Origin of the sequence: Streptomyces sp. NPDC097640 (genome assembly GCF_040302705.1) — a bacterium.
Lineage (GTDB): Bacteria > Actinomycetota > Actinomycetes > Streptomycetales > Streptomycetaceae > Streptomyces.
In genome coordinates, this window is record NZ_JBEOSB010000007.1 from 1 (window position 1) to 57671 (window position 57671).

General features: G+C 72.1%; 45 protein-coding genes and 1 pseudogene (1 of these 46 running past the window's edge). 18 read left to right on the plus strand and 28 right to left on the minus strand.

The genetic code is table 11. The features are described 5' to 3' along the window. From ABTY62_RS12345 to ABTY62_RS12355, 3 genes and pseudogenes are all read left to right on the plus strand, one after another. Positions 1–108: pseudogene (locus tag ABTY62_RS12345) on the plus strand (roadblock/LC7 domain-containing protein); the annotation flags it as partial. An 83-nt stretch (positions 109–191) separates the two neighbouring features. Continuing rightward, positions 192–887, plus strand: a complete 696-nt coding sequence (locus ABTY62_RS12350) for a DUF742 domain-containing protein (protein ID WP_352129368.1) — start codon at positions 192–194, stop codon at positions 885–887. Next, the gene (locus ABTY62_RS12355; RefSeq protein ID WP_078610434.1) at positions 868–1446 is read left to right on the plus strand and encodes a GTP-binding protein; all 579 of its coding nucleotides are present in this window, start codon (positions 868–870) and stop codon (positions 1444–1446) included. Before ABTY62_RS12350 ends, ABTY62_RS12355 begins: the two co-directional genes overlap by 20 nt. A gap of 126 nt (positions 1447–1572) precedes the next feature. Here the strand turns inward: ABTY62_RS12355 and ABTY62_RS12360 are convergent, their stop codons facing one another. From ABTY62_RS12360 to ABTY62_RS12385, 6 genes are all read right to left on the minus strand, one after another. Further along, positions 1573–1821: an acyl-CoA carboxylase subunit epsilon gene (locus tag ABTY62_RS12360; protein ID WP_311730703.1), complete on the minus strand. Its 249-nt coding sequence runs from the start codon at positions 1819–1821 to the stop codon at positions 1573–1575. Positions 1822–1846: 25 nt separating this feature from the next. Then, the gene (locus tag ABTY62_RS12365; protein ID WP_311730704.1) at positions 1847–3430 is read right to left on the minus strand and encodes an acyl-CoA carboxylase subunit beta; all 1584 of its coding nucleotides are present in this window, start codon (positions 3428–3430) and stop codon (positions 1847–1849) included. A 222-nt stretch (positions 3431–3652) separates the two neighbouring features. Further along, a complete protein-coding gene (locus ABTY62_RS12370) occupies positions 3653–4174 on the minus strand; it encodes a hypothetical protein (RefSeq protein WP_311730705.1) in 522 nt (173 codons plus the stop codon). Positions 4175–4438: 264 nt separating this feature from the next. Continuing rightward, positions 4439–6037 (minus strand): citramalate synthase, encoded by a 1599-nt coding sequence (gene cimA / locus ABTY62_RS12375; protein ID WP_311730706.1) that lies wholly within the window; start codon positions 6035–6037, stop codon positions 4439–4441. A 440-nt stretch (positions 6038–6477) separates the two neighbouring features. Then, positions 6478–7563 (minus strand): branched-chain amino acid aminotransferase, encoded by a 1086-nt coding sequence (locus ABTY62_RS12380; RefSeq protein WP_352129369.1) that lies wholly within the window; start codon positions 7561–7563, stop codon positions 6478–6480. 203 nt (positions 7564–7766) lie between these two features. After that, positions 7767–8810, minus strand: coding sequence for a 3-isopropylmalate dehydrogenase (locus tag ABTY62_RS12385; protein WP_352129370.1), 1044 nt, complete (start codon positions 8808–8810; stop codon positions 7767–7769). A 129-nt stretch (positions 8811–8939) separates the two neighbouring features. On the opposite strand from ABTY62_RS12385, the gene ABTY62_RS12390 reads away from it, so the two are divergent. Then, positions 8940–10559 carry a purple acid phosphatase family protein gene (locus ABTY62_RS12390; protein WP_352129371.1) on the plus strand — a complete coding sequence of 540 codons (1620 nt, stop codon included), beginning with the start codon at positions 8940–8942 and terminating at the stop codon, positions 10557–10559. 6 nt (positions 10560–10565) lie between these two features. On the opposite strand, the gene ABTY62_RS12395 is transcribed toward ABTY62_RS12390, so the two are convergent. The 3 genes from ABTY62_RS12395 to ABTY62_RS12405 all read right to left on the minus strand — a co-directional run bounded on the left by ABTY62_RS12395 (position 10566) and on the right by ABTY62_RS12405 (position 13819). Continuing rightward, positions 10566–10688, minus strand: a complete 123-nt coding sequence (locus tag ABTY62_RS12395; protein WP_352129372.1) for a hypothetical protein — start codon at positions 10686–10688, stop codon at positions 10566–10568. Between the two features lie 499 nt (positions 10689–11187). Then, a complete protein-coding gene (gene pruA / locus ABTY62_RS12400) occupies positions 11188–12819 on the minus strand; it encodes an L-glutamate gamma-semialdehyde dehydrogenase (protein WP_352129373.1) in 1632 nt (543 codons plus the stop codon). Between the two features lie 73 nt (positions 12820–12892). After that, positions 12893–13819: a proline dehydrogenase family protein gene (locus tag ABTY62_RS12405; protein WP_352129374.1), complete on the minus strand. Its 927-nt coding sequence runs from the start codon at positions 13817–13819 to the stop codon at positions 12893–12895. 178 nt (positions 13820–13997) lie between these two features. Between ABTY62_RS12405 and ABTY62_RS12410 the strand changes: the two genes are divergently transcribed. Then, positions 13998–15305, plus strand: a complete 1308-nt coding sequence (locus tag ABTY62_RS12410) for a PucR family transcriptional regulator (protein WP_352129375.1) — start codon at positions 13998–14000, stop codon at positions 15303–15305. A gap of 106 nt (positions 15306–15411) precedes the next feature. Further along, on the plus strand, positions 15412–16008 hold the full coding sequence (locus ABTY62_RS12415; protein WP_352129376.1) for a hypothetical protein: 597 nt from the start codon (positions 15412–15414) through the stop codon (positions 16006–16008). A gap of 67 nt (positions 16009–16075) precedes the next feature. Here the strand turns inward: ABTY62_RS12415 and ABTY62_RS12420 are convergent, their stop codons facing one another. Further along, positions 16076–16696 (minus strand): TetR/AcrR family transcriptional regulator, encoded by a 621-nt coding sequence (locus ABTY62_RS12420; protein ID WP_352129377.1) that lies wholly within the window; start codon positions 16694–16696, stop codon positions 16076–16078. A 98-nt stretch (positions 16697–16794) separates the two neighbouring features. Between ABTY62_RS12420 and ABTY62_RS12425 the strand changes: the two genes are divergently transcribed. From ABTY62_RS12425 to ABTY62_RS12450, 6 genes are all read left to right on the plus strand, one after another. Next, positions 16795–18456 (plus strand): MFS transporter, encoded by a 1662-nt coding sequence (locus ABTY62_RS12425; protein WP_352129378.1) that lies wholly within the window; start codon positions 16795–16797, stop codon positions 18454–18456. A 220-nt stretch (positions 18457–18676) separates the two neighbouring features. Then, complete coding sequence (locus tag ABTY62_RS12430) at positions 18677–19630, plus strand: glycoside hydrolase family 6 protein (RefSeq protein ID WP_352129379.1); 954 nt, start codon at positions 18677–18679, stop codon at positions 19628–19630. Between the two features lie 2 nt (positions 19631–19632). Further along, on the plus strand, positions 19633–21084 hold the full coding sequence (locus ABTY62_RS12435; RefSeq protein ID WP_352129380.1) for a pectate lyase family protein: 1452 nt from the start codon (positions 19633–19635) through the stop codon (positions 21082–21084). 34 nt (positions 21085–21118) lie between these two features. Next, the gene (locus tag ABTY62_RS12440; RefSeq protein ID WP_352129381.1) at positions 21119–21598 is read left to right on the plus strand and encodes a MarR family winged helix-turn-helix transcriptional regulator; all 480 of its coding nucleotides are present in this window, start codon (positions 21119–21121) and stop codon (positions 21596–21598) included. 94 nt (positions 21599–21692) lie between these two features. After that, positions 21693–23174 carry an MFS transporter gene (locus tag ABTY62_RS12445; protein ID WP_352129382.1) on the plus strand — a complete coding sequence of 494 codons (1482 nt, stop codon included), beginning with the start codon at positions 21693–21695 and terminating at the stop codon, positions 23172–23174. Positions 23175–23221: 47 nt separating this feature from the next. Then, positions 23222–23737, plus strand: coding sequence for a TIGR03618 family F420-dependent PPOX class oxidoreductase (locus ABTY62_RS12450; RefSeq protein ID WP_352129383.1), 516 nt, complete (start codon positions 23222–23224; stop codon positions 23735–23737). A gap of 32 nt (positions 23738–23769) precedes the next feature. Here the strand turns inward: ABTY62_RS12450 and pdxR are convergent, their stop codons facing one another. Continuing rightward, the gene (pdxR, locus tag ABTY62_RS12455; protein WP_352129384.1) at positions 23770–25188 is read right to left on the minus strand and encodes a MocR-like pyridoxine biosynthesis transcription factor PdxR; all 1419 of its coding nucleotides are present in this window, start codon (positions 25186–25188) and stop codon (positions 23770–23772) included. A 67-nt stretch (positions 25189–25255) separates the two neighbouring features. Between pdxR and ABTY62_RS12460 the strand changes: the two genes are divergently transcribed. After that, positions 25256–25864, plus strand: a complete 609-nt coding sequence (locus tag ABTY62_RS12460; protein ID WP_352129385.1) for a TIGR03086 family metal-binding protein — start codon at positions 25256–25258, stop codon at positions 25862–25864. A 444-nt stretch (positions 25865–26308) separates the two neighbouring features. On the opposite strand, the gene ABTY62_RS12465 is transcribed toward ABTY62_RS12460, so the two are convergent. From ABTY62_RS12465 to ABTY62_RS12500, 8 genes are all read right to left on the minus strand, one after another. After that, on the minus strand, positions 26309–27808 hold the full coding sequence (locus tag ABTY62_RS12465; RefSeq protein WP_352129386.1) for an MFS transporter: 1500 nt from the start codon (positions 27806–27808) through the stop codon (positions 26309–26311). Between the two features lie 102 nt (positions 27809–27910). Further along, positions 27911–28633: a TetR/AcrR family transcriptional regulator gene (locus tag ABTY62_RS12470; RefSeq protein ID WP_352129387.1), complete on the minus strand. Its 723-nt coding sequence runs from the start codon at positions 28631–28633 to the stop codon at positions 27911–27913. 252 nt (positions 28634–28885) lie between these two features. Then, positions 28886–30490 (minus strand): phosphoglycerate dehydrogenase, encoded by a 1605-nt coding sequence (gene serA, locus ABTY62_RS12475; protein ID WP_352129388.1) that lies wholly within the window; start codon positions 30488–30490, stop codon positions 28886–28888. Positions 30491–30735: 245 nt separating this feature from the next. Beyond that, positions 30736–31734 carry a ketol-acid reductoisomerase gene (gene ilvC, locus ABTY62_RS12480; protein ID WP_352129389.1) on the minus strand — a complete coding sequence of 333 codons (999 nt, stop codon included), beginning with the start codon at positions 31732–31734 and terminating at the stop codon, positions 30736–30738. 124 nt (positions 31735–31858) lie between these two features. Further along, entirely contained in the window at positions 31859–32386 is a 528-nt protein-coding gene (gene ilvN, locus ABTY62_RS12485; protein ID WP_311730729.1) for an acetolactate synthase small subunit, read from the minus strand. 35 nt (positions 32387–32421) lie between these two features. Then, positions 32422–34278: an acetolactate synthase large subunit gene (locus ABTY62_RS12490; RefSeq protein ID WP_352129390.1), complete on the minus strand. Its 1857-nt coding sequence runs from the start codon at positions 34276–34278 to the stop codon at positions 32422–32424. A 214-nt stretch (positions 34279–34492) separates the two neighbouring features. Next, the gene (locus tag ABTY62_RS12495; protein ID WP_352129391.1) at positions 34493–37477 is read right to left on the minus strand and encodes a putative bifunctional diguanylate cyclase/phosphodiesterase; all 2985 of its coding nucleotides are present in this window, start codon (positions 37475–37477) and stop codon (positions 34493–34495) included. Positions 37478–37763: 286 nt separating this feature from the next. After that, a complete protein-coding gene (locus tag ABTY62_RS12500; protein ID WP_352129392.1) occupies positions 37764–38777 on the minus strand; it encodes a 2-hydroxyacid dehydrogenase in 1014 nt (337 codons plus the stop codon). A gap of 73 nt (positions 38778–38850) precedes the next feature. Here ABTY62_RS12500 and ABTY62_RS12505 point away from each other — a divergent pair, with 73 nt between their 5' ends. The 3 genes from ABTY62_RS12505 (at position 38851) to ABTY62_RS12515 (ending at position 41476) form a co-directional block, all read left to right on the plus strand. After that, entirely contained in the window at positions 38851–39849 is a 999-nt protein-coding gene (locus ABTY62_RS12505) for an aldo/keto reductase (RefSeq protein WP_352129393.1), read from the plus strand. A 148-nt stretch (positions 39850–39997) separates the two neighbouring features. Then, positions 39998–41194: a PQQ-dependent sugar dehydrogenase gene (locus ABTY62_RS12510; RefSeq protein WP_352129394.1), complete on the plus strand. Its 1197-nt coding sequence runs from the start codon at positions 39998–40000 to the stop codon at positions 41192–41194. Positions 41195–41290: 96 nt separating this feature from the next. Continuing rightward, complete coding sequence (locus tag ABTY62_RS12515) at positions 41291–41476, plus strand: DUF6191 domain-containing protein (RefSeq protein ID WP_311730735.1); 186 nt, start codon at positions 41291–41293, stop codon at positions 41474–41476. A gap of 306 nt (positions 41477–41782) precedes the next feature. Here the strand turns inward: ABTY62_RS12515 and ABTY62_RS12520 are convergent, their stop codons facing one another. The 3 genes from ABTY62_RS12520 to ABTY62_RS12530 all read right to left on the minus strand — a co-directional run bounded on the left by ABTY62_RS12520 (position 41783) and on the right by ABTY62_RS12530 (position 46491). Continuing rightward, positions 41783–44860, minus strand: a complete 3078-nt coding sequence (locus ABTY62_RS12520; protein ID WP_352129395.1) for a helix-turn-helix transcriptional regulator — start codon at positions 44858–44860, stop codon at positions 41783–41785. A gap of 110 nt (positions 44861–44970) precedes the next feature. Further along, positions 44971–45165: a hypothetical protein gene (locus ABTY62_RS12525; protein ID WP_311730736.1), complete on the minus strand. Its 195-nt coding sequence runs from the start codon at positions 45163–45165 to the stop codon at positions 44971–44973. A 126-nt stretch (positions 45166–45291) separates the two neighbouring features. Continuing rightward, entirely contained in the window at positions 45292–46491 is a 1200-nt protein-coding gene (locus ABTY62_RS12530) for an MFS transporter (protein WP_352129396.1), read from the minus strand. 108 nt (positions 46492–46599) lie between these two features. On the opposite strand from ABTY62_RS12530, the gene ABTY62_RS12535 reads away from it, so the two are divergent. Continuing rightward, complete coding sequence (locus ABTY62_RS12535; RefSeq protein WP_352129626.1) at positions 46600–47577, plus strand: ArsR/SmtB family transcription factor; 978 nt, start codon at positions 46600–46602, stop codon at positions 47575–47577. Positions 47578–47590: 13 nt separating this feature from the next. Here ABTY62_RS12535 and ABTY62_RS12540 read toward each other — a convergent pair whose 3' ends face one another. Next, positions 47591–49840: an MMPL family transporter gene (locus ABTY62_RS12540; RefSeq protein WP_352129397.1), complete on the minus strand. Its 2250-nt coding sequence runs from the start codon at positions 49838–49840 to the stop codon at positions 47591–47593. Positions 49841–50244: 404 nt separating this feature from the next. Here ABTY62_RS12540 and ABTY62_RS12545 point away from each other — a divergent pair, with 404 nt between their 5' ends. Then, positions 50245–51771, plus strand: coding sequence for a M81 family metallopeptidase (locus tag ABTY62_RS12545; RefSeq protein ID WP_352129398.1), 1527 nt, complete (start codon positions 50245–50247; stop codon positions 51769–51771). Positions 51772–51859: 88 nt separating this feature from the next. Here the strand turns inward: ABTY62_RS12545 and gatB are convergent, their stop codons facing one another. The 5 genes from gatB to ABTY62_RS12570 form a co-directional block, all read right to left on the minus strand. Continuing rightward, positions 51860–53368: an Asp-tRNA(Asn)/Glu-tRNA(Gln) amidotransferase subunit GatB gene (gene gatB / locus ABTY62_RS12550; protein ID WP_352129399.1), complete on the minus strand. Its 1509-nt coding sequence runs from the start codon at positions 53366–53368 to the stop codon at positions 51860–51862. Between the two features lie 14 nt (positions 53369–53382). After that, on the minus strand, positions 53383–53625 hold the full coding sequence (locus tag ABTY62_RS12555; RefSeq protein WP_352129400.1) for a hypothetical protein: 243 nt from the start codon (positions 53623–53625) through the stop codon (positions 53383–53385). Then, a complete protein-coding gene (gene gatA / locus ABTY62_RS12560; RefSeq protein ID WP_352129401.1) occupies positions 53622–55115 on the minus strand; it encodes an Asp-tRNA(Asn)/Glu-tRNA(Gln) amidotransferase subunit GatA in 1494 nt (497 codons plus the stop codon). The genes ABTY62_RS12555 and gatA overlap by 4 nt, the downstream gene beginning before the upstream one ends. Before the next feature lie 5 nt (positions 55116–55120). Then, complete coding sequence (gene gatC / locus ABTY62_RS12565; RefSeq protein WP_311730303.1) at positions 55121–55417, minus strand: Asp-tRNA(Asn)/Glu-tRNA(Gln) amidotransferase subunit GatC; 297 nt, start codon at positions 55415–55417, stop codon at positions 55121–55123. A gap of 259 nt (positions 55418–55676) precedes the next feature. Next, positions 55677–57671, minus strand: the 3' portion of a protein-coding gene (locus ABTY62_RS12570; protein ID WP_352129402.1) for a putative bifunctional diguanylate cyclase/phosphodiesterase. The gene runs 171 nt beyond the window's last position; 1995 of the gene's 2166 nt are visible here — the last part of the coding sequence; its start codon lies beyond the right edge, outside the window; its stop codon occupies positions 55677–55679.

Sequence of the window (57671 nt, forward strand, 5' to 3'; positions counted from 1 at the left end):
TGCGACATCGGCCTCGTGGGCTACGAGATGGCCCTGCTGGTCGACCGCGCGGGCACCGTCCTCACCCCGGACCTCCGCGCCGAACTGCAAGGCAGTCTTCTCAACTAGCAAACACAAAGATGCGTTTCGCGCCACCGCGCCGTTAGGGTGCGGTGGCGCGACCGGCAGACAGGCGAGTTGGAGGAGGACACGTGGCAACGCCCCCCGGTGGATATCCGTACGGCCATGGGCAACAGGCAGAGCCGCACGGCGACGCCCCGTTGAAGCGCTTCAACTTCCCCTCCACGCCAAGCCGTCAGGCCCGTACGGCCGGGCAGGCCCCTGCGGCGCCTCAGGAGCCCGTTCACCAGGCTCAGGAGGCACAACCCCTGACCCCGCATCCGCAGCCCGTCCAGCAGCCGTACGCGCCCTCCTACGCCCCGCCCGTCGGCTCGGCGGGCCTGTCCGGCGAACCTCAGTCGCACCAGTCGCACCAGTCGCATCAGCCGCGCAACCGGCCCGCGCCGCCCGTGCGGCACCCGGAGCCGTCCTCCCCGGCCACCGGACACAACCCGCTGGTGCGCCCGTACGCCATGACCGGTGGCCGGACCCGGCCCCGGTACCAGCTCGCCATCGAGGCGCTCGTCTCCACCACGGCGGACCCCGCCCAGCTCCAGGGCCAGCTGCCCGAGCACCAGCGGATCTGCCACCTGTGCCGCGAGATCAAGTCGGTCGCCGAGATCTCCGCACTCCTGACCATTCCCCTCGGCGTCGCCCGGATCCTCGTAGCCGACCTGGCCGAGGCCGGGCTCGTCGCCATCCATCAGCCCGGCGGCGACGAGTCCGCCGGCGGCCAGCCTGACGTGACACTGCTCGAAAGGGTGCTCAGTGGACTTCGCAAGCTCTAGCGGTGCAGCCCGCTCCACCACCTCCGCGAAAATCGTGGTGGCGGGCGGCTTCGGCGTGGGCAAGACCACGTTTGTAGGCGCGGTCTCGGAGATCAACCCGCTGCGCACCGAAGCCGTGATGACCTCCGCCTCCGCGGGGATCGACGATCTCACCCACGCGCCGGACAAGACCACCACCACGGTGGCCATGGACTTCGGCCGTATTACGCTCGACCAGGACCTGATCCTGTACCTGTTCGGCACGCCCGGCCAGGACCGCTTCTGGTTCATGTGGGACGACCTGGTCCGCGGCGCCATCGGCGCCGTCGTCCTCGTCGACACCCGGCGCCTCGCCGACTGCTTCCCCGCCGTCGACTACTTCGAGAACTCCGGACTGCCCTTCGTCATCGCCCTCAACGGCTTCGACGGACACCAGCCCTACACCCCCGAAGAGGTGCGGGAAGCGCTCCAGATCGGCCCGGACGCGCCGATCATCATCACGGACGCCCGCCACCGCAGCGAGGCCAAGAGCGCACTCATCACGCTCGTGGAACACGCCCTGATGGCGCGTTTGCGATAGCGACGTACAGCGTCGGCGGCGCCCGCCGCCGAACGCACAAATCCCCCGCTCTCCGGGAGAGCGGGGGATTTGTGCGCTTCGGGCCGCGGTCGGGACTGTGCCTGCCGGGCTCGCTTCGCCGGGGGCTCAGCCCTGCCAGCTGTTCGGGGCGCGGAAGCCCCGCTGGCGCTCCAGTCGGCGCCAGCCCGCCGCGCTGCGGCCGGTGCGGCCCGGCGAGCGGCGGTGGACGGCACCCGCGGCCGCGCGGGCCAGGAGCACCGCGGTGACGGCGGCGAGCTCCTCGGCGTCGGCGTGGCCCTTCTCGACGCGGACGAGAGTGGCGGTGCCGACGGCGGTATCGGCGGGGTTATCGGCGATGTCCTGTGAACTGCTCACGGTGGCTTCGTCTCCAATGCTCGCGTTACTGCGGCGGGTTGCCGTGCTTGCGGGACGGCAGGTCGGCGTGCTTGTTGCGCAGCATCGCCAGGGACCTGATGAGGACCTCGCGGGTCTCCACGGGGTCGATGACGTCGTCGACCAGGCCGCGCTCGGCGGCGTAGTACGGGTGCATCAGCTCGGACTTGTACTCCTTGACCATGCGGGCGCGCATGGCCTCGGGGTCGTCGGCCCCGGCGATCTGCCGGCGGAAGATCACGTTGGCGGCGCCCTCGGCGCCCATCACCGCGATCTCGTTCGTCGGCCAGGCGTAGGTCAGGTCGGCGCCGATGGACTGGGAGTCCATGACGATGTAGGCGCCGCCGTAGGCCTTGCGCAGGATGACCGAGATCCGCGGCACGGTGGCGTTGCAGTACGCGTACAGCATCTTGGCGCCGTGCCGGATGATCCCGCCGTGCTCCTGGTCCACGCCGGGCAGGAAGCCGGGCACGTCCAGCAGCGTGATCAGCGGGATGTTGAAGGCGTCGCACATCTGGATGAAGCGGGCGGACTTTTCCGACGCCTCGATGTCCAGCACACCGGCCAGCGACTGCGGCTGGTTGGCGATGATGCCCACCACCTGGCCGTCCAGCCGGGACAGGGCGCAGATGATGTTGGTCGCCCAGCGCTCGTGGACCTCCAGGTACTCGCCGTCGTCGACGATCTCCTCGATGACCTTGCGCATGTCGTACGGGCGGTTGCCGTCGGCCGGGACGAGGTCGAGCAGCGTCTCGCCGCGCCGGTCGGCCGGGTCGTCGGACTCGACGACCGGCGGGTTCTCGCGGTTGTTCTGCGGCAGCAGCGACAGGAGGTAGCGCACCTCCTCCAGGCAGCTCTCCTCGTCGTCGTACGCGAAGTGGCACACGCCCGAGGTCTCGGCGTGCACATCCGCGCCGCCCAGTCCGTTCTGGGTGACCTTCTCGCCGGTCACCGCCTGGACCACGTCCGGTCCCGTGATGAACATCTGCGAGGTCTCGCGGACCATGAAGACGAAGTCAGTGAGCGCCGGGGAGTAGGCCGCGCCGCCCGCGCACGGGCCGAGCATCACGCTGATCTGCGGGATGACGCCGGACGCCTTGGTGTTGCGCTGGAAGATGCCGCCGTAGCCGGCGAGCGCCGAGACGCCCTCCTGGATGCGGGCGCCGGCACCGTCGTTGAGGGACACCAGCGGCGCCCCGGCCGAGATGGCCATGTCCATGATCTTGTGGATCTTGGTGGCGTGGGCCTCCCCGAGGGCCCCGCCGAAGATCCGGAAGTCGTGTGCGTACACGAACACGGTCCGGCCGTGTACGGTCCCCCAGCCCGTGACGACACCGTCGGTGTAGGGCCGCTTCGCCTCGAGCCCGAACCCGCTCGCGCGGTGCCGTCGCAGCGGCTCGACCTCGTTGAAGGACCCCTCGTCCAGGAGCAGATCGATCCGTTCGCGGGCCGTCAGCTTCCCCTTGGCCTTCTGGGCCTCGGTCGCCCGCTCGCTCGGGCCGCGCCGAGCCTGCTCGCGGATCGCGTGCAGCTCGGCGACACGCCCGCGGACGTCGCTCGCCTCATCGGGCGCACCTTCGAGATTGGTCATGCAATGACGGTACGTTCCCGGACCCCCCGAGACGCATGTCAATTCCATACAACGTCGGGCGCGTTTTGGTGGGTAGGCAGAACAGAACTGGACAGCGGATTTCCTGCCACTGTACGCGCCCCTGGGCAATCACCGCTGTCGGCACCCCACAAACCCCGCTCGGGCACGCCCGGGGGCGGCGGACAGGTCCACCCGGATGGGCGCGCCCGGCCGGGGCGCGGGTCAGCAGCCGCCGCAGTTGTAGTAGATGACGTCCCAGTGGTTGCCCTCGAGGGCGTAGATGTTGCCCGAGTTGGACTTGTACTGCTTGGCGCCGTCGCTGCGCAGGCCGATGTAGGCGAAGTTACCGGTGATGTAGTTGGTGACGCAGCTGTTGAGGGCGTAGTCGAGCTTGTAGCCGTTCCAGTGGCTGTAGGTGCCGCTCGCGTGCCCGGTCTCGGTGCCGCCGGTGATGTTCAGGGCGCAGCCGCTGGCGCTCTTGAGGGTCTGGGCCCCCTGCGCGGTCGGCAGGTTGAGCTGTTCGAAGGAGGTACAGGTGGCGTTGTTCCGGTCCGAGCAGCCTCCGGAGGAGGACCAGGTGATACCGCTGGAGCGGAACATCGAGGTGGCCTGGGAGTGGCTGATCTTGGTGACCGCGAACGCCTCCCCGGCGCTGCTGATCACACCGACTCCGGGGGCGAAGAGGACGCCGAGGACGAGGACGAGGGCCGTGACGGCGGAGCTGCCGACGGACCGGAGCTTCATGGGACCTCCTGCTGTGGGCCGTGCTGTGGACGGTGCGGCTGTGCAGGTGGAGCGTGCCGTGCGAGTGAGACAGCCTGCCGAACTTCTACGCGCGTCGCCAACCTTCTCCGGTGAACACTCGTGACGATTTTCGGAAGATTTTGTGTTCGCGGAGAATGGAGTTAGGCTAGTCCCGTTGAAGATTCAACATAACTTCAACGCAACGGCCCCGGCAGAGCTACACCCCCAAGGCTCTGCCGGGGCCGCGAACCACCTGCCGCCCGGCTACTCCTGCGGCTCCACGCCTGCCTTCAGCAGCCCGTAGGCGTACGCGTCGTCGAGCGCCTGCCACGAGGCCGCGATCACGTTCTCCCCGACGCCCACCGTCGACCACTCGCCCTTGCCGTCCGTCGTCGAGACCAGCACCCGCGTCGTGGACTCCGTACCGCCCTTGCCCTCCAGGATGCGCACCTTGTAGTCCACCAGCTCCATCGTGGCCAGCTGCGGGTAGATGCGCTCCAGGCCCAGACGCAGCGCCCGGTCCAGCGCGTTGACCGGGCCGTTGCCCTCGGCCGTGGAGACGATGCGCTCGCCCTTGGCCCGGAGCTTGACCGTCGCCTCGTTGGCGTGGGTGCCGTCGGGGCGGTCCTCGACGATGGCCCGCCAGGACTCGACGGTGAAGTAGCGGCGGGGCCGCCCCTCCACCTCCTCGTGCAGCAGCAGTTCGAAGGAGGCGTCGGCGGCCTCGTAGGTGTAGCCCGCGAGCTCGCGCTCCTTGACCCGCGCCACGACGCGGCCGACCAGCTCCCGGTCGCCGCCGAGGTCGATGCCCAGCTCCTTGCCCTTGAGCTCGACCGACGCCCGCCCCGCCATGTCCGACACCAGCATCCGCATGGTGTTGCCGACCAGCTCGGGGTCGATGTGCTGGTAGAGGTCCGGGTCCACCTTGATCGCGGAGGCGTGCAGCCCGGCCTTGTGCGCGAAGGCCGAGACGCCGACGTAGGGCTGGTGGGTCGAGGGGGTGAGATTGACCACCTCGGCGATGGCGTGCGAGATGCGGGTCATCTCGGCCAGCGCGCCGGCGGGCAGGACCGTGCGGCCGTACTTGAGCTCCAGGGCTGCCACCACCGGGAAGAGGTTGGCGTTGCCGACCCGCTCGCCGTAGCCGTTGGCGGTGCACTGGACATGGGTGGCGCCCGCGTCCACGGCGGCCAGGGTGTTGGCGACGGCGCAGCCGGTGTCGTCCTGGGCGTGGATGCCCAGCCGGGCTCCGGTGTCGGCCAGGACGGTACGGACCACGGCGTCGATCTGGGCCGGGAGCATGCCGCCGTTGGTGTCGCAGAGCACGACCACATCGGCGCCCGCCTCATGGGCGGCGCTGACGACCTGCTTGGCGTAGCCGGGGTTGGCGCGGTAGCCGTCGAAGAAGTGCTCGCAGTCGACGAACACCCGGCGGCCCTGGGCGCGCAGATGGGAGACGGTGTCCCGGACCATCTCCAGGTTCTCCTCCAGCGTGGTGCGCAGGGCGAGTTCCACATGGCGGTCGTGGGACTTGGCCACCAGCGTGATCACCTGGGCCTGGGAATCGAGGAGCGCCTGGACCTGGGGGTCGTCCGCGGCCCGGACGCCCGCCTTGCGGGTGGCGCCGAACGCGACCAGCTGTGCGTGCCTGAAGTCGATCTCGGCACGGGCCCGGGCGAAGAACTCCGTGTCGCGCGGGTTGGCGCCGGGCCAGCCGCCCTCGATGAAGCCCACGCCGAAGTCGTCGAGGTGACGGGCGATGGTCAGCTTGTCCGCGACGGTGAGGTTGATGCCCTCGCGCTGCGCGCCGTCGCGCAGCGTGGTGTCGAAGACATGGAGGCTGTCGTCGGGCAGGTCCTTCATGGTGGTCTGGCTCCTGTGGGATCGATCTCGGTCTACCGGAATAACCGGTTCCGCGCCCTCCTATGATCCCTCGCGCTCCGCGTCCGGCGGGGTGGTCCGGAAAACGAAAAGACCCCTCGCGGGTGCGAGAGGTCTGCGCGCGGGTCTGGGGACACGGTGGTCGCGCCGTACCTGGTCGTACGGGGCGGTCACTGCGGACCGGCGCGCCTGCTGCCAATAATCATGGCGAACGTGAGCACGGGGGCAGTTTGGCACACTCCGCCCCCGCGCTCCCTTCCGTCTCAAAATGCGGGCCGGCGCGCGAACGCGCACCCGGGTCGGGATCGCGGCTCGGAATCGCGTTCGGAGGGGCCGACGCCGTACACGACGTCGACCCGTCTCACCCTTCCGGCTGTGACATCAGCCGCTGCCGCGGCGGGCCCGGCGCCCGGCTCCCCGCGTCAGCCCAGGCGGTGCATCCAGCCGTGGGTGTCCGGGGCGGCGCCGGTCTGGATGTCCAGCAGCGCCTTGCGCAGCTTCATCGTCACCTCGCCCGGCCGACCGTCGGCCACCGTCCAGCTCGCGCGGGCGGACTTGACCGAGCCGACGGGGGTGATGACGGCGGCCGTGCCGCAGGCGAAGACCTCGGTGAGGCTGCCGTCCGCGTTGCCCTCCCGCCAGTCGTCGACGGAGATCCGGCCCTCGGAGACCTCGTATCCCAGGTCGGCGGCGATCCGCAGCAGCGAGGCGCGGGTGATGCCCGGCAGCAGCGAGCCGGACAGCTCGGGGGTCAGGATGCGGTCCCCGTACACGAAGTACAGGTTCATGCCGCCCATCTCCTCGATCCAGCGGCGCTCGATCGCGTCCAGCCAGACCACCTGGTCGCAGCCCTGCTCGGCGGCCTGCGCCTGGGCGACCAGCGAGGCGGCGTAGTTGCCGCCCGTCTTGGCGGCGCCGGTGCCGCCGGGGGCGGCGCGCACATACTCCTCGGAGAGCCACACGGAGACCGGCTTGACCCCGCCGGGGAAGTAGGCCCCGGCCGGGGAGGCGATGACCATGAAGAGGTACTCGTTCGCCGGCCGCACGCCGAGGCCCACCTCGGTCGCGAACATGAAGGGCCGCAGATAGAGCGACTCCTCGCCGCTGGCCGGCACCCACGCCCGGTCCTGGGTGACCAGCGCGTCGCAGGCCGCGATGAAGGTCTCGACGGGCAGCTCGGGCATGCCCATGCGGCGCGCGGAGGCGCGGAAGCGCTCGGCGTTCTCCTCGGGGCGGAAGGTGGCCACGCCGCCGTCGGGCTGGCGGTACGCCTTGAGCCCCTCGAAGATCGTCTGGGCGTAGTGGAGGGTCATGTTGGCCGGATCGAGCGAGAGGGGCGCGTACGGCACGAGCTGGGCGTCGTGCCAGCCGCGCCCCTCGGTCCACTTGACGGTCACCATGTGGTCGGTGAAGTGGCGGCCGAAGCCGGGGTTGGCCAGGATCCGCTCCCGCTCCTCGTCGGAGAGGGGGTGTGCGGAGGGCTTGAGCTCGATCGTGGGCGTCGTCATGAGTGGTAGTCCTTCACCGTTGGTTGTAGCGGACCGCGCCCGCGGCGCCCCGGTACCCGGAGGTACTAGGACGTCCGAGCTTCCTCTCACGCGACGGCCCCACGTCCGATTATCGCTCGGAGTGGGGCCGGGGAAGAGGTGCGTGCGTCAGCGCGGCCCAAGGTCGATGGTCGCACCCAGCCGCGCGTGGGCAGAGGCTGGGGTCAGCCCGATACTCGTGCGGCGAGCGCGTCGCCGATCTCGTCGGTGGTGCGCGGCGTGTCGCCACTGCGCTCCGCGAGGTCCTGGGCGACGGCGGTCTCGATACGGGCCGCCTCGGCCTCGTATCCGAGGTGCTGGAGCAGCAGGGCCACCGACAGCACGGTCGCGGTCGGGTCGGCCTTGCCGGTGCCCGCGATGTCCGGCGCGGAGCCGTGGACCGGCTCGAACATCGACGGGAAGGTGCCGGAGGGGTTGATGTTGCCGCTCGCGGCGAGCCCGATGCCACCGGTGACGGCGGCGGCCAGGTCCGTGAGGATGTCACCGAAGAGGTTGTCGGTGACGATCACGTCGAACCGCTCGGGCTGGGTGACGAAGAAGATCGTCGCGGCGTCGACGTGCAGATAGTCGGTGGTGACCTCGGGGAACTCCGTGCCGACCTGGTCGAAGATGTTCTTCCACAGGTGGCCCGCGTGCACCAGGACATTGTTCTTGTGCACGAGGGTGAGCTTCTTGCGCGGCCGGGCGGCGGCCCGGGCGTACGCGTCGCGCACCACCCGCTCCACGCCGTACGCGGTGTTCAGGCTGACCTCGGTGGCCACCTCGGCCGGGGTGCCGGTGCGCAGCGAGCCGCCGTTGCCCACGTACGGGCCCTCGGTGCCCTCGCGGACGACGACGAAGTCGATGTCGGGGCGGCCGGCCAGCGGGGTGGCGGTGTTCGGGAACAGCTTCGACGGACGCAGATTGACGTAGTGGTCGAAGGCGAAGCGCAGCTTGAGCAGCAGCCCGCGCTCCAGCACGCCCGAGGGCACCGACGGGTCGCCGATGGCGCCGAGCAGGATCGCGTCGTGGTTCTTCAGCGACTCGAGCTCCGCGTCCGGCAGGGTCTCGCCGGTCGCGTGCCAGCGCCGGGCGCCGAGGTCGTACTCCTGGGTCTCCAGCTTCACGTCCTGAGGGAGGACGGCGTCAAGGACCTTGAGGCCCTGGGCCACGACTTCCTGGCCGATACCGTCACCGGGGATCACTGCGAGGCGAATGCTGCGAGACATACCGGGACCCTACCCCTCGTCCCAATCAATGACATTGAACGTCCGACATGTGGACGGATGCTCATCCGGATGGCTCACGTTCACCCTGTGTACCGCGTGAAGTCGCCTTTCAGGGGCAGATTCCGGCACATGGCTGACTTCTCCCGGGGCACGCCCCCCACCTCCTCCGATGTCCCGCGGGTCGGCATTCCCGAGCGCCTGGCGCGCCGGATGACGATGGCCGAGCAGCACGAGTATCTGCGGACCAGGCTCTCCCGGCGCGGGGCGCTGCGCGGCGGCGTCGCGGCGGCGGGCACGGTGGCGGGGGCGGGGCTGCTCACCGGGTCGGCGAGCGCCGTGGAGAGGCGGCCGTCGCCGACCCTGCTCGCCGGCCCGGTGTCGCGGAAGGTGGACGGCTCGCTGGTCGCGCCCTTCGGCCGCCATCTCGCCTTCGGCGCCGACCCCAGGACGCAGATGCGGATCTCCTGGCAGGTCCCTCTCGCCGTCAAGGCCCCGTATGTGCGGATCGGCCTCCAGCCCTGGGAGCTGAGCCAGAAGATCGAGGCCGAGGTGCGCCCGCTGCACACGCCCTCGCTCACCGCCAAGCTCCCGGCCGTCGACCAGTACTACCTGCACGCCGCCCTGGACGGCCTGCGGCCCGGCGTCACCTACTACTACGGCGTCGGCCACGACGGCTTCGACCCGGCCGACCCCCGCCGCTTCTCGGCCCTCGGGACGTTCCGCACGGCCCCCGAGAAGGCCGAGTCCTTCGTCTTCACCGCCTTCGGCGACCAGGGCGTCAGCTATGACGCGCTCGCCAACGACCAGCTGCTGCTCGGCCAGGACCCCTCCTTCCATCTGCACGCCGGGGACCTGTGCTACGCGGACACCAGCGGCCACGGCTCGGCCTCGGACGTGTACGACGCCCGGGTGTGGGACTCCTTCCTCGCCCAGACCGACTCGGTCGCGGCGAGCGTGCCGTGGATGGTGACCACCGGCAACCACGACATGGAGGCCTGGTACTCCCCCGACGGCTACGGCGGCCAGCTGGCCCGCTGGACGCTCCCCGACAACGGCCCCGATCCGCGCAAGGCGCCCGGGGCCTACTCCTTCACCTACGCCAATGTGGGCGTCGTCGCGCTGGACGCCAACGACGTCAGCTACGAGATCACCCCCAACACCGGCTACACGGGAGGGGAGCAGACGCGCTGGCTGGACCGGAGGCTCGGGGAACTGCGCGCGCAGCCCGGCATCGACTTCGTCGTGGTCTTCTTCCACCACTGCGCCTTCTCGACCACCAGCGCCCACGCCTCGGACGGCGGGGTGCGCGACACCTGGGTGCCGCTGTTCGAGAAGCACCAGGTGGACCTGGTCATCAACGGCCACAACCACGTCTACGAGCGCACCGACGCCATCCGCGGCGGCAAAGCCGCCAAGCAGGTCCCGATCGGCGGCAGCGCCGACGCGGTGCGCGACGGCATCGTCTACGCCACGGCCGGCGGCGCCGGGGCGCGGCTGTACGAGTTCCCGGTGCCCGACAGCTACGAGGGCCAGGTGAAGGACCTCGACGAGGTGAACAGCTACCACTGGGCGAAGGACGGGTCGAAGAGCAAGGAATCGGTGGAGTGGTCGCGGGTGCGCTACACCGGCTTCTCGTTCCTCGTGGTGAAGGTGGATCCGGGCCCCAACCCGAAGCTGGAGGTCACCACGCTCGCCGAGTCGGGCGAGCGCGTGGACCACTTCGAGGTGGTGCGCACGCCGGGGCGGTGACCGGCGTCAGTGCCCGGTGGCGCCGCCGTTGTCGCGGCGGTCGAGCGCGCGCTGGAGCGCGGCGGCGGCGTTCTTGCGGTCGGTGTTGTCGGTCTTGCTGCGGGTCCTGCGGCGGGCCGTCTCAGCCATGATCGCGTCTCCCTGTGTCCCAAGCAGGTGCTGCGGAAGATGCCGGAGGGGCGGGGGCCTTGAGTGCGGCAGGGGTCACCTGCGCATGCGCACCGGCCGCGGCCGCCATCGCTCGATGGAGCGAGACGTTCGGCTTCCACAAAAATAAGGCCTCGGGGCCGGACTGTCCCCACAATTACTCGGACGTCCTACTATCTGAGACGCAGGCAGGAGTCATGGGTGGTCGAGGCCAACCCCCGTTCGGCCTCGACCAACCAGTATTCGCGCCGTTCAGAAGGTGCTTACTCGTTGGTTATCTTCGTAAACTGCCGTGAATAACGGCTACTTGGCTGTCAGACGCTAGCACCGCCGCGCCTCCCCCGTCCATGACTTTTCGGCTTGTCACACGGCGACGGCCGCCGTCCGCGCGGGGGCGCGGAAGGCGGCCGTCATCCGGCTCGACCAGGGGTTCGAGCAGGGGTTTCGAGCAGCGGGTTCGACCGGGGCCGGCCGGGGCGGGTCAGCCCATGTGCGGGTAGCGGTAGTCGGTCGGCGGGACCAGGGTCTCCTTGATGGAGCGGGTGGAGGTCCAGCGCATCAGGTTCTGCTTGGCGCCCGCCTTGTCGTTGGTGCCGGAGGCCCGGCCGCCGCCGAAGGGCTGCTGGCCGACGACGGCGCCGGTGGGCTTGTCGTTGATGTAGAAGTTGCCGGCCGCGAAGCGCAGCGCCTCACAGGTGGCGGCGGCCGCGGCGCGGTCCCGGGCGATGACGCAGCCGGTGAGGCCGTACGGCGACGCCGACTCCATCTGCGCCAGCATCGCGTCGTACTCGGCGTCCTCGTAGACGAACACCCCGAGGATCGGGCCGAAGTACTCGTCCCTGAAGATCTCGTTGTCCGGGTCGGTGGAGACGAGGACCGTCGGGCGGACGAAGTAACCCTCGCTGTCGTCGTAGCCGCCGCCCGCCACGACCTCGACGGTCGGGTCGGACTTCGCCCGGTCGATGGCCGCCTTGGACTTGGCGAAGGCGCGCTCGTCGATGACGGCGCCGATGAAGTTCCCGAGGTCGGTCACATCGCCCATGGTCAGGCCGTCGACCTCGGCCGCGAACTCCTCCTTGAAGCCGCTCTCCCACAGCGAGCGCGGGACGTAGGCGCGCGAGGCGGCCGAGCACTTCTGGCCCTGGTACTCGAAGGCGCCGCGGGTCATCGCCGTCTTCAGCACCTTCGGGTCGGCCGACGGGTGGGCGACGATGAAGTCCTTGCCGCCGGTCTCCCCGACCAGGCGCGGGTAGGTCTTGTACGCCTCGATGTTGGTGCCGACCGTCTTCCACAGGTACTGGAAGGTGCGGGTCGAGCCGGTGAAGTGGATGCCCGCGAGGTCCGGGTGGGCCAGGGCCACCTCGGAGACGTCCTTGCCGTCGCCGGTGACCAGGTTGATCACGCCCTTGGGCAGCCCCGCCTCCTCCAGCAGCTCCATCAGCAGCACGGCGGCGTGGGTCTGCGTCGGGGACGGCTTCCAGACCACCACATTGCCCATCAGGGCGGGGGCGGTGGGGAGGTTGCCCGCGATGGCGGTGAAGTTGAAGGGCGTGATCGCGTAGACGAACCCCTCCAGCGGCCGGTGGTCGCTGCGGTTCCAGACCCCCGGGGAGTTGGTCATCGGCTGCTCGGCCAGGATCTGGCGGGCGAAGTGGACGTTGAAGCGCCAGAAGTCGATCAGCTCACAGGGAGTGTCGATCTCGGCCTGCTGGGCGGTCTTGGACTGGCCGAGCATGGTGGAGGCGGCCAGCGTCTCCCGCCAGGGGCCGGAGAGCAGGTCGGCGGCCTTGAGGATGATCGCGGCCCGGTCGTCGAAGTCGAGCGCGCGCCAGGCCGGGGCCGCGGCCAGGGCGGCGTCGATCGCGTCCTGCGCGTCGGCCTGGGTGGCGTTGGCGTAGGTGCCCAGGCGGGCCGCGTGGTTGTGCGGCTGTACGACGTCGAAGCGCGTGCCCCCGCCCATCCGCTTCTCGCCGCCGATGGTCATCGGCAGGTCGACGGGGTTCTGGGCCAGCTCCTTGAGCCTGGTCTCGAGGCGGGCGCGCTCCGGGGTGCCGGGGGCGTAGGTGTGCACCGGCTCGTTCACCGGCACGGGGACCTGGGTCACGGCGTCCATGGTGGCCTTCGTCTCCTTCGAGCGTCGGGGTCGATCGTCGTTGAGTGAGGGGGTGGGGGAGCGTTCCAGCCGGTCAGCGGCGGCCGGCCAGCGAGCGCAGGAAGAACGCAAGGTTCGCGGGGCGCTCCGCGAGGCGCCGCATGAAGTACCCGTACCAGTCTGTTCCATACGGGACGTAAACCCGCATACGGTGCCCCTCGGCAGCGAGCCGCTCCTGCTCGGCCGGGCGGATCCCGTACAGCATCTGGAACTCGTACTCGTCGAGCTTGCGGCCGAGGCGGCGCGCCAGCTCCTGGGTGATGGCGACCATGCGGGGGTCGTGGGAGCCGATCATCGGGTAGCCCTCGCCCGCCATGAGGATCTTCAGACAGCGCACATAGGCCAGGTCGACCTCGCGCTTGTCCTGGTGCGCGACGCTCGCCGGCTCCTTGTACGCGCCCTTCACCAGCCGCACCCGCGACCCCTCCCCGGCCAGCGCCCGGCAGTCGTCCTCGGTGCGGAAGAGATACGACTGGAGGACCGCGCCGGTCTTCGGGAACCGCCGGCGCAGCTCGGCGAGGATCGCGAGGGTGGAGTCCACGGTGGTGTGGTCCTCCATGTCCAGGGTGACCGTGGTGCCCGCCGCGTCCGCGGCCTCCACCACCGGGGTCACATGGGCCAGGGCCAGATCGTGGCCGCCGGGCAGCGCCTGCCCGAAGGCGGACAGCTTCACCGACATCTCCGCCCGGCCGGCCAGGCCCTCGGCGGCCAGCGCCTCGGTGAGCGCGAGATAGGCGTCCCGGTTGCGCAGCGCTTCCGCCGGATCGGTGATGTCCTCGCCCAGGTGGTCGAGCGTCACCTCCAGGCCGCGGTCCGCCAGTGCGCGTACGACCGGGACGGCCTCGGCGAGGCGCTCGCCCGCGACGAACCGGTCCACCGTCGGGCGGGTGACCGGGGCGGCCGAGACGATGCGCCGGATGGCGGCGCTGCGGGAAGCGGCGAGCAGCACGGGACCCAGCACGGGGCACCTCCACGATGACGGCCGTCGGACGGCTTTGTTGACTCACCGTGAAACTTAAGGATCGCTCGGATCCCGGGCCATCGACAGCTGTCACGCATCCGTGTCCGGGATCTCAGACAGATGTATGAGAATGGGAGAACGGCCGGAACCCGGAGCGGCGGGAGGAGGAGAGAGACCGGTGCTGGACGACTATCAGCAGCTCGTGGACGAGATCTCGGCGGCGCTCGGAGCGCCCGCGACGCTCGAGAACCGCGACTTCGGGCTGATCGCCTTCGGCGCCCAGGACAGCGGAAGGTACTCCGATGAGGCTGACGAGGCCGACGGGGCCGACGAGCCGGCGCTGGACCCGGTGCGCACCCGCTCCATCCTGCGGCGCCGGTCCACCGCCGCGGTGCGCGCCTGGTTCGAGGGCTTCGGCATCGCGCGGGCCCAGGCCCCGCTGCGGATCCCGCCGGACCCGGGGGCGGGGGTCTTCATGGGCCGGATCTGCCTGCCGGTGCGCCACCGGGGCGTGGTGCACGGCTATGTGTGGCTGCTGGACGACGGCCATCTGTCCGACCTGGAGCTCGGCGGCCCGGCCGGCCCGCCGGACCCCCGGCTCGCCCGCGCCATGGAGACGGCGGCGCGGATCGGGGCGCTGCTGGCGTCGGAGGCCAGGGCGGACGAGGAGCTCGGCCGGATGCTGCGCGATCTGCTCACCGGGGAGCCGGGCGGCCGCGACACCGCGCGCACGGCACTGCGCGCCGCGCTGCGCGGGGCGGCCGACGGGCCGCTGGCGCTCGTCGCGGTGACCCCGTGGGCCCCGGGGGATGGCGCGGACGCCGCGGACGCCGTGGATTACCGCTCCGCCCGGCTGCCCAGCCCGCCCGGGGTGGCCGCCGTCTGTGTACTCGCCGGGGCCGGTCCCGCTGTTCCGGCCGGGCCGATGACGAGCCTGGCCGCGCTGGTCCGGCTGCGCGCCTCGACGGCCCTGGACCCGGCCCGTACCGCGGCCGAACACCTCCTGCGCTCCCCGGAAGCGGCCGCTCCGGCCACCGCCTCCGGCTCCGGCTCCGGCGCGGGGACCGGGCGGGGCGGAGGGTTCGCGGGGGTCAGCGAGCCGCGCCGCGGCCTGGACGACCTGCCCGCCGCCTGGCCCGAGGCGCTGGCCGCCGCACGGGCCGCGCGGGCGGACCCGCGGCTGGGCCCGGTCGCGGAGTGGTCCGCCATCGGCCCGTACCGGCTGCTGGCCGCGCTGCCCGCCCGGACCGGCCCCGACCCCGCCGTACGAGCCCTGCTGGCGCCCTCGCACGCCGAACTCGCCCGTACCGCGGAGGCGTTCCTGGACTGTGCGGGACAGGCGAGCCGCACCGCCCAGGCGCTCGGCATCCACCGGCAGACGCTCTACTACCGGCTCTCCCGCGTCGAGCAGCTGACCGGTCTCGACCTCGACGCGGGTGAGGACCGGCTTTTGCTGCACATGGCCCTGAAGTCCGCGCGCCTGTGACCGGCGGGCCGCGCCCGGGGCGCGGCCCGCTGTCGGTGGCGGGTGTCACAGTGGAGGGAAGCGGGGGAAGCCCGTGCGACGAGGGCGATGGCGACGGGGGCGGCCGATGGGTGACTACTTTCAGCGGATCGTCGATGTGGAGGCGGCCGGTGACGAGGCCGGGGCGCTCGCGGAGCGGATGGTCGGCTGGCTGGTCGCCGAGGGCGTGATCACCCGTGAGACGTCAGGCGAAGGGGTGTACAGCCAGACCGCGGACGAGGGTTATGTGCCCGGCCCCCGCTGGGACCGGGCCGTGGAGGGTTCCGCGGAGACGGGGTGGCCGCCGGGCCCGGTGGCGGTCATGGCCGGGCGGGACTACTACGTCGGGGGCCAGGGGCAGGACGAGGCGGACTCCGCGGTCTGCCCGCGGTGCGACACGAAGACCGTGATCATCGACTATCCGGAGCAGTTCGAGGCGGACGACGAGGTCTGGCGGCCGTTCCGGGAGGCCATCGCCGCCTGGAAGGAGACCGGCGAGGGAAGCACGGCCTGCGCCGCGTGCGGTGCGGTCGTCCCGGTCACCGAGTGGCGGTTCGGCTCCGGCTTCGACCTCGGGGCGCTCGCGTTCGACTTCTGGGGGTGGCCACCGCTCGGCACGGCCTTCCTCGCGGAGTTCTCCAGGCGGTTGGGGCACCGCACGGAGGAGCAGGGCGGCAAGTTCTGAGATCCTCGGCGCCCGCGAGCGGGACGACCGCGCCGGGCCCGGCGCCCCGCCCAGGGGTGACGCGGGGTCAGTCGGCCGGGTCGGCTGCCGGGCCGGTGAGGATGCGGCGCATCGCCTCGGTCAGATCCCCGGCGAGGGGCGTGGCGTCGGGGTCGATGGCCATCTGCACGGCCATGCCGCCCACCAGCGTCATATAGAACGAGCCCAGGATCCGCGCGCTCTCCTCGTCGACCTCGTCCTCCGGGATCCCGTGGAAGAGGGCCACCAGCCCCTTCCGCCCCTCCGGCTGCGCCTGGCCGAACGCCGCGCGCAGCTCCGGGTCGCCCTCGACCCGCATGACCGCCTCGAGCTGCACTCGCCACAGCGCCTGGTGTTTGCCGAAGAGTTCGAGCATCCGGGTCCATCCCGCCTCGAACCGCACCGCCCGGCCGGCGCCGGAGCCCTCGGCGCCCGGGCCCTCGGCGCTGCGGGCCTCTTCCTTCAAGGACCGCTCCACGTCGTCCGCCCACTCGCCCATGGCCGCGAACAGGGCCTCTCTCATCAGGGCGTCCTTGGAGCCGTAGTGGTAGCCGATGGACGCCAGATTGGCGCCCGAGGCGGCCACGATGTCCCGCGCGGTGGTGCGTGACCAGCCCTTTTCCAGCAGGCAGCGCTTGGCCCCCGCCAGCAGATCCTCTCGGTGTCCCATGCCGTCCACCCTATCCCGAGACCCATACAAACGTCCAAGACGAGCGTCTTATACGAGCGTATTAGACAAACGTTTATGACGTTCGTATAGTCCTCGGCATGACTTCGACTTCCGCCAACTCCCGGGCCGGTCGCAAGGAGTGGACCGCCTTCGCGGTGCTGATGCTCCCGCTGCTCCTGGTGTCCATGGACGTGTCGGTGCTGTACTTCGCGCTCCCCGAGATCAGCGCGCAGCTGCGCCCCAGCTCCACCCAGCAGCTGTGGATCTTCGACATCTACGGCTTCGCCCTCGCCGGGCTGCTCATCACCATGGGGTCGCTCGGCGACCGGATCGGGCGCCGGAAGCTGCTGATGATCGGCGCCACGGCCTTCGGCGCCGCCTCGGTGGCGGCCGCGTACGCGAACAGCGCCGAGATGCTGATCGCGGCCCGCGCGCTGCTCGGCATCGGCGGGGCGACCCTGATGCCCTCGACCATGGCGCTCAGCCGCAATCTGTTCCAGGACCCGAAGCAGCGCGCCACCGCGATCGGCATCTGGTCCGGCGCCATGGCCGGCGGGGTCGCGCTCGGCTCGGTGCTGGGCGGGTTCATGCTGACCCACTTCTGGTGGGGCTCGGTCTTCCTCGTCAACCTCCCGGCCATGGTGCTGCTGCTGGTGCTCGCCCCGGTCCTGGTGCCCGAGTTCAAGGACCCGGCCCCCGGGAAGTTCGACCTGCTGAGCGTCCCGCTGTCCATGGGCGCGGTGCTGCCGGTGATCTACGGTCTGAAGGAGGCCGCGGCGCACGGGTTCAGCGGGCCGCGCGCCACCTGGATCGCGGCCGGGCTACTGGTCGGCGCCGCCTTCGTACACCGCCAGCGCACCCACGCACACCCGATGATCAGCCCCGACCTCTTCCGCAGCCGCGGCTTCGGGTCCTCGATCGGGCTCAACCTCATGGCCCAGTTCGCCGTGATGGGCTCCGCCCTCTTCACCACCCAGTACTTGCAGTCGGTGCTCGGCAAGAGCCCGCTGGAGGCCGCGCTGTGGAGCCTGCTCCCGTCCGTCGTGGTGGGCGCCGCCGGACCCGCGTCGGCCGCGATCGCGCAGAAGGTGAACCGGGCGTACGTCATCAGCGGCGGATTCCTCGTCGCGGCCGCTGGCTTCGGGCTGCTGACCCTCGCCGGCACCGACTCACTGTGGCTCGTGCTGATCGCGGCGGGCGTCCTTGCCTCGGGCATCGTCACCGTGATGTCGCTGATCACCGACATGGCGCTGGGCGCGGCCCCGGCGGAGAAAGCCGGTTCCGCCTCGTCCCTGCTGGAGACGGGCCAGGAGTTCGGCGGGGCGCTCGGAATGGCGCTGCTCGGCGTCGTCGGCAACGCCGTCTACCGCCACGACATGAGCGACAAGCTGCCCGCCGACCTGCCGTCCGGCCTGCCCTCCGAGGCGCTGGACGCGGCCCGCGAGACGCTGGGCGGCGCGACGGCGGTGGCCGGCCGGCTGACCGGTCCGGCCGGGGACGAGCTGCTGGGCGCGGCGCGCGAGGCGTTCACCCACGGCATGCGGGTGGCCTCGGTGGCCGGGGTGCTGGTCCTGGTCGCGGCCGCGGTCGTGGCGGCCCTCGCCCTGCGGCACATCCGGGCCGCGGCCCCCGACGCCGAGGACACCGCGAAGACCGCCGAGGAGGGCGCGCGGGAGCACGGGGAGCCGCTCGCGTCCGGTGCCGAGCAGGGGACGGCACCGGGCGAACTCCGGCCGGAGACGGTGGCGGGCCGCCGCTAGGCCGCGGCCCCGCGCCCCTCACCGACGCGACCCCGCCCGGGACCCCGGGCGGGGTCGCGTCATGCCGGGCGCCGCCACTCAGTTCCTCGTCGAATCCGATGGCAACCTTCCTGCGGGCGGCGGCAACCAGAGGCACGGAGAGCTACTCGTTTCTCTCTGCCAACTGACGTCACAGAAAACACCAAAGTCCCCTGTATCCCCCCGAGAGGACTGATGCACCGTGCGCCTCCCCCGAGCCTTAGTGACCGCCGCGCTCGCCACCGCATTCCTGGTGGGGGCGGGCCATGCGCCCCAAGCCGTCGCGGGTGAACTGCCCGCCGACACGAGCTTCTTCACCGACCCGGACTCCCAGGTCAACAAGTGGGTCGCCGCCAACCCCGGCGACTCCCGCCAGCCGCGCATAGCCTCGCGAATAGCCAGCCAGCCGCAGGCCGTCTGGTTCGCCCGCTACTCCCCCTCCACCGTCACCGCGGACGTCCGCAAGGTGACCTCCGCGGCCGCCTCCAAGAACCAGGTCCCCGTCCTCGTCGCGTACATGATCCCCAACCGCGACTGCGGCGGCGCCTCCGCGGGCGGCGCCCCCGACCTCACCGCCTACGACGCGTGGGCGCGCAACTTCGCCGCCGGGCTGGGCAGCGGGTCCTCGATCGTCATCCTCGAACCGGACTCGATCGCGCTCATCAGCTGCCTGTCGTCGAGCGAGCTGAGCGCCCGCTACGCCTCGCTCGCCCGGGCCGCCTCCGCCATCCACGCCGCGAGCCCCAAGGCCCGGGTCTACTTCGACGCCGGGCACTCCGTGTGGAACAGCGCCTCCGTACAGGCCTCGCGGCTGCGCTCGGCGGGCGTGCTGACCAGCGGCGACGGCATCTACAGCAATGTCTCCAACTACAACCGCACCGCGAACGAGGTCGCCTTCGCCAAGAGCGTGCTCGGCCAGCTCGGCGGCTCGGGCCTGACCGCAGTCATCGACACCAGCCGCAACGGAAACGGCCCCGCCCCCGACAACGCCTGGTGCGACCCGCACGGCCGCAAGGTGGGCGAGAACCCGACCGCGAACACCGGCGACCCGGCCATCGACGCCTATCTGTGGATCAAGCTGCCGGGCGAGCTGGACGGCTGCGCGGGCGCCGCGGGCAGCTTCTCCCCCGACTACGCGTACGAGCTGGCGGGTTAGCCGTGCTCGGACGTACGTCGTACGCCCTGGCGGCCTCGCTGGTGTGCGGGCTTCTGGCCGCACCCGGCGGGGCCGCCGCCGCGCAGCGGGGCCTGCCTCACGACCGGCCCACCGGCTGGGCCACGGCGGGCCCGGGCACCACCGGGGGCGCGGGCGCCGCGCCCGACAGCAGGCATACGGTGCACAACCGGGCCGAGCTCAAGGCCGCCCTGGCCAACCACGGCGACCCCACCGCACCCAAGGTCATCACCATTCGCGGCACCGTCCACGGCAACCAGACCGACGACGGCCGCCTCCTCGGCGAACAGGACTACGCCCCCGGCTGGGACCTGCGCCGGTACATGGACTGCTTCGGCCCCGACGGCACATCCTGGAGCGACGACCGCTACGAGTGGTGCAAGCGGATGCGTACGCTGCGGATCACCGGCTCGAACGCCCAGAAGCAGCAGATCCAGCTGACCGTCCCCAGCAACACCACGATCCTCGGCGCGGGCGACGACGCGGCCCTCCTCGGCGTCGACCTCACCGTCAACACCGGCCAGAACATCATCGTCCGCGATCTCCGCTTCGAGGCGCCCATCGACCACTTCCCCAGCTGGGATCCCGGCGACGGCGACCAAGGCGCCTGGAACGCGCGCTTCGACGCCATGTCGGTGGTCACCGGCCGCAACCTCTGGATCGACCACTGCGCCTTCGGTGACGGCCGCTACCCCAACAGCCAGGCCCCGGCCGGCTTCCACGGCAAGCCCGTCGAGCGCCATGACGGGCTGCTCGACATGGAGGACGCCACCGACTTCGTCACCGTCTCCTACAGCCGCTTCACCGACCACGAGAAGACCGTCCTCATCGGCTCGGGCGACGGCAAGGGCGACCGCGACCGCGGCCATCTGCGGATCACCTTCCACCACAACCTCTTCGCCGACACCGCCCAGCGCTCCCCGCGCGTCCGCTTCGGCCAGGTCCACACGTACAACAACTACTTCCGCGGCTCCACCGTCGATCCCGACTACCCGATGCGGGGCGAACGGCTCGGAGGCAGCGCGTACTTCCTCGGCATGGGGCTCGAATCCAGGCTCGTCTCCGAGTACAACGCCTTCGACCACTCCGGCCCCGGCGCCTCCCCGGACATCGTGCTGGCCAACTTCCACGGCCACCAGTTCCATGACACCGGGTCCTGGTACCGCGGCCGCCCGCTCGACATCGACGCCGTCGCCCGGCGGAAGTTCGAGACCGCGGCCGCCAGGGCGCGTGCGGACGCGGAGGCGTCGGGCACCCGGCCCCCCGAGTGGGCGACCCGCACCTTCACCACGGACGTCGGCTGGTCCCCCGCCGACGTCTACCGCTACCGGCCGCAGCGCTCGGCGGCGGCCGTCAAGCGTACGGTGCTCCGCGAGGCGGGCCCCAGGAAGGCCGTAGCGCCGTACCCGGCCCACGAAAAGTCCTCTTCGGGATAATCCGCCACGGATCGAGATTGCTACCCTGGCAGACATGACCGCCATGGCACCCTCACGCACCGAACCCGACCTGTCGTACCTGCTGGACCACACCAGCCATGTCCTGCGCACCCGGATGGCCGCGGCGCTCGCCGAGATCGGGCTGACGGCGCGCATGCACTGTGTGCTGGTCCACGCCCTGGAGGAGGAGCGCACCCAGGCCCAGCTCGCCGAGCTCGGAGACATGGACAAGACCACGATGGTGGTGACGGTGGATGCCCTGGAGGCGGCCGGCCTCGCCGAGCGCCGCCCCTCCAGCCAGGACCGGCGGGCCCGGATCATCGCCGTCACCGAGGAGGGCGCCCGGATCGCCGAGCGAAGCCAGAAGCTCGTCGACCAGGTGCACGGGGATGCCCTGAGGGCGCTCCCCGAGGCCACCCGGACCGCCCTGCTCCAGGCCCTGAACCAGCTGACCGAAGGGCATCTGGCCACCCCGGCGGAGAGCCCCCGGCCCGCGCGGCGGGCACGCCAGTGACACACATAGAACCGAAATAGATCGTCTGCAACAGAACTATCTGCTACGGTCTCTCCTGTCGCCATCACGCGACGGCATCGACAGGAGAGACGTTATGTCTGCTGGTTCCGCTTCCCCTCCCGCCATTTCCCGCTCGCGCTGGCTGGCCCTCGGCGTGATCGCGACGGGGATGCTGATGGTCGTCCTCGACGGCTCCATCGTGACCGTGGCGATGCCGGCCATCCAGGACGACCTGGGCTTCTCCCCCGTCGGTCTGAGCTGGGTCGTCAACGCCTACCTGATCGCGTTCGGCAGCCTGCTCCTGCTCGCGGGACGGCTCGGCGACCTGATCGGCCGTAAGCGCATGTTCCTGGCCGGCGTCGGGGTCTTCACCGCGGCCTCCCTGCTGGCGGCGGCCGCCACCACCCCCGCGATACTGATCGCCGCCCGGTTCCTCCAGGGGGTCGGCAGCGCGATGTCCTCCGCGGTCAGCCTGGGCATCCTGGTCACGCTGTTCACCGAGCCCAGGGAGCGCGCCAAGGCGATCGCCGTGTTCAGCTTCACCGGAGCGGCCGGCGCCTCGATCGGCCAGGTGCTCGGCGGGGTCCTCACCGACGCGCTCAACTGGCACTGGATCTTCCTCATCAACCTGCCGATCGGGCTGGTGGCCCTCGCGATCGCCGTCCCGGTCCTGCCCGCCGACCGCGGGCTCGGCCTGCGCGCCGGAGCCGATGTCATCGGCGCCCTCCTCGTCACGGCGGGGCTGATGCTGGGCATCTACACCGTGGTCAAGGTCGAGGAACATGGCTGGACTTCGGCGCACACCCTCGGCTTGGGAGCCCTCTCGCTGCTGCTGCTCGCCGGGTTCGTCGCCCGCCAGGCCACCGCCCGCACCCCGCTCATGCCGCTGCGGATCCTCCGGTCGCGCAGCGTCGCGGGGGCCAATGTCATCCAGGTCCTGATGGTGGCCGCCCTGTTCTCCTTCCAGATCCTGGTCGCCCTCTATCTCCAGCGGGTGCTGGAGTACGGCGCCGCCGAGACCGGCCTGGCCATGCTCCCGGCCGCCGCCGTCATCGGCGCCGTCTCCCTGGGCGTCTCCGCCCGGCTCAACGCCCGCTTCGGCGAGCGCAAGGTGCTGCTGGCGGGGATCGTGCTCCTGATCGGGGTCCTCGGGCTGCTCACCCGCGTCCCCGTGCACGCGGACTACGTCACCGACCTCCTTCCCGTGATGCTGCTCGCCGCCGGCTTCGGCCTCGCGCTCCCGGCGCTGACCACCCTCGGCATGTCCGGCGCGAAGGAGGACGACGCCGGTCTCGCCTCCGGGCTGTTCAACACCACCCAGCAGATCGGGATGAGCCTGGGCGTCGCGGTCCTGTCCACCCTGGCGGCGTCCCGCAGCGACAGCCTGCTGGCCCAGGGCCGGAGCCGGGCCGAGGCGCTGACCGGCGGCTACCGGCTGGCCTTCACCGTCGGCGCCGGGCTGCTCGTCGCCGCCTTCGTCGTCGCGTTCACCGTGCTCGCCCAGCCCCGGCCGCGGCCCACCGCGGTGACCGAGGAGGCCGCCGACCCGGCCGCCGACCCCGCCCCCGTCGCCTGACCCCCTCCCCCTCCCCCACCGCCACCGCCACCGAAAGGCCCGGCCCCATGAACACGAACGTGGTCGAGAACACCAGCCCGGCGAACGAGGAAGAGCACAAGCCGGGTTCCGGACCCGCGCCCCGGCCGCTCACGGACGAGGAGTTGTCCCGGGTGCTGCGGGAGGGGCAGTTCGCGGTGCTCGCCACGGTCAAGCGCAGCGGCCACCCCCACCTGTCGACCGTGGTCTACCGCTGGAGCCCCGAGGAGCGGGTGATCCGGATCTCCACCACCGCCGACCGCCTCAAGGTGCGTCAGCTGCGCCGCGACCCGCATGCCGCCCTGCACGTGGGCCCGGATGTCTGGTCGTTCGCCGTCGCCGAGGGCGACGCGGAGATCTCCGAGGTGACGACCGTGCCCGGCGACGCGATCGGGCGGGAACTGCTCTCCCTGACGCCCGGCTTCGACGACCCGCGGGACGAGGCGGCCTTCCTGGAGCAGGTGGTGGCGGACCGGCGCGTGGTGATCAGGATCCGGGTGTCCCGCCTGTACGGAACGGCCCTCGACATCCCCGCCGCCGACTGATCAGACGCCTGACCGATCAGACGCCCGACCGATCAGACGCCCGACCGATCAGACAAAAGCCGCCGCAGCGCCGGACCGATGTCCGGCGCTGCGATCGCGCCGTAGCCGAAGACGAGACCCGGGCGTACGGAAGGGCTCATGGCGACCTCGGACAGGGTGTGGACCGCCACCCCCGAGGCGCGGGCCCGGCCCACCAGTTCGGCGAGGTCGCCCGTGGCGTAGGCGGTGACATGCAGACCGGCCGAGGACGGGACGACGTCGAGCCGATCCGGGAAGTCCTGGGCGAGCGCGGTCGTGATCCGCTGGTGCCGCGCCGCGTACTCCTGCCGCATCCGGCGGATGTGGCGGGCCAGCAGGCCGTCGTCGATGAACCGGGCCAGCGCCGCCTGAGTGGGCAGGGAGGTGCTCCAGTCGGTGACGTACTTCGCCGCGCGCAGCGCGTCCCGCAGCGGGGCCGGCGCGATCAGGAAGCCGAGCCTCAGCGAGGGCAGCATGACCTTCGAGAAGGAGCCCACGTAGATCACATGTCCGGCCCGGTCGACGCTCTGCAACGGGTCGATCGGCCGCCCGCCGAACCGGAACTCGCTGTCGTAGTCGTCCTCGATCACGACCGCGCCGTGTCGCTCGGCCCACTCGACGAGCGCCATCCGGCGCCGCAGCGACATCGGCATGCCCAGCGGGAACTGGTGGGAGGGCGTCACATAGACCACGCGCACCCCGTCCGGCAGGGCGTCGACGCACAGCCCCTCGGCGTCCACCGGGACCTCCACGACCGTGGCGCCCAGCGAGCGGAAGAGCATCCGGGCCGGCGGATAGCCGGGGTCCTCGACCGCGACGCCGTCGCCCGGCCCGACCATCACCCGGCAGATCAGGTCGAGGGCCTGCTGGATGCCGTTGGTCACCACCACATCGTCGGCGGACGCCCGCACCGCCCGGGAGAGGCCGATGTGGCGGGCGATCGCCGCACGCAGCCCGCCGTGGCCCGCCGGATGTCCGAGGCCCCGCGCGACCGAGGCCGACGGGCGCAGCTCGCGGGCCACCAGCCGCCGCCAGGTCTGATACGGGAACAGCCGGGCGTCCGGCAGCCCCACGCGCAGGTCGTACGCGACGGAGGCCGGCTCGTCGTCGGCCCGGGCCCGCCATAGCGACACCACGTCCCAGACGGGGCGCGGCCGCAGGACCGACGGGGTGCTCGCGGCGCCCGACGTCCGGCCGACCGCCCGTACGAACGTCCCCGCGCCGACCCGGCTCTCCAGATAGCCCTCGCTCGCCAGGCGGTCGTAGGCGACGCCGACCGTGTTGCGGGCCACCGCGAGACGCCGGGCCATCTCCCGGGTGGGCGGCAGGGCGTCGCCCGGTCGCAGCCGCCCGTCGAGGATGGCGGCACGGACCTGTCGATAGATCTGGCCGGACAGGTCGCGCTGCCCGTCCAGGCTGATGTGGACCTCCATATTGGCTCAATCGTATGAGGGTTTATTGGACCTGGTGTTGGTCCACTGCCATTTTTAGGCTCGGGCCATGGAAATTCAAAAGGCGGACGTCCAAGAGCTCGACCGCCGCGCGCTGACGCTCCTGGGCGAGGTCGTGGGCAGGATGAAAGACGATCAGCTGCCGCTCCCGACGCCGTGCCCGGACTGGACCCTGCACGGCCTGATCCGCCATCTCGTCAGCCAGAACGAGGGTTTCGCCGCCGCGGCGCGCGGCGCGGGCGGAACGCTCTCCGCCTGGCGCGAGGGCGACCTCGGCGGCGACCCTCGCGCCGCGTTCGAGGCGTCGGCTGCGCTGGTCGGCGAGGCGTTCGCGGAAGACGGCGTGCTCGACCGGCCGTTCGCCCTGCCGGAGGTGCGGGAGGGCGGGGGCTTCCCCGGTCGGGTCGCGATCGGCTTCCACTTCCTCGACTGCGTCGTCCACGCCTGGGATGTCGCGGTGACGATCGGCGCCCCGTGGGAGCCCGATGAGGAGCTGACCGCCGCCGCGCTGCGGATCGCCGAGAGGGTGCCGGAGGAGGGCCGCGGCCCCGGCGCCGCCTTCGACCGGCGCCTCCCGCACCCGGACGGCGCACCGCCGCCCCACCGGCTGCTCGGCCTGCTCGGCCGTACCCCGCGCGGGGCGGGCGGGCCATGCTGAGAACCGGCTGGCGCCCCGGGCCGGAGGCGGGCACGGACGGTCCGGTGCTGGTCAGCGTCACCGACTTCACCTTCGCCAGACGGCTGGACCTGCCCGGCATCGCCCGCGCGGCCGTCCGGCTGCGGCGCGGCTGGCCCGCGCTCGACGGGGCGGTCGGCCTGTGGCTGTGGACGGCGCCGCGGGCCCGGCGCTGCGGCGCGGTGTCCGTGTGGACCGGCGATCAGGCCCTGTACGGATTCGTGGGTCTGCCGGACCACGTCGCGATCATGCGCAAGTACCGTACGCGCGGCGAGACCAGGGTGACGACCTGGATGTCCCCCGCGTTCGACGAGGCCCGCGTCTGGCGGGACGCCTATCGCGTGCTCATGGGATCCGAAGACGCCGGAGCCGCCCCTGACGGGGGTAGGGGCGGCCCCGGCGCGGATCTCTCCACCCCGGACGGGGCTATCCCAGGTGCGCCGGGAGCGGCGCCACCTGCTCCGCGTCGGGCTGACGGCTCGGCCGCGGGGTGTTCATCAGCAGGCCCACCACGACCGCCGATACCGCGAGGATGACCGAGGACCAGACGAAGGCCTGGGAGAACCCCTCGACCAGGCCTTCCTTGGCCATCTGCGGGCTGACCTCACCGGCGCGGACCGCCGGGGCCAGGTAGTCGTCGGTGGCGCTGGTGGCGATCGTGTTGAGCATCGCCGTGCCGATCGAGCCGCCGATCTGCTGGGCGGTGTTGACGGTGGCGGAGGCGATGCCCGCGTCCTGGGGCTGGACGCCGTGGGTGGAGTAGTTCATCGACGGCGCCATCGTCAGGCCCATGCCGAAGCCGACGAGAAGTTCGGCGGGCAGGATGCCCGCCGCGTACGAGCTGCCGGGCTCCAGGGGGACCAGCAGCGCGACGCCGAGGGCGGCGATGAGCATGCCCGGGACCATGAGGACGCGGGGCGCCACCTTGGGGAGCAGCCGGGACCCGACGCCGGCGGCCGAGACCAGCACGGCCGCGGTCATCGGCAGAAAGGCCACGCCGCTGACCAGCGCCGAGTAGCCCTTGACGCGCTGCATGTAGTACGTGAGGAAGAGGAACATCGCGAACATGCCGACGACCGCCATCCCGACCGCGAGATAGGCGCTGCCGCGCGTACGGTCCGTGATCACCCGCAGGGGCAGCAGCGGGTGCGGGACGACGCGCTCGGTCAGGACGAACGCCGTCAGCAGGACCACCCCCAGGGTGAGCAGCCCGGTCACGGTCAGCGAGCCCCAGCCCTCGGACTCCGCCTCGCTGCACCCGTACACCAGCGCGACAAGACCGGACACGGCCAGCAGCACGCCGGGCACGTCGAAGCGGGCGCGCTCGCCCTTGGCGGGCTCGTCGGCGGGCAGGACGTACCAGCTGAAGACGGCGACGGCGGCGACGGGCACGTTCACATACAGGCACCAGCGCCAGTTCAGATACTCGGTCAGCAGCCCGCCGAGCACCAGCCCGATCGCGCCGCCACCCGCCGCGATGGCGCCGAAGGCGCCGAAGGCCTTGGCGCGCTCGCGCGGTTCGGTGAAGTTCACCGAGATCAGGGACAGCACCGTGGGGGCGAGCAGGGCGGCGAACACACCCTGGAGCGCGCGGGCGGCGAGGAGCATCCCGAACCCGGAGGCCGCGCCGCCGAGGGCGGAGGCCGCGGCGAAGCCGATCAGACCGATGAGGAAGGTGCGCCGGCGGCCGGTGTAGTCGGCGATCCGTCCGCCGAGGAGCAGCAGGCTGCCGAACGCCAGGGTGTAGGCGGTGACCACCCACTGCCGGTCGCCGTCGGAGATCCCGAGGTCCTGCTGGGCCGAGGGCAGGGCGATGTTCACGACGGTGATATCGAGGACGATCATCAGCTGGGCCAGGCCGATGAAGAGCAGTGCCAGCCAGCGCCGGGGGTTGACCGCGGGCTGCGTGTCGAGGGGCTGGGCCATAGCGGTGCCTTTCTGGGGCGAATATGGAGATTTCGGGCTTAGAGAGGCTTCCCCGGCAGGGTTTGCCCGGGCAGGGGGGTCCTCCGGAAGCGACTGGACGGGTCAGTCCGACCCGCCGCCCATCACCTGTCCTCTGAGCCGCTTGAACGCGGCGGAGTCCAGTGCCGGACCGGACAGCGGGGTGTTGGGCCGGGGGCTGCCGGCGGGGCGCAGGCCGTCGAGATATACGTCCAGATGGCGGTGCGCGAGCGCCTCGTCATCCGGGATGAGGCCGCCCGGCAGCGGGCGGGCCAGCCGGATGAGCAGCAGGGTTATGTCGCCGAAGACGACGTCGGAGCGGACCAGCCCGGCCTCGCGGGCCTGCCGGAGCAGCTCGTCCACGGGGTCGGCGGCGTCCTGGCTGACGGCGTCCACGAGCTCGTCGACCGTGACCCGGCCGAGGAGCGAGGGCACCACCGAGCCGATCTTGAGATCGAGGGCCGCGTGCATGAAGCGGCGCAGCGCGTCCAGCGGGTCGGACGCCTCCTCGGCCGCCCGGTGCGCGGTCTCGACCAGCGCGGTGAACACGTCTATCGCCACCGCGCGGATCAGATCGGCGCGCTCGGGAAACCGCCGGTAGAGCGTCGCGATGCCCACGCCGGCCCGGCGCGCGATCTCGTCGAGGGGTGCGTCGGGGCCCTGTTCTGCGAAGACCGAGCGGGCGGCGCACAGGATCTGCTCGCGGTTACGGCGGGCGTCGGCCCGCATCCGGGGCGGCCCGGACCGGTCGGCGGCGCCGGGCACTTCGGGGGCCTCGGCCGCGTCGGCGTCGGGGGTGGTGGACACGGCGGACCTCCCACGGGCAGCGCACATGGCGAGCTAGGTGGAGACTTTTTCTCCACTTAGCTGTTTTAGCGTAGCCGCTGAGCGCACGCCATTCAACACATGATGAAAAACTCCGGCGAGTCCCGAACACACCCACGGACGCCCCCGCGGACGCCCCCGCGGCCCCCGGGCACGACAAAGCCCGGCCCCCGCCGAAGCGGGGGCCGGGCCCTGTGCTGCTCTGTACGGTCGGGGACCGTCCTACGGTCTCGCTCAGTCGACCAGGTTGACCGAACGGGCCGACGTGGCGCCGATCTCCTCGGCGATCTCGGTGAGGACCGTCTGCGGGATCGTGTCGTCCACGGTCAGCGCCACCAGCGCCGCGCCGCCCGCCGCCGAACGCGAGACCTGCATACCGGCGATGTTGATGCCCGCCTCGCCGAGGATCCGGCCGAGCGTGCCGACCACGCCCGGGCGGTCGGTGTAGCGCAGGAAGGCCATGTGGTCGGCGAGCGCCAGGTCGACGTCGTACTCGCCGACCGCGACGATCTTCTGCTGGTGCTTGGGGCCGGCCAGGGTGCCGGAGATCGAGACCTCGTCGCCCCCGGAGAGGGTGCCGCGGACGGTCACCACATTGCGGTGCTCCGAGGACTCCGAGCTGGTGGTCAGACGCACCTCGACGCCGCGCTCCTGCGCGAACAGCGGGGCGTTCACATACGACACGGTCTCGTCGACGATGTCCTCGAACACGCCCTTGAGCGCGGAGAGCTCGAGCACCTTGACGTCGTGCTGGGTGATCTCGCCGTACACCTCGACGTCCAGCCGGACCGCGACCTCGCCCGCGAGCGCGGTGAAGATCCGCCCGAGCTTCTCGGCCAGCGGCAGCCCGGGGCGCACCTCCTCGGCGATGACGCCGCCCTGGACGTTCACCGCGTCCGGGACCAGCTCACCCGCAAGCGCCAGGCGCACCGAGCGGGCGACCGCGATGCCCGCCTTCTCCTGGGCCTCGCCGGTGGAGGCGCCCAGGTGCGGGGTGACGACCACGTTGTCGAACTCGAAGAGCGGGGAGTCCGTGCACGGCTCCTTGGAGAAGACGTCCAGGCCGGCGGCCGCGACCCGGCCCTCCTTGAGGGCCGCCGCCAGCGCCTCCTCGTCGACGATCCCGCCGCGCGCGGCGTTGACGATCCGGACCTCGGGCTTGACCTTGTGGAGCGCCTCTTCGCCGATCAGGCCGACGGTCTCGGGGGTCTTGGGGAGGTGGACCGTGATGAAGTCGGAGACCTCGAGCAGCTCGTCCATCGTCAGCAGCTTGACGCCCATCTGGGCGGCGCGCGCGGGCTGGACGTAGGGGTCGTACGCGACGATCTTCATGCCGAAGGCGGACATCCGCTGGGCGACCAGCACGCCGATGCGGCCGAGGCCGACAACGCCGAGGGTCTTCTCGCTCAGCTCCACGCCGGTGTACTTGCTGCGCTTCCACTCGCCGTTCTTCAGCGCCGCGTTCGCCTGCGGGATGTTGCGGGCGGTGGCGACCAGCAGACCACAGGCCAGCTCGGCGGCGGTGACGATGTTGGACGTCGGGGCGTTGACGACCATCACGCCGGCCTTGGTGGCGGCGGAGACGTCCACATTGTCGAGACCGACGCCCGCGCGGGCGACCACCTTGAGCTTCTTCGCCGCGGCGATGGCCTCGGCGTCGACCTTGGTGGCGCTGCGCACGAGGATCGCGTCCACGTCGGCGATGGCGGGCAGCAGCTCGGCCCGGTTCCCGCCGTTGCAGCTGCGGATCTCGAAGTCCGGGCCCAGGGCGTCCACCGTGGCGGGCGACAACTCTTCGGCGATGAGTACGACGGGTTTACCCGTGGAAGCAGTGCTCACGTGGTCTTCAGTCCTCACTAGTCCTATGCGGACGGCCGTCCCGACGGCCGCAGGCGTGAAGGGGGGCAGCCGCGTGAAAGACGCACGACGCTGTGAGCCCTGACGCGCTTGTTCCGTCAGTGTAGTGGCGCCCCGCGGCCGTTTTGCGCCATAGCGGCAGGATCACCCGCACGTGGTCTTGCATGATGGACAAGTCCGGGACCGGACCCGCGAGGTGCGGGCTCGCGGGTCCGGTCCCTGAGGACTCAGGCCTCGTCGTCGACCCAGCTCATCAGCTTGCGCAGCTCCTTGCCGGTGGTCTCCAGCAGGTGGTCGCCGTCGGCCTTCTTGTACTCGTTGTACTTCGGCAGACCCGCGTGGTACTCGTCCATCCAGTTCTTGGCGAAGGTGCCGTCCTGGATCTCGGCGAGGACCTTCTTCATCTCGGCCTTGGTCTGGTCGTTGATGATCCGCGGGCCGGTGACGTAGTCGCCCCACTCCGCGGTCTCGGAGATCGACCAGCGCATCTTCTCCAGGCCGCCCTCGTACATGAGGTCCACGATCAGCTTCAGCTCGTGGAGGCACTCGAAGTACGCGATCTCCGGCTGGTAGCCGGCCTCGACCAGGGTCTCGAATCCGGCCTTGACCAGCGCGGAGGTGCCACCGCACAGCACCGCCTGCTCGCCGAAGAGGTCGGTCTCGGTCTCCTCGGTGAAGGTGGTCTTGATGACGCCGGCGCGGGTGCCGCCGATGCCCTTGGCGTACGACAGGGCGAGCGCGAAGGCGTTGCCGGTGGCGTCCTGCTCGACGGCCGCGATACACGGCACGCCGCGGCCCTCCTCGTACTGGCGGCGGACCAGGTGGCCCGGGCCCTTGGGGGCGACCATGCAGACGTCCACGCCGGCCGGCGGCTGGATGAAGCCGAACCGGATGTTGAAGCCGTGGCCGAAGAACAGCGCGTCGCCGTCCTTCAGGTTGGCCTTCACCGACTCCTCGTAGACCTTGGCCTGGATCGGGTCCGGGACCAGGATCATGATCACGTCGGCCTCGGCGGCGGCCTCGGCCGGGGTGACGACGCGCAGCCCCTGCTCCTCGGCCTTGGCCTTGGACTTCGAGCCCTCGTGCAGGCCGACCCGGACGTCGACGCCCGAGTCGCGCAGCGACAGCGCGTGGGCGTGGCCCTGGCTGCCGTAGCCGAGGACCGCGACCTTGCGGCCCTGGATGATGGACAGGTCGGCGTCGTCGTCGTAGAACAGCTCGGCCACTTCGGGATTCTCCTAGCGTTTTCGGGTTGTGCGTCCCACCGTATGACGGGCGGGCGGATGAAGGTTGCGGGGTCTCGCCATACGGGCCCCGGGTCGGCCATGATCAGCCGCCCGGCGCCGCAGGTCAGGCGGTCCGGTCGAGCGCGCGCAGGCTCCGGTCGGTGATGGAGCGGGCGCCGCGCCCTATGGCGATGGTGCCGGACTGGACCAGTTCCTTGATGCCGTACGGTTCCAGCATCTTGAACATGGCCTCGAGCTTGTCGCTGCTGCCGGTGGCCTCGATGGTCACGGCCTCCGGGGAGACGTCCACGGTCTTGGCGCGGAACAGCTGGACGATCTCGACGATCTGGGAGCGGGTCTCGTTGTCGGCGCGGACCTTCACCAGGACGAGTTCCCGCTGGATCGCCTGGCTGCCCTCCAGCTCGACGATCTTCAGAACGTTGACCAGCTTGTTGAGCTGCTTGGTGACCTGCTCCAGCGGGAGCTCGTCGACATTGACCACGATGGTGATCCGGGAGATGTCGGGGTGCTCGGTGACGCCGACCGCGAGCGAGTCGATGTTGAAGCCGCGGCGGGAGAACAGCGCGGCGATCCGGGCCAGGATGCCGGGGGTGTTCTCCACCAGGACGGAGAGCGTGTGCTTGGTGGACATGGCCTGAAGTCTCTCTTCTCTCTGCTGTCCTGGCCTCAGTCGTCTTCGCCGTCGCCGAAGTCCGGGCGGACGCCGCGCGCCGCCTGGATCTCGTCGTTGGAGGTGCCGGCCGCGACCATCGGCCAGACCATGGCGTCCTCGTGGACGATGAAGTCCACGACCACCGGCCGGTCGTTGATCGAGTTGGCCTTCTCGATGACGGCGTCGAGGTCGGCCGGGTCCTCACAGCGGATCCCGATGCAGCCCATGGCCTCGGCGAGCTTGACGAAGTCGGGGACGCGGGTGCCGGCGCTGGTCTGGGCGGGGGCGTCCGGGCCCGAGTGCAGCACGGTGTTGGAGTAGCGCTGGTTGTAGAACAGCGTCTGCCACTGGCGGACCATGCCCAGCGCGCCGTTGTTGATGATCGCGACCTTGACCGGGATGTTGTTCAGCGCGCAGGTGACCAGCTCCTGGTTGGTCATCTGGAAGCAGCCGTCGCCGTCGATCGCCCAGACCGTACGGTCCGGGGCGCCGGCCTTGGCGCCCATAGCGGCGGGGACCGCGTAGCCCATGGTCCCGGCGCCGCCGGAGTTCAGCCAGGTCGCCGGCTGCTCGTAGTCGATGAAGTGGGCGGCCCACATCTGGTGCTGGCCGACGCCCGCGGCGAAGATCGTGTCCTCCGGCGCCAGCTGGCCGATCCGCTGGATGACCTGCTGCGGGGACAGGCTGCCGTCGGCGGGCTGCTCGTACCCCAGCGGGTAGGTCTCCCGCCACCGGTTCAGGTCCTCCCACCAGCCGGAGTAGTCGCCGGTGTGGCCCGCGTCGTGCTCGGCCTGGACAGCGACGACCAGGTCCGCGATGACCTCGCGGGCGTCACCGACGATCGGCACGTCGGCGGCGCGGTTCTTGCCGATCTCGGCCGGGTCGACATCGGCGTGGACCACCTTGGCGTTCGGGGCGAAGGTGTCGAGCTTGCCGGTGACGCGGTCGTCGAAGCGCGCGCCCAGGGTGATGAGCAGGTCGGCCTTCTGGAGGGCGGTGACGGCCGCGACGGTGCCGTGCATACCCGGCATGCCCAGGTGCTGGCGGTGGGTGTCGGGGAAGGCGCCCAGCGCCATGAGGGTGGTGGTGACGGGCGCGCCGGTCAGCTCGGCCAGCACCTTCAGCTCGGCGGTGGCCTGGGCCTTGATGACGCCGCCGCCCACGTACAGCACCGGGCGCTCGGCCTGGGTGATCAGACGGGCGGCCTCGCGGATCTGCTTGGCGTGCGGCTTGGTGACCGGGCGGTAGCCGGGCAGATCGGTGTGCGGCGGCCAGGAGAAGGTGGTCTGCGCCTGGAGCAGGTCCTTGGGGATGTCGACCAGGACCGGGCCGGGGCGGCCGGTGGAGGCGATGTGGAACGCCTCGGCGATCGCCCGGGGGATGTCCTCGGCCTTGGTGACCAGGAAGTTGTGCTTGGTGATCGGCATGGTGATGCCGCAGATGTCCGCCTCCTGGAAGGCGTCCGTACCGATGGCCTTGGAGGCGACCTGGCCGGTGATCGCGACGATGGGGACCGAGTCCATGTGCGCGTCGGCGATGGGGGTGACCAGGTTGGTGGCGCCGGGACCCGAGGTGGCCATACAGACGCCGACCTTGCCGGTGGCCTGTGCGTAGCCGGTGGCGGCGTGGCCCGCACCCTGCTCGTGACGGACGAGCACATGGCGGACCTTGGTGGAGTCCATCATCGGGTCGTAGGCGGGGAGGATCGTGCCGCCGGGGATACCGAAGACGGTGTCGGCACCGACCTCTTCGAGCGAGCGGATGAGGGACTGCGCGCCCGTGACGTGCTCGACGGGGGCGGGGTGGGAACCGCCGTTTCGGGGCCGCGGCTGGGGATGGTGGGCCCCGGTGGCCTGCTCGGTCATCGGCATTCTCTTCTCGGATGAGGGTCTGTGCGGGGAGTGGGAGAGCGGTACGACTTGTGCCAGTGCAACAAAAAACCCCTCGTGCCGTGAGGCAAGCGAGGGGAGCGCGCCGGAGAGGTCCGCAGGGCTTTCGGGGTGGCCCTGCTCAGCCGACGCGCTGTCCAAGTACGAGAATTCGGGTGCGCATGGCTCCGACCCTCCCCCCGGCGCATATCGGGTGTCAAGTGGGTGGGACGGGCGTCTCAGTATTTGAGCGGGACGGAGGGTGGCTGTGGGACTCCGCCCGCCGCGGCCCGTGACCCGCGCCATGCCCGGCGGCGTGTCCCGCCGGGTGCCCGGCCCCATGGAGCGCGACATGGCCCAGGTGCCGCACCGGCAGCGCGCCGCCGACCAGCACGGGGCTGTCCGCGCGCGACACAGGGTACGAGCCGCGGTTCAGGGCGCGGCGCAGCCGGTGCTCGTCCAGCGGCCCGGAGAAGGCCGCCCCCTGGGCATGGGAGCACCCCATGGCCCGCAGGGCGACGATCTGCTCGGGCAGGTCGACCCCCTCCGCGAGGGACTGCATGCCCAGGTCTCCGGCGATCCGCAGCAGCCCTGATGTGATCTTGTGCAGCCGGGAGGACTCGACGACGCCCTCCACCAGCCCCCGGTCCAGCTTGAGCACATCGATGGGGAGTCTGCGCAGCGCCCGGATCGCGGCATAGCCGCTGCCGAAGCCGTCGAGGGCGATGCGCACCCCCAGCCGCCGCAGCGCGCTCAGCCGGTGCTCCAGCTCGTCCAGCGGCACCCGGGGGTCGCTGTCGGTCAGCTCCAGGATCAGCGCGCCGGAGGGCAGGCCGTGCCGGGCCAGCAGGGCCTCGACGCTCTTCGGCGGCATCGACCTGTCCACCAGGCGGCTCGCCGGGAGCCGTACGCACACCGGGACCGGGAATCCGTCACGGCGGCGCTCCGCGGCCTGCTCGACGGCCGCCTCCAGCGTCCAGCGGGCCAGCTCGGCGGTGCGGGCCGCGTCCTCGCCGCCGCGGCCGCCGCGCGCGGTGTCGTGCCCGCTGTCGGCGACCCGCAGGAACTCGGCCGGGGTGAACAGGATGCCCTGGGCGGAGCGCCAGCGGGGCTGGGCGGCGACGGCGGTGATCCGGCCGCCGGCGAGCTCGACGACGGGCTGGTTCAGCAGCACGAACTCGCCGTCGTTGAGCGCGGTCCGCAGCCGGGTGGCGAACTCGGCGCGGCGCGTCACATCGGCCTGCATCTGCGGCGCGTACAGCTCGACCCGGTTCTTGCCCGCGGCCTTGGCGCGGTACATCGCCAGGTCGGCGTTGCGCATCAGCTCTCCGGGGCTGGTGCCGGGCTCGGCGAAGGCGACGCCGATGCTGGCGGCCACCCGGACCTCGGTGCCGCCCACGACCTGGTAGGGCTGGGAGAGCCGGGCGCGCAGCCGGTCGGCGATCTCCAGGATGCGGCACTCGCGGGCGTCGGTGTCCCGGTCGCCGTCGCCGAGGATCAGCGCGGCGAACTCGTCGCCCCCGAGCCGGGCCGCGCAGTCGCCGGACCCGGACCGCACGGACTCCTGGAGCCGGCGGGCTGCCTGGACCAGCAGTTCGTCGCCCGCCTGGTGGCCGACGGTGTCGTTGACCGCCTTGAAGCCGTCGAGGTCGATGAAGAGCACGGCGGTGCCCGCGTCCGTACGGCGCCGCCCGGCGAGCGCGTGGCTGACCCGCTTGGTGAACAGGGAGCGGTTGGGCAGGTCGGTGAGCGGGTCGTGCTCGGCGCTGTGCTGGAGCTGGGCCTGGAGCCGCACCCGCTCGGTGACGTCCCGGCTGTTGAAGATGAGGCCGCCGTGGTGACGGTTGATCGTCGACTCCACGTTGAGCCAGTCGCCGGAGCCGGAGCGGAAGCGGCACTCGATGCGGGTGGTGGGCTCCTCCCCCGGCGAGGCGGCCAGGAAGCGCCGGACCTCATGGACGACCGAGCCCAGGTCCTCGGGGTGGATGAGGGAGGCCAGCTCGGAGCCGACCAGATCGTCGGCTTCGCGCCCGTAGACCCCGGTGGCGGCCGGGCTCACATAGCGCAGGATCCCGGTGGGCGCGGCGATCATGATGACGTCGCTGGAGCTCTGCACCAGGGAGCGGAAGTGGTTCTCCTTCTCCGCCAGCTCCTGGGTGAGCGAGATGTTGTCGAGCAGCATGATGGCCTGGCGGACGACGAGGGCGAGCACGACCGCGCAGGCGGTGAAGAGCATCACCCCGTCGATCGGCCGGCCGTCCATCACGTTGTAGAGGATCCCCAGGGTGCAGACGGCGGCGGCGAGATACGGCGCCAGGGCGGCGAGGGAGCCCGCGCTGGCGCGGCTGGGCTGCGCGGGGCGCGCGGGGCGGCGGACCGCGGTGGGCGGGGCCTGAGCGGCTTCGCGCCGGGCCACCCAGGGGGCGTACGCGAGCAGTATGGAGCCCGCGAACCACCCGGCGTCAAGGATCTGTCCGGAGCGGTAGTGCTCGCGCAGCAGCGGCGAGGTGAACAGCGCGTCGCACAGCACGGTCAGGGCGAAGGCGGCGATCGCGGTGTTGATCGCGGAGCGGTTGGTCGAGGAGCGCCGGAAGTGGACCGCGACGACCATGCTGACCAACACGATGTCCAGCAGCGGATAGGCGAGCGAGAAGGCCCTGCGCGCCACGGACTCGCCGCCCCCGCCGAACTGGGCGGTGTGCGCGAGCGCCAGGCTCCAGGACAGGGTCAGCAGCGAACCGGCGATCAGCCAGGCGTCCAGCGCCAGGCAGATCCAGCCGGCGCGGGTCACCGGGCGCTTGGCGAGCACCAGCATGCCGACGATCGCGGGCGGGGCGAAGAGCAGGAAGCAGAAGTCGGCGGGCGAGGGGCTGGGGACGGGGCGGCCGAGCACCACCTCGTACCAGCCCCAGACGCCGTTGCCCAGCGCGGCCATGAACGAGGACGCCGCGAACAGCAGCCAGGCGGGGCGCAGCCGCCCGGAGCGCGTACGGCCGTACCACAGGCAGGAGACGGAGGCGGCCAGGGCGGCGGCGCTGAGCCCGAAGTCGCCCATGAACACGGCCAGTCCGGACGAGCCCCAGCCGAGCACGGCGCCCGCCGCGTATCCGCCGCACACCAGGGCGAGCATGACCTGAGGCAGCAGCCCCGCCCCGCCGCCGGACACCGCCGGCCGGGCGAGCACCGCTCCGGTGGCGCTCACCGGACGGCCTTCGAGTGCCGCGCGAGGGCGCGGGAAGCTAGCTGTCGACGCCTGAGTCGCGTCGGGTCGTCGGTCCATTGGCTCCACCGGCCATGCATCGCCCGTCGCCCCCCTTGAGTTCCGGTCCATCGCTGACGCCATTCGGTCAGTGGCGCCAGCCCCCGCTCGGGACGATACACCAGACCCGTCACTCAGGGACATAGGTCATCTACACACCGTAACCGACAACGGCGTTGTTTATACGGAGTGCAGTCATACCGTGTCTGTATGTGGTGCCACGGGCAGTTCATCCGGTCGTTGTGACGATATGACTCAGCGGTTCTCCGGCCGCGAAACGGCGCAGCTGGTCACGCAGCAGCCGCTTCGCGCGGGGCAGGAAGGCCGACGAAGGACCCCCCACGTGCGGGGTGATGAGCACTCCTGGAGCGTGCCACAGCGGATGCCCGGCGGGCAGCGGTTCGGGGTCGGTCACATCCAGCGCGGCCCGCAGCCGGCCCTTCTCCAACTCGGCGAGCAGCGCCTCGGTGTCCACCACCGGACCGCGCGCGACGTTCACCAGCAGCGCGCCGTCCTTCATCCGGGCCAGGAAGTCTGCCCCGGCCAGGCCGCGGGTGGCAGGGGTGAGGGGCGTGACGAGCACCACCACATCGGCGTCCGGAAGCAGTCGGGGCAAGTCGTCGATCGGGTGCACCGGACCGCGCTCGGTCGTGCGCGGGGAGCGCGCGACGCGAAGGACCCGCTCGCACTCGAACGGCACAAGCCGGTCCTCGATCGCGGCGCCGATCGACCCGTAGCCGACGATCAGCACGGACTTGTCGGCGAGCGCGGGACGGAAGCCCTGGCTCCACCGCCCGGCGTCCTGCTCGCGCACAAAGCCGGGGATGCCGCGCAGCGAGGCGAGGATGAGAGTCAGGGCCAGCTCCGCGGTGCTCGCGTCGTGCACCCCGCGCGCATTGCACAGCCGCACGCCGGGCGGCAGGTCCGCGATGACCGACTGCACATGGTCTATGCCGGCGGTGAGGGTCTGCACGACGCTCAGATTGGTCATGGCGGGCAGCGGCCGCACACCCTCTTTGTTCTTCATGTACGGCAGGCAGTAGAACGAGCAGCGGGCGGGGTCGGTGGGGTAGTCGGACTCGCCGTCCCAGTAGGCGTATTCCAGGCCGTCGGGCAGCCCGTCGATCTCGTCCGCGGGGTAGGGCAGCCACGCGAGGGGGCGCGAGTCGTCGGGCACCGCGTTGCCGGGGAGCGGGTTGCCGGGGACCGGGTTGTCGGGGTTGTCGCTGTGATCTGCGCTCATGCCTGGAGGCTATGCGATCACCGGGCGCACGCAGACGTTAGTTTGGTGCGGGAAACGGGAGGGGTCTGGCCAGGTGGAGCGCAGGAGAATCGGGGCGGCGACGCTCGAGGTGGGCGCGATAGGCCTCGGGTGCATGCCCATGAGCTGGGCGTACACCGCTTCGCAGCGGAGCGGTGAGGACTCGCTGCGCGCCATGCACGCCGCGCTCGACGCGGGCGCGAGCCTGCTGGACACCGCCGACATGTACGGGCCGTTCACGAATGAGCGGCTGGTGGGGCGGGTGCTCAAGGAGCGGCGCCGGGACGCCTTCGTGTCCACCAAGTGCGGGCTGCTGGTGGGCGAGACGCACATCGTGGCCAACGGCCGCCCCGGCTATGTGAAGCGGGCCTGCGACGCCTCGCTGCGCCGGCTCCAGACCGACGTCATCGACCTCTACCAGCTGCACCGGGCCGACCCGGAGGTGCCGATAGAGGAGACCTGGGGCGCGATGGCGGAGCTGGTCGCGGCCGGAAAGGTGCGGGCGCTGGGGCTGTGCGCGCTGGGGGTGCGGGCACAGCGGCGGGCCGGGGGCGGGATGCACGACGCCACGGTGCGGCAGCTGGAGCGGGTGCAGCAGGTCTTCCCGGTCAGCTGTGTGCAGGCGGAGCTGTCGGTCTGGTCGCCGGAGGCGCTGGAGGCGCTGGTGCCGTGGTGCGCCTCGCGGGGGGTCGGTTTCCTGGCCGCGATGCCACTGGGGAACGGCTTCCTGAGCGGGACGCTGACGCCGGGGCAGGGCTTCGAGCCGGACGATGTACGGGCCAGACATCCGCGCTTCACGGCGGAGATGATGGCGGCGAACCAGCCGATCGTGGTTGGGCTGCGCCGGGTGGCGCGGCGGCACGGGGAGTCGGTCACGGCGGCGCAGGTCGCGCTGGCGTGGCTGCTGGGGCAGGGGCGGCATGTGGTGCCGGTGCCGGGGACCAAGCGGGAGCGGTGGGCGACGGAGAACTGCGGCGCCGCCGGACTCCGGCTGACGGACGCGGACTTCGCGGAGATAGCGGCGCTGCCACCGGCCCAGGGGTCATGGGACTAGGGGTCGGGAGGCTCGGGTTCGGGGCCTCGGGCTCTTGGGGGCCGGGCTTGTGTGCGGGGGTTTCCGCGGTGGGAACCGGCGGCGGGGCTGCGGTGTATAAGAATCAGTGCCGTGCCGAGGCACATGTGCCCACGGAGAGGAACCGAAGGTGCGACGTCCTGGTGTGATCCCTGTGCTCGCCTCCGCTGCCGCGCTGCTGCTCGCGGCGGGCTGCTCGTCCGGTGACGGACAGGGCCCCTTCAACCGCCGCCCGAGCACGCCCGGCCCCGAGAAATCCGGGTCCGACGGCGATTCCCCGCCCAAGGGGGGTCCTTCCTCCTCCCCCTCGTCCTCCGCCCCGGCAGCCCCGGCCAAGGGCTCGGTGAAGGTGGACCGCACGCTCACCACCAAGCTGGACTCTCCGTGGGGGATCGCCCCGCTGCCCGACGGAAGTCTGCTGGTCTCCTCCCGGGACACCGGCAAGGTCTTCAAGGTCGACGCGGACAGCGGTAAGAAGACGGAGGTGGGCTCGGTCGCGGGTGTCTCCCCTGGCGGGGAGGGCGGTCTGCTGGGCCTGGCGATCTCCCCCGACTACGGCTCGAACCCGATGGTGTACGCGTACTTCACCACCGCCTCGGACAACCGCATCGCCCGCATGTCGTACGACGCCAAGCGCCCCACCGGCTCCCAGCTCGGCGCCCCGGACACGGTCTTCAAGGGCATCCCCAAGGGCGCGATTCACAACGGCGGGCGGATCGCCTTCGGCCCCGACAAGATGCTCTATGTGGGCACGGGCGACAGCGGGGACCGAAGTCTCGCCCAGGACCAGGAGTCGCTCGGCGGCAAGATCCTGCGGATGACCCCGGAGGGCGAGCCCGCCCATGGCAACCCCGAGGCCGACTCGGTGGTCTATTCCTACGGCCATCGCAATGTCCAGGGTCTGGCCTGGGACACGGACAAGCGGCTGTGGGCCTCCGAGTTCGGGCAGGACACCTGGGACGAGCTCAACCAGATCGAGCCCGGCAAGAACTACGGCTGGCCGGATGCCGAGGGCAAGGCCGGCAAGGAGGGGTTCGTCGACCCGGTCGAGCAGTGGAAGCCGGAGGACGCCTCGCCGAGCGGCATCGCCTACGCCAAGGGCTCGATCTGGATGGCGGGGCTGCGCGGGGAGCGGCTGTGGCGCATCCCCCTGGACGGCACCCGCTCGGCGGGGAAGCCTCAGTCGTTCCTCGACGGGAAGTACGGGCGGCTGCGGACGGTGGTGGCCACGGACGACGGCGGGCTGTGGGTGACGACGAGCAATACGGACGGGCGCAAGAAGCCGGGCGCGGAGGACGACCGGATCCTGCGGCTGGAGATCTCCTGACGGGAGGCCCTCGTGGCGGGCGGATCCCCTGGTGGGAAGGGTCTCCGATACGCCAGGGGAGATCACCGGGGCAGCGCCTAGACTGGCAGAAGTCGCTTGCCCCTGGGGGTCACCGTGTTCAACATCATCGAGGAACTGTTCTCGCCGGGCCGAAAGCACACCGAGGAAGAGCGCAACCGCCTGGAGTTGACCGTGGACGACGTGGGCGATGGCGACAAGCCGTGGCGGGGGCCGATCGACCTGGACTCCGGCCGGGTGGTCGTCCGCCCCCGCGAGGGCTGAACACGCCAGGGCTGAACACGCGGCCTGGGCTCCGCCGGGCTGAACCACCCGCCCGCCGATCGCAAGCCGCCGCGCGGGCACCGAGTCCCGCGCGGTCCGAAGACCGCCGTGCGGGCCGAACCGCTCAGGGGTCTCCGGCGGATCTTTCCCTTACCCGCACCTTCCCAGCTCCGGCCGGGCCCGCCGAAACGCGGCCCCGCGGAAACGCGGCCCCGCCGTGTGGCCGCCGCATGCATCGGGATCCGCCGGACACGCCCCGCCCGGGCGCCCGGCAGCGGGGGGCGGGGCGGCCTGCGGCCCGTCGGCTCAGCGCGCCGCGGCCTCGTCCACCAGACCGTCCACCAGCCGCAGCCGGTGTGCCACCGCCGCCGCCTCGCCGCGGCCCGACACCTCCAGCTTGGCCAGGATGTTGGACACATGCACACTCGCCGTCTTCGGCGAGATGAACAGCTCCTCGGCGATCTGACGGTTGCTGCGCCCCAGGGCCACCAGCCGCAGCACATCGCGCTCCCGGGGGGTGAGCCCGAGGGCCGCGGCGGGGTCGGCGGGCTCGGCGGCGGGGTCCGCGGGGGAGGCCGCGGGAAGGGCGGCGATCGGGGTGGTCGCGGCGGCCGCCGGGCCGGATGCCAGCGGCAGCCGGGCGCGGCGGGCCAGCAGCTCGATGCCCTCGCGCAGCGGGCGCGCCGCCAGCCGGAGCGCTGTGGCGTGGGCCGCCGCCAGGGGCTCCGCGACCCGCTCGCGGGCGGCGCCGGAGGCCAGCAGCGCCTCCGCCCAGCGGAAGCGGGCCCGGGCCAGGGGGTCCGGGCGGTCCAGCCGCTGGAAGGCGGCCACCGCCTCCGCCCAGCGGTCGGCGTCGTCGTGCCCCTCGGCGCGCGCCAGTTCGGCGTCCACCAGCAGGCCGTAGGCCCGCCACACCGGCACCGGCTGCGCCACCTGCTTGGCCGTCGCCCGGATCCGGGCCAGGGCCTCGGCCCGGCCCGGCTCGGCGGCGGGCAGCCCCCGGGCGTCCGCCTCGGCCGCGGCGGCGGCAGCCAGCAGCGGCCAGGTGTAGCGCTGCATGCCGACGCGGAGGCTGTCCCCCAAGGTCTGGCCGAGAAGCTCGCGAACCTCCAGGATCCCGCCGCGGGCCGCCGCGAGTTCGAGGGAGAAGTGGGTCAGCGGAATGGAGAACTGCGGCTCGGGGATGAGGTTCTTCTGCTCCCGGGCCACCGACAGCTCGCGCTCCGCGGTGTCCCAGTCGCCCCGGGCCAGCGCCAGCCGGGCGAAGCGGTTCAGCGCGATACGGCCCGTCTTGTTGCCGATCGCCATGCGCCGGGTGGTGGCCGCGGCCTCTTCCGCCTCGGCCCAGCGGCCCAGCGACAGCAGCGACTCGGCCATGTTCCCGAACACCCACGCCAGGGAGTCCGGCAGCCCGAAGCGGTCCAGTATCCGCACGCCCTTCTCGGCGACCTCGACCGCCTCGGCCGACCGGCCGAGCCCCTCGAGCCCGGAGACCAGATTGATGAAGCAGCGCCCCACGATGCTCACATCGCCCATCTCGATGGCGGCCTCGCAGACCTCCCGCATCTCGGCGAGGCCGCCCTCCACGTCCCCCGACTCGGCCTTGAAATAGCCCAGCGTCAGCCGGGCGTGCAGCTCGGTGCTCCGGGCGCCGACCAGCCGGGCCAGCTCCACGGCCCGCTCGGCCACCGCGAAGCCGTCCGGCCCGTGCTTGCGGACCATGCTCCAGCTCGCCGCCTCCGCCAGCACATCGGCGTGCACGGCGGACGGCGGCAGTCCGCGCACCAGCTCCTGGGCCCGGCCGAGCTCGGCCCAGCCGTCGCCCCGCCCCAAGGACCCCACCAGCTTGGATTTCTGGGTCCAGAACCACGCGGCCCGCAGCGGGTCCTCGCTCTCGTCCAGACCGCGCAGCGCCCGCTTGGTGACGGTCAGCGCCCGCTCCCGCTGCCCTGACCTGAGCGCGGCCACCACCACCTCGGCCAGCAGGTCCAGATGGCGCAGCGCCGTGTCGTCACAGCCGCACGCGGGATACGCCTCGGCGTAGTCGAGGGGGCGCTGCTCCTCGCGGATCCCCTCGGGGACGTCTTCCCACAGCTCCATGGCGCGCTCCAGCAGCCGCAGCTGCTCGGCGTGCGCATACCGCCGACGGGCCTCGACGGAGGCCCGCAACACGGCGGGCAGGGCCTTGGCCGGGTCGTGTGCGTGGTACCAGTAGCTGGCCAGGCGGGCCGCGCGCTCATCGGCACGCACCAGCGCGGGCTCGTCCTCCAGCGTCTCGGCGTAACGCCGGTTGATGCGGGAGCGCTCGCCCGGCAGCAGATCGTCGGCCACGGCCTCGCGGACGAGGGCGTGGCGGAAGCGGTAGCCGCTGTCGTCGCCCGTGGGCCGCAGGATGTTGGCGCCGACGGCGGCGCGCAGCGCGTCGATCAGGTCGTCCTCGCCGAGCCCGGCGACCGCGCGCAGCAGTTCGTACTCCACGGTGGAGCCGCCCTCGGCGAGGAAGCGCACCACTCGCTGGGCCTCCTCGGGCAGCGCCTCGACCCGCACCAGCAGCAGATCGCGCAGCGATTCGCTGAGGCCCGTCGCGCAGCCCTCGCTGATGCTGCGGGCGATCTCCTCGACGAAGAAGGCGTTTCCGTCGCTGCGCTCGAAGATGCGGTCGACCAGCGCCCGGTCGGGCCGGGCTCCGTGGATCCCGGCTATCTGGGCGCGCACTTCGGAGCGGTTGAAGCGGGGCAGCTCGATACGGCGCACCGCCCGCATCCGGTCGATCTCGGCGAGGAAGGGGCGCAGCGGGTGGCGGCGGTGGATGTCGTCGGAGCGGTAGGTGGCGACGACGAGCAGCCGGGCGCCGATCAGGGAACGGAAGAGATAGCCGAGCAGCTCGCGGGTGGAGCGGTCGGCCCAGTGCAGGTCCTCGATCACGACGACCAGCGTCCGGTCGGTGGCCAGCCGCTCCAGCAGCCGGACGGTGAGCTCGAAGAGCCGGGCGCGGCTGTCCTCGTCACGCGACTCGCGGGCGGTCTCGCCCAGCTCGGGCAGCAGCCGGGCCAGCTCGCCCTCCTGCCCGGCGGCGGCCCGGTCGAGCTCGTCCCCCAGCTTGCGGCGCAGCGCGCGCAGCACGGTGGACACGGGGGCGAACGGCAGGCCGTCGACCCCGATCTCCACACAGCCGCCGACCGCGGCGGCGGCCCCGGCGGCCGTGGCCCCGGTCAGGAACTCGTCCACGAGCCGGCTCTTGCCGACCCCCGCCTCTCCTCCGACGAGCACCACCTGCGGCTCGCCCCCGGCGGCGCAGGCGAGCGCGTCGGTGAGAACGGCGAGTTCCTGGGCGCGGCCGACGAACACCGGGCTGACTGACGTGTGCTGCACGCCGTCGAGCATCGCACAGGGGTCCGACAGCCGGGGGGCTAGGGACCGGCCCCGGGCGGCACCCTGGGCGATGCCGGGGACCGGCACGGTGCGCGGTACGGGCAGCACGGCGCGGCCCGGTCTCAGGCCACGGTGCCGTATGCGCGTGGCGTACGGCGGCCGCCGCCCCGCCGGTTCACGGCCTTCACCCGCCCTTCGGGTTCCTCGACACCGGACCGGCCGCCGCCCTCGCGCCGCGCCTGGCGGGCCACCCGGTACTCGGCGGCCTCGCGCAGCGCCTCGGCCTGGCGGATCTTGTACAGCTCGTGGTGGAACATCGTGTTCTCCTCGGTGGTCTGTCACGGATCCCCGCCGTGACGGGGTTCCCAACGTGCCTCCACTCTCGTCCGCAAGGGGGGTCCGCCACATCGGGAGAGTGCCTGATCTCCGCCCGCGCCGGGGCCTTAGACCTCCTGAGCCCCACCCGGCACCGGGTCCTTAGGACGGCTCAGGGGCCTTAGGCCCGGGGCCAGGGCCAGGGTGACCGTGACGGAGGCCGCTGCCATGAGGGCCATCGCGGTCGAGGGTGAGGTGTACTGGGCGACGGCGCCCGCGAGGGCCGCCCCGACGCCCTGCATGGTGAGCATGCCCGAGGAGTGCAGCCCGAGCGCGTGCCCGCTCAGCTCGTCGGGCGTCAGGGCCATCAGCCGCTCCTGGAGCAGCAGGCTCGCCGCGAAGCCGACCGACGCGAGGGCGACCGCGGCCGCCGCGAGCGGCAGCGGCGGGTGCAGGGCGAAGACCAGGTACGGGGCGGCGAGCAGCAGCCGCAGCGGGGCGCCCAGCCGCTCGCGCCACCACGGCGGTACGAACCGGCCGGTCAGGGTGTCGCCGACGAGCATGCCGAGGGCCGCGCAGGCCAGCAGCAGCCCGGCGTGCCCGGGAGCGTAAGGGACGAAGAGGGATTCGCAGCCGACGATCAGCCCGTTGGGCACCCACAGCGCGAGATAGACGTAGCGGCGTGGCACCGAGGACCACAGCCGGGCGTTGTCGCGCCAGGTCGCGGCGATCGACGGCCGCCCGGTGGCGCGCGGCGGCCGCCGGCCGAGCCCGAAGCGGGCGACGGCCGCGGCGGCGAGGTAGAGGGCGGCGGCGGTGAGCAGGGTGCCGCGCGGCGACAGGGCGGTTACCAGGACGCCACCGACCGCGAAGCCGCAGATCTGGGTGGTGCCTGCCGACATGTTGAGCACGGAGCGGCCGAGCAGATAGCCCTCCCGCGCCAGGATCTCGTTGAGCAGCCCGGAACGCACCCCGCCGCCCAGCGAGGCGGTCGCCCCGAGAGCGAGGAGGACCGCGAAGAGGGCCGCCGTCGGCAGGCCGGGGACGGCCTGGACGGCGGTGCCGAGGGCGAAGAGCAGCGACAGACCGCAGAGCGCGGCGCGCGGCGGCAGCCGGTCGGCGGCCGACAGCAGCAGCGTCGCGCCGACCACCTGGGCCAGGTTGGGGCCGAACATGCTGAGGGCGGACAGCAGCGGTGAGCCGGTCGCCGCGTAGACCAGCGTGCCCAGGGCCAGTCCGCTCACCGTCGAACCGGCCACCTGCAGCGTGCTGGTGAGGAAGAGCGGTGTGAACTCCGGTGCGGCGAAGAGCTCTCGGTAGGTGCGCATGGCCCTAAGGCTCAGCGGTCCCCGCCCGGGGCCGTTACAGTTTCGCGCGCACGCGAAACGATGACGCGAAGCGACGGGGCGAAACGACGGGGCGGGCTGGGCAAAACCATGGGCTGGTGGCTGGTCAACGCGGACACGCTCGCCGGGAGCCGGTTCGTCGTCTCACCGCTCGCCGAGGCCGTCGCGGGCCTGATCTCCCTGGAGCGGGGCGTGGCCGGGCACCCGGGCGAGCGCGCCTGGCTCGACGCCCATCTGCCCGCCTACCGGGCCCGGCTGGCCGGCGATCCGCTCACCGCGCTGACCGTACGGGCCGCCCTGGGGCACCGCTGGCTCGCGGACTTCCTCACCCCCACACCCACCGGCGAGGGTGAGCCGGGCTTCGAGGAGGAGTTGGCGCGGATACGCGAGACCCTGCCCGAGACCGCCCGCGCCAATCTGGCCGTATCGCTGCGCGGTCCGCTCCCCGACCCGCTACGCCACTCCGCCGATCTCGCGGAGCGCTGCGCCGATGTCCTGGAGTGGGTGTGGACCGAGACGGTGCTGCCCACCTGGCCCCGGCGCCGGCGGATCATCGAGGCGGATGTGGTGGCGCGTACGGCGCGGCTGAGCCAGGGCGGCTGGGCGGCCGTGCTGAACGCCATGCGGCCGGGGATGCGGTGGCTCGGGGAGAGCCGGCTACAGATCAACGCGCACGACTACCCGCCGCGGGAGATCTCTGGGGCGCAACTGCTGTTCGTCCCGGTGACCCTGTCCCAGGGCTGGGCCTCTTGGGAAGCTCCGCACCGTTACGCGCTGATCTATCCCTGTTCTGGCGTGCTGGCCGAGGCGGACCGGGCCTCGGTGCCCGAGTCACTGGGCAAGCTGCTCGGCCCGGCCAGGGCGGCCGTCCTCGTCCTGCTGGACACCCCGAAGAGCACCACCCAGCTCGTCGCGCTGACCGGCCAGGGGCTGGGCTCGGTGGGCCGCCACCTCAAGGTTCTGCTGGACGCCGGCCTGGTGCGGCGGCGGCGCGCCGGGCGGTCCGTGCTCTACTACCGGACGGCCGCGGGCGAGGTGCTGGTGACGGCGCGGGAGACCGGCGAGTAACCCGAAGTCCCCCTCAGCGCACGCTTGCCCGCACGGCCCCCGCGGCTTCTTCCTCCTCGGGTACGCGCTGTCCCGGCAGCAGGGACGGTCCGTCCGCCGCGCGTTCGCCCGGCCCCTCGATGCTGATCCTCGGCAGCCAGCGGTCCAGCCGGCGCGGCAGCCACCAGTTGGCCCCGCCCAGCAGATGCATGGCGGCGGGCACCAGGAGCGTACGGAGGACGAAGGCGTCCAGGGCGACGGCGGCGGCCAGGCCGATGCCGAACATCGCGATGATGCGGTCGCCGCTGAGCACGAAGGCCGAGAAGACGGCGATCATGATGACGGCGGCGGAGTTGATGACCCGGCTGGTCTCGGCGAGCCCGACCCGCACCGCGACCCGGTTGTCCCGGGTCTGCCGCCACTCCTCGTACATCCGGCTGACCAGGAAGACCTGATAGTCCATGGACAGCCCGAAGAGCACCGACACCATGATCACCGGCAGGAACGGCTCGATCGGGCCGGCCCGGCCGAGCCCCAGCAGCTCGCTCCCCCACCCCCACTGGAAGATGGCGACGACGACCCCGAAGGACGCGGCGACGGCGACCACGTTCATCACGGCCGCCTTGACCGGAATGCCGATGCTGCGGAACGCGAGCAGCAGCAGGACACTGCCGAGGCCCACGACCACCCCCACGAACAGCGGCAGCTTTCCGACGATCACCATCGCGAAGTCGTCGTAGCCCGCGGTCAGCCCGCCGACGTACACCCGGAGCGAGGTGGCCTCGGCGGCCCTGGGCAGCACCTCGTGGCGCAGCCGGGACACCAGCTCGGAGGTGGCGCGCGACTGCGGGGCGGTCTCGGGGACGACCGTGATCACGGCCGTGTCGCCGCTGGTGCTCAGCTCGGCCCGGCTCGCCGAGGCGACGCCCTCGGTGGTGCGCAGGGTCTCGGGGAGCTTGTCGAACGCGAGCCGGTCGGCGGCGCCGTCGATCCGGCCGACGAGCGTCAGCGGGCCGTTGAAGCCGGGCCCGAACCCCTCGGCGAGGAGGTCGTAGGCCTTCCGGGTCGTCGAGGAGGCCGGGTCGTTGCCCTGGTCGGAGGTGCCCAGCCGGAGCGAGAGCGTGGGCAGCGCGAGGACCAGCATCAGCACGGCCGCGATGGCGCCGAGCAGCTTCGGGCGCCGCTCGACCAGGGCCGACCAGCGGGCCGCGAACCCTCCGCGCGCCTTGGTCCGCGGCCCGCGCTCGGCCAGCCGGCGCCGCTCGCGCCGGCTCAGGGCCCGGGTGCCGATCACCCCGAGCAGCGCGGGCAGCAGGGTGACCGACGCGGCGACGGTGAGCAGGACGGTCAGCGCCGCCGCGACCGCGACCCCGTTCAGAAAGCTCAGCCGCAGCACCAGCATGCCCAGCAGCGCCACACAGACGGTCGCCCCGGCGAAGATCACCGCGCGTCCCGAGGTGGCCACCGCGCGCCGGGCGGCCTCGTCGACCGGCAGCCCCGCCTTCAGCCCCTGGCGGTGCCGGGTGACGATGAACAGCGCGTAGTCGATGCCGACGCCGAGCCCGATCAGCGTGCCGAGCATGGGCGCGAAGTCGGCGACGGTCATGGCGTGGCCGAGCAGCCCGACGCCCGCGTACGCGGTGCCCACGCCGACCACCGCGGTGGCGATCGGCAGGAACGCCGCCGCGAGCGAGCCGAAGGCCAGGAAGAGGACGACGGCGGCCACGGCGACCCCGATGACCTCGCTGAGGTGGGCGGAGCCCATCCCTTGGGCCGCGCCGATGCCCGCGCCGCCCATCTCCACCTCGAGCCCGTCGGCCGCCGCGGCGCGGGCGGTGTCGACCACTTCGCGCACCTGAGCCTCGCCGAGTTCGGAGGCGGGCTTGTCGAAAGCGACTGTGGCGTAGGCGGTGTGCCCGTCGGCGCTGATCCGGGCCGCGTCCACAGCGCTGTCGCCGTACGGCCCGGTGACGGAGACGACTCCCGGCATCTTCTCGACCCGGTCCAGCGCCGCCGCCATGCGCTGCCGCACGTCCACCGCGCGCACCGTGCCCGCGTCGCGCGCCGTGTGCCAGACGATGGTGTCGCTGTCCCCGGCCTGCCCCGGGAACTCCCGCTCCATCAGCTCGGATACCCGCGCCGAGTCCGTCCCCGGGATGCCGTAGTCGTTCGAGTACGCGGACCCCGTGACCGCGGCCGCCACCGACACCCCCGCGAAAGCGGCCAGCCACAGCGCGATGACGACGAGGCGGCGCCTGAGGCACCACCGGGCGAGTGCGGCCATGGCCTGCTTTCCGGGTAACGCGCCGAACTCGCCGGGCCCGGAGGGAGACCGGCCGGACCCGTGGCGGCTAACGCACTGATGAACATGTGAAGGAACGCCGCACGTCCTGAAGCTGGACCGGCGGCGAACTCCCCCTGCACTCTGACAGCCGGAAAAGATCCTTTGCCCCCTTTGTGGACTTTCCCACACCGCCCACGGGAATGCGGTCCGCCACCGGTCCGCCACCCGTCAGCGGCCGTTCAAGGCACCGATGCCGCGTGGCGGATAGCGCGGAGCCGTCGTCCGGGCATGAGCGGCCCGGCCTGCCATAGGCGGTCATTACCCCCACATCCACCGATACCCGCATAAGATCCGTGGTCACATGCCCGCCCGCCGCGCGAGCCGGGAAAGGATTCCGCATCCGCATGAGCACGCCGTTCCCCGCCGGCCGCCGCCCGCGCATCGGCATCGGCGGCATGTCCGTCCGATCCGCCGCCTTCAGCCCGCACCGCACCACGTACGACGACTTCCGCGTCACCCGCGGCGCCGAACTGCTGGCCCGCGACGCCTGGACCCGCCCGGACGGCGACCTGAGCGGCTCGGTCAAGTGGGTCCCGCTGCTCCACGCCGTGGCGGTGCCCGGCGGGCCGGTCGAGCCGGAGGCGTACCGGCGTCTCAAGGGCGAACTGGTGGACCGCATACGGCAGGCCGGCCCGCTCGACGGCCTCGTCTACGAACTCCACGGCGCGATGGGCGTGGTCGGCCTGGAGGACGCCGAGGCCGACCTGACCGAGGCCGTACGGGAGGCCCTCGGCCCTCGCGCGCTGATCTCCGCCGCCATGGACCCGCACGGCAATATCTCGCGCCGGCTCGCCACCGCGCTGGACCTGGTCACCGCGCACCGCCCCACCGGGCACCGCCCCACCGCGCCCGGCCCCGCCGCGCACGGCAGCGCCGCGGGCCAGGACGCGGCCCGGACCCGCGAGCGCGCCGCCCGCAAACTCGTCGAACGCCTCGCCGCGGGCAAGGGCCGCCCCCACCTGGCCTGGGTGCAGGTGCCGGTGCTGCTGCCCGGCGAACGGACCAGCCCGCGCCTGGAGCCCGCCAGATCCCTGTACGGCCGGCCGGCCTCCATCGAGGAGCTGGACGGCATCGTGGACGCGGCGGTCTGGGCCGGCTGGCCCTGGGCCGACGAGCCGCGCTGCAAGGCGGCCGTCGTCGTCACCGGCGACGACCCCGCACTCGCCGTCGAGCAGGCCCGCTCGCTGGCCACGGAGTACTGGGACCTGCGCCACAACTTCGTGTTCGCCGCCCCCGCAGGCGACGCCGACGCGTGCGTCGAGGCGGCCGTCGCCTCCCCTGCCCGCCCGTTCCTCATCAGCGACACCGGCGACAACCCGGCGGCGGGCGGCGCGGGCGACCTCCCGTACATGCTGGGGCGGCTGCTGGCCCACGGGGACCTGGCGGCCGGGCGTGTCACCGCCCTGCACGCCGGCATCACCGATCCGGCGGCGGTCGCGCAGTGCTTCGCCGCAGGGGTGGGGGCGGCGGTGCGGCTGTCGGTCGGCGGTACGCACGAGCCGCACGAGCTGCACGAGCCGTACGAGCTCCTCGGCGAGGTCGTGGCCCTCCGCGAGGCCGACGAGGTCGGCGGCGACGTGGCCGCCGTGCGGCGCGGCGGGGTGACCGCGGTCCTGGTCAGCCGCCGCAAGCCGTTCCGCTCCCGCGCGGACTTCGGCGAGCTGGACCCGCGCGGATACGACCTGGTCGTCGTGAAGGCCGGCTGCCCGGCACCGGAGCTGTCCGACCTGGCGGCCGACCGGCGCCTGGCCCTCACCCCGGGCGCCGTCGACCAGAACCTGGCCCGGCTGGGCCACCGCCGCGTGGAGCGCCCCCTGTTCCCCCTCGACCCGCACATGCCGGCCCCGGACCTCACGCCGGAACTGCTGTAGCGGCGGCCGCGCGGCTCCGGACGGGGCACAAAGGCCGACGGCGGGGTGCGTCCAAGGACGCACCCCGCCGCCGTGCCGTGTCCGGGGGTCAGCCCTGGACGCCGAGCTTCTCCAGGATCAGCTCGCGCACGCGGGCCGCGTCGGCCTGGCCGCGCGTGGCCTTCATGACCGCGCCCACCAGCGCGCCCGCCGCCGCGACCTTGCCGCCGCGGATCTTGTCGGCGATGGCCGCGTTGCCCGCGATGGCCTCGTCGACGGCCGCGCCCAGCGCGCCCTCGTCCGAGACGACCTTCAGGCCGCGGGCCTGGACGACCGCGTCGGGGTCGCCCTCGCCCGCCAGCACGCCCTCGATGACCTGGCGCGCCAGCTTGTCGTTGAGCGAGCCCTCGGCGACCAGGGCGCACACGCGCGCGACCTGGGCCGGGGTGATCGGCAGGGACGTGAGGTCCACGCCGTCCTCGTTGGCCCGGCGGGCCAGCTCGCCCATCCACCACTTCCGCGCCGACGCCGCGTCGGCGCCCGCGTCGATGGTGGCGGTGATCAGCTCGATCGCGCCCGCGTTGAGGACGGACCGCATCTCGTGCGCCGAGATGCCCCACTCCTCGCGCAGCCGGTTGCGGCGCACCCGCGGCAGCTCCGGCAGCCCGGCCCGCAGCTGCTCCACCCACTCACGCGCCGGGGCGACGGGCACCAGGTCCGGCTCCGGGAAGTAGCGGTAGTCCTCCGCCTCCTCCTTGATCCGGCCGGACGTCGTGGAGCCGTCCTCCTCGTGGAAGTGACGGGTCTCCTGGATGACCGTGCCGCCGTCGCCGAGCAAGGCCGCCTGCCGCTGGATCTCGAAGCGGGCCGCGCGCTCGACGGAGCGCAGCGAGTTGACGTTCTTGGTCTCGGAGCGGGTGCCGAACTTGTCGGCGCCGTGCGGCCGCAGCGACAGGTTCACGTCGCAGCGCATCTGGCCCATCTCCATGCGCGCGTCGGAGACGCCGAGCGCCTTGATGAGCTCGCGCAGCTCGGCGACGTACGCCCGGGCGACCTCCGGGGCCCGGTCCCCGGCCCCCTCGATCGGCTTGGTGACGATCTCGATGAGCGGGATACCGGCCCGGTTGTAGTCGAGGAGGGAGTGCTGGGCGCCGTGGATACGGCCCGTCGCGCCGCCCACGTGGGTGGACTTGCCGGTGTCCTCCTCCATGTGGGCGCGCTCGATCTGGACCCGGAAGACCTCGCCGCCGTCGATCTCGACGTCCAGATAGCCGTTGAAGGCGATCGGCTCGTCGTACTGCGAGGTCTGGAAGTTCTTCGGCATGTCCGGATAGAAGTAGTTCTTCCGGGCGAAGCGGCACCACTCGGCGATCTCGCAGTTCAGCGCGAGGCCGATCTTGATGGCGGACTCGACGCCGGTCTCGTTGACGACCGGGAGCGAGCCGGGCAGGCCGAGGCAGGTGGGGCAGGTCTGCGCGTTGGCCTCGGCGCCGAGCGCCGTGGAGCAGCCGCAGAACATCTTGGTCGCGGTGCCGAGCTCGACGTGGACCTCGAGCCCCATGACGGGGTCGTAGGCGGCGAGGGCGTCCTCGTACGACACCAGTTCAGTGACGGTCACGGAAAACTAACCTCTCAGTCCGCCAGGACGTCGTCGTCGCCCATGCGCTTGAGCTCGCGGACGAGCAGCGCGATGGTGGTGACGATCGCGGCGGCCGAGACCACCGCGTCGACCAGCTGGAGCTTGTCGTTCTCGGATCGTGCCTTCTTGACCTGCTTGGCCACGCTCACCGCGCCGAAGAGCGCGGAGCCGATGGACAGGTAGGTGCCGGGCTTGGACTTCTTGAAGCTCTTGGCCTTCTTCAGCGCACCACTCACAGTGACTGTGCCTCCTCAAGCAGCGGGTGCCCCCACTTGTCGACGAATGCGGCCTCGACCGCCGCACCGACCTTGTAGAGCCGGTCGTCGGCCATGGCGGGAGCGATGATCTGAAGGCCCACCGGGAGACCGTCCTCCGGCGCCAGGCCGCAGGGCAGCGACATGGCCGCGTTCCCCGCGAGGTTCGCCGGGATGGTGCACAGGTCGGCCAGGTACATCGCCATCGGGTCGTCGACGCGCTCGCCGATCGGGAAGGCGGTGGTGGGGGTGGTCGGCGAGACCAGCACGTCCACCTGCTCGAAGGCGCGCTGGAAGTCCTGGGTGATCAGGGTGCGGACCTTCTGCGCGGAGCCGTAGTACGCGTCGTAGTAGCCGGAGCTGAGCGCGTAGGTGCCCAGCATGATCCGGCGCTTGACCTCGGGGCCGAAGCCCGCCGCGCGGGTGAGCGCGGTGACGTCCTCGGCGGAGCGCGAGCCGTCGTCGCCGGCCCGCAGGCCGTAGCGCAGGCCGTCGAAGCGGGCCAGGTTGGACGAGCACTCGGACGGCGCGATCAGGTAGTACGCGGCCAGAGCCTTGTCGAACGACGGGCAGGACAGCTCCACGACCTCGGCGCCGAGCTCGCGCAGCAGCTCCACGGACTCGTTGAAGCGCTGTACGACGCCGGCCTGGTAGCCCTCGCCGCCGAACTCCTTGACCACGCCGATGCGCATGCCGCGCACGCTGCCGTTGCGGGCGGCCTCGACGACCGCCGGGACCGGGGCGTCGATGGAGGTGGAGTCGAGCGGGTCGTGCCCGGCGATGGCCTCGTGCAGCAGCGCCGCGTCCAGCACGGTCCTGGCACACGGGCCGCCCTGGTCCAGGGACGAGGAGAAGGCCACCATGCCGTACCGGGACACCGCGCCGTACGTCGGCTTGACGCCGACCGTGCCGGTCACGGCGGCGGGCTGGCGGATCGAGCCGCCGGTGTCGGTCCCGATCGCGAGCGGCGCCTGGAAGGACGCCAGCGAGGCGGAGGAGCCGCCGCCGGAGCCGCCCGGGATACGGGTGAGGTCCCAGGGGTTGTTGGTGGGCCCGAACGCGCTGTTCTCCGTCGACGACCCCATGGCGAACTCGTCCATGTTGGTCTTGCCGAGGATCACCACGTCCGCGTCCTTCAGGCGGGTGACCAGCGTCGCGTCGTACGGCGGGATCCACCCTTCCAGGATCTTGGAGCCGACGGTGGTCGGGATCCCCTTGGTGGTGAAGATGTCCTTCAGGGCGAGCGGAACGCCGGCCAGCGGGCCGAGCTCCTCGCCGCGCGCACGCTTCTCGTCCACGGCCCGGGCCTGGGCGAGCGCGCCCTCCCGGTCCACGTGCAGAAACGCGTGCACCTTCTCGTCGACGGCCTCGATACGGGCCAGGTGCGCCTCGGTCACCTCGACGGCGGTGACGTCGCCGGAGGCGATCTTCTCGGCGATGCCGGAAGCGGTGAGCTTGATCAGATCAGCCATGCGGGTTACTCCTCCCCCAGGATCTGCGGCACCTTGAACCGCTGCTGCTCCTGGGCGGGGGCGCCGGAGAGCGCCTCCTGCGGGGTCAGCGACGGACGGACCACGTCCGCGCGCATGACGTTGGTCAGCGGCAGCGGGTGAGAGGTCGGCGGTACGTCTTGGTCGGCGACCTCGGAGACGCGGGCGACCGCGCCGATGATGTCGTCGAGCTGTCCGGCGAAGTGATCGAGCTCTTCGTCCTTCAGCTCCAGACGCGCCAGCCGTGCGAGGTGGGAGACCTCCTCGCGCGTGATGCCAGGCATGCAGCGATCCTCAGGGTGAGTGTGGTGAGTTTTCGCCCCAATCCTATGGCTCCGGCCACCCTGCGGGCGAAACGCTTTGCCCACCCCGCCCTCCGCGCGCATCGCCATGCGGCTCGCCCACGTGGTCCCTTCAGACCCCGACGGTCCGTTCTCCGGCCTGCCCGCACCCTCCGGACAGCCTCCCCGCCCGACGGGCCAAGCGACGGATCCCCGGCAAGAGCCCCGGGTCGGGAAGGGGCGGCGTGGGGGGAAACCCTGGCTAGGTGACCGGCTGGTCCGCGTCTTCCTCGGCCGGGGCCGTGGCGGCCGTGGCAGCCGGGGCGACGGCAGGCGCAGAGGCTGGAGCAGGGGCCGGGGTGGCGGGCGTGACCGCGGTGGCCTCCTCGCGCTGCCACCCGCGCTCACCCCGGGCGCGCAGCCACGCCGTCATCTCGTCGGGCGGCATCGCCGCCGCGACCAGCCAGCCCTGCACCGCGTCGCACCCCAGATCCCGCAGCCGCTCCCAGGTCTCGTCGTCCTCGACGCCCTCCGCGACGACCAGCAGCCCGAGCGAATGCGCGAGGTCGACCGTGCAGCGGACGATCTCCGCGTCCTCGGTGTCCACGGCCAGCCGGGCCACGAACGACCGGTCGATCTTGAGCTCGCTCACCGGCAGCCGCCGCAGGTGGACCAGCGAGGAGTAGCCCGTGCCGAAGTCGTCGAGGGACATCCGCACGCCGTGTCCGGTGAGGCTGGCCAGCGTGTCGGCGGCCCGCTGCGGGTCCTCCAGCAGGACGTGCTCGGTGATCTCCAGCTGGAGCGCGCCCGCCGGGACCCCGTGGCGGGCCAGCCGCCCGGCGACCGCTCCGGCGAAGCCGGGGGTGTGCACATCGCGCGGCGAGACATTGACCGCGACGGGCACGTCGAGGCCGTCGGCCCTCCAGCGGGCGACCTGGCCGAGCGCCGTCTCCAGGACGTACTCGGTCAGCCGCGGCATCAGCCCGGAGGTCTCGGCCATGGAGATGAACTCGTCCGGCGGGACGCGCCCCCGGTCGGGGTGCACCCAACGGACGAGCGCCTCCAGGCCGGCGACATGGCCGTCGAAGCCGACCTTGGGCTGGTAGTGGAGTTCGACGTCGCCCGCGTCCAGCGCCCGCCGCAGATCGCCGAGGAGGCCGAGCCGGTCGGGGGTGTTGCCGTCGCGCCGGGCCTCGTACAGCTCGACGCCGCTGCGGTCGCGCTTGGCCTGGTACATGGCGACGTCCGCGCGGCGCAGCAACCCCTCGGCGTCGAGCGCGTGGTCGGGGTAGACGGCGACGCCGGCGCTGGCTTCGAGGACGAGGGTGAGCCCGTCCAGGTCCAGCGGCGAGCCGAGGTCGCCGACCAGGCTGCGGGCCGCCCGCTGGGCGCTGGTCAGGGAGTCGGTGGTGGGCAGCAGCACCGCGAACTCGTCGCCGCCGAGCCGCGCCACCTCCGCCCCGCGCGGCAGCGCGACCCGCAGCCGGTCCGCGATCTGGAGCAGCAGCCGGTCGCCCGCCAGATGGCCCAGGGTGTCGTTGACCGAGCGGAAGCGGTCGAGGTCGAGCAGGACGAGCGCGGCGCGGGTGCCGCTCCGCTCGGACTCGTCCAGCGCGGTCCAGGTGCGCTCGAGCAGCCACTGGCGGTTGGGGAGTCCGGTGAGCGGGTCGCGCAGCTGCTCCTCGGCGCGCACCCGGGCGATCCACAGGGTCGAGTCGAGGGCGATCAGGGGCACCGCGAACAGCGGGAGCAGCAGGGGCATCTCGTCGGCGACGACGACGATCAGCGGGGCGATGCCGAGCAGCGCGATGCCGACGAGGGCCTGCCGGACCAGGGCCGTGCGGGCGAGGGTGGGCAGTCCGGCGCCGGGCGGGGCGAGGGAGTACCACAGGAGGGCGCGGGTGATCGCGAGATAGCCGAAGGCGGCCAGGGCCGTCTGGGGGATGGCGGACATCTCCCAGCTCGCCGGCCGCCAGGGGTGTTCGACGGTGGGGACGGTGCCGAAGGCGGCGAGGGTCAGGGCGGCCGCGCCGACGCCGAGAATGTCGACCGCGCCGTGCAGCGCCGCCTGCCGCCAGCGGTGCCGCCGGGCGGCGCCGACCAGGACGACGACGGCGAGGCTGACGAGCCCGGCGGGCAGCCAGCCGTACAGCAGCAGCGCGGCCAGGGTTAACGCGGAGCCGGATCCGGTGCCACCCCACCAGCGGTCGCGGCCCATGGCGACCAGATGGCCGACGATGATTCCGGTGAGGACGGC

Bases quoted from the DNA above. Each gene is read 5' to 3' on its own strand.
- ABTY62_RS12365 (WP_311730704.1), bottom strand. From the start codon at position 3,430: ATGACCAATCTCGAAGGTGCGCCCGATGAGGCGAGCGACGTCCGCGGG.
- ABTY62_RS12370 (WP_311730705.1), bottom strand. From the start codon at position 4,174: ATGAAGCTCCGGTCCGTCGGCAGCTCCGCCGTCACGGCCCTCGTCCTC.
- cimA (WP_311730706.1), bottom strand. From the start codon at position 6,037: ATGAAGGACCTGCCCGACGACAGCCTCCATGTCTTCGACACCACGCTG.
- ABTY62_RS12380 (WP_352129369.1), bottom strand. From the start codon at position 7,563: ATGACGACGCCCACGATCGAGCTCAAGCCCTCCGCACACCCCCTCTCC.
- ABTY62_RS12385 (WP_352129370.1), bottom strand. From the start codon at position 8,810: ATGTCTCGCAGCATTCGCCTCGCAGTGATCCCCGGTGACGGTATCGGC.
- ABTY62_RS12390 (WP_352129371.1), top strand. From the start codon at position 8,940: ATGGCTGACTTCTCCCGGGGCACGCCCCCCACCTCCTCCGATGTCCCG.
- ABTY62_RS12395 (WP_352129372.1), bottom strand. From the start codon at position 10,688: ATGGCTGAGACGGCCCGCCGCAGGACCCGCAGCAAGACCGACAACACC.
- pruA (WP_352129373.1), bottom strand. From the start codon at position 12,819: ATGGACGCCGTGACCCAGGTCCCCGTGCCGGTGAACGAGCCGGTGCAC.
- ABTY62_RS12415 (WP_352129376.1), top strand. From the start codon at position 15,412: ATGGGTGACTACTTTCAGCGGATCGTCGATGTGGAGGCGGCCGGTGAC.
- ABTY62_RS12420 (WP_352129377.1), bottom strand. From the start codon at position 16,696: ATGGGACACCGAGAGGATCTGCTGGCGGGGGCCAAGCGCTGCCTGCTG.
- ABTY62_RS12425 (WP_352129378.1), top strand. From the start codon at position 16,795: ATGACTTCGACTTCCGCCAACTCCCGGGCCGGTCGCAAGGAGTGGACC.
- ABTY62_RS12440 (WP_352129381.1), top strand. From the start codon at position 21,119: ATGACCGCCATGGCACCCTCACGCACCGAACCCGACCTGTCGTACCTG.
- ABTY62_RS12445 (WP_352129382.1), top strand. From the start codon at position 21,693: ATGTCTGCTGGTTCCGCTTCCCCTCCCGCCATTTCCCGCTCGCGCTGG.
- ABTY62_RS12450 (WP_352129383.1), top strand. From the start codon at position 23,222: ATGAACACGAACGTGGTCGAGAACACCAGCCCGGCGAACGAGGAAGAG.
- pdxR (WP_352129384.1), bottom strand. From the start codon at position 25,188: ATGGAGGTCCACATCAGCCTGGACGGGCAGCGCGACCTGTCCGGCCAG.
- ABTY62_RS12460 (WP_352129385.1), top strand. From the start codon at position 25,256: ATGGAAATTCAAAAGGCGGACGTCCAAGAGCTCGACCGCCGCGCGCTG.
- ABTY62_RS12465 (WP_352129386.1), bottom strand. From the start codon at position 27,808: ATGGCCCAGCCCCTCGACACGCAGCCCGCGGTCAACCCCCGGCGCTGG.
- ilvN (WP_311730729.1), bottom strand. From the start codon at position 32,386: ATGTCCACCAAGCACACGCTCTCCGTCCTGGTGGAGAACACCCCCGGC.
- ABTY62_RS12490 (WP_352129390.1), bottom strand. From the start codon at position 34,278: ATGCCGATGACCGAGCAGGCCACCGGGGCCCACCATCCCCAGCCGCGG.
- ABTY62_RS12500 (WP_352129392.1), bottom strand. From the start codon at position 38,777: ATGAGCGCAGATCACAGCGACAACCCCGACAACCCGGTCCCCGGCAAC.
- ABTY62_RS12520 (WP_352129395.1), bottom strand. From the start codon at position 44,860: ATGCTCGACGGCGTGCAGCACACGTCAGTCAGCCCGGTGTTCGTCGGC.
- ABTY62_RS12525 (WP_311730736.1), bottom strand. From the start codon at position 45,165: ATGTTCCACCACGAGCTGTACAAGATCCGCCAGGCCGAGGCGCTGCGC.
- ABTY62_RS12530 (WP_352129396.1), bottom strand. From the start codon at position 46,491: ATGCGCACCTACCGAGAGCTCTTCGCCGCACCGGAGTTCACACCGCTC.
- ABTY62_RS12535 (WP_352129626.1), top strand. From the start codon at position 46,600: ATGGGCTGGTGGCTGGTCAACGCGGACACGCTCGCCGGGAGCCGGTTC.
- ABTY62_RS12540 (WP_352129397.1), bottom strand. From the start codon at position 49,840: ATGGCCGCACTCGCCCGGTGGTGCCTCAGGCGCCGCCTCGTCGTCATC.
- ABTY62_RS12545 (WP_352129398.1), top strand. From the start codon at position 50,245: ATGAGCACGCCGTTCCCCGCCGGCCGCCGCCCGCGCATCGGCATCGGC.
- gatA (WP_352129401.1), bottom strand. From the start codon at position 55,115: ATGGCTGATCTGATCAAGCTCACCGCTTCCGGCATCGCCGAGAAGATC.
- gatC (WP_311730303.1), bottom strand. From the start codon at position 55,417: ATGCCTGGCATCACGCGCGAGGAGGTCTCCCACCTCGCACGGCTGGCG.